The organism is Carnobacterium jeotgali MS3, assembly GCF_000745125.1.
GTDB classification, from domain to species: domain Bacteria; phylum Bacillota; class Bacilli; order Lactobacillales; family Carnobacteriaceae; genus Carnobacterium_B; species Carnobacterium_B jeotgali.
On the sequence record NZ_JQNF01000010.1, the window covers coordinates 633,728 to 691,398 of the forward strand.

45 protein-coding genes, 1 tRNA gene, 3 rRNA genes, 2 pseudogenes and 1 other annotated feature are annotated in these 57,671 nt (G+C 36.6%); of the genes and pseudogenes, 14 read left to right on the plus strand and 37 right to left on the minus strand.

What is annotated here, in order from left to right; genetic code table 11:
• Positions 1-34: 34 nt before the first annotated feature.
• A complete protein-coding gene (radA, locus tag BP18_RS10650) occupies positions 35-1,405 on the minus strand; it encodes a DNA repair protein RadA (RefSeq protein ID WP_029278151.1) in 1,371 nt (456 codons plus the stop codon).
• A 154-nt stretch (positions 1,406-1,559) separates the two neighbouring features.
• Complete coding sequence (locus BP18_RS10655; RefSeq protein ID WP_007724647.1) at positions 1,560-2,099, minus strand: dCTP deaminase/dUTPase family protein; 540 nt, start codon at positions 2,097-2,099, stop codon at positions 1,560-1,562.
• Between the two features lie 235 nt (positions 2,100-2,334).
• Between BP18_RS10655 and BP18_RS10660 the strand changes: the two genes are divergently transcribed.
• On the plus strand, positions 2,335-3,438 hold the full coding sequence (locus tag BP18_RS10660) for an ABC transporter ATP-binding protein (RefSeq protein ID WP_007724649.1): 1,104 nt from the start codon (positions 2,335-2,337) through the stop codon (positions 3,436-3,438).
• 743 nt (positions 3,439-4,181) lie between these two features.
• On the opposite strand, the gene rrf is transcribed toward BP18_RS10660, so the two are convergent.
• The 16 genes from rrf to rsmG form a co-directional block, all read right to left on the minus strand.
• Positions 4,182-4,297 (minus strand): 5S ribosomal RNA (gene rrf / locus BP18_RS10665).
• A 91-nt stretch (positions 4,298-4,388) separates the two neighbouring features.
• Positions 4,389-7,309: ribosomal RNA gene (locus BP18_RS10670) — 23S ribosomal RNA — on the minus strand.
• Positions 7,310-7,532: 223 nt separating this feature from the next.
• Positions 7,533-9,094 (minus strand): 16S ribosomal RNA (locus BP18_RS10675).
• The 16S, 23S and 5S rRNA genes sit together here, the layout of an rRNA operon.
• 520 nt (positions 9,095-9,614) lie before the next feature.
• The gene (msrA, locus tag BP18_RS10680; protein WP_007724651.1) at positions 9,615-10,151 is read right to left on the minus strand and encodes a peptide-methionine (S)-S-oxide reductase MsrA; all 537 of its coding nucleotides are present in this window, start codon (positions 10,149-10,151) and stop codon (positions 9,615-9,617) included.
• Between the two features lie 82 nt (positions 10,152-10,233).
• Positions 10,234-11,517: a serine--tRNA ligase gene (gene serS, locus BP18_RS10685; RefSeq protein ID WP_007724653.1), complete on the minus strand. Its 1,284-nt coding sequence runs from the start codon at positions 11,515-11,517 to the stop codon at positions 10,234-10,236.
• 66 nt (positions 11,518-11,583) lie between these two features.
• Positions 11,584-11,821 (minus strand) — a binding site (T-box leader).
• 118 nt (positions 11,822-11,939) lie between these two features.
• Positions 11,940-13,262: a serine hydrolase gene (locus BP18_RS10690; protein ID WP_007724656.1), complete on the minus strand. Its 1,323-nt coding sequence runs from the start codon at positions 13,260-13,262 to the stop codon at positions 11,940-11,942.
• A gap of 164 nt (positions 13,263-13,426) precedes the next feature.
• Complete coding sequence (locus BP18_RS10695; RefSeq protein ID WP_029277595.1) at positions 13,427-14,563, minus strand: sensor histidine kinase; 1,137 nt, start codon at positions 14,561-14,563, stop codon at positions 13,427-13,429.
• A gap of 42 nt (positions 14,564-14,605) precedes the next feature.
• Complete coding sequence (locus BP18_RS10700) at positions 14,606-15,295, minus strand: response regulator transcription factor (protein ID WP_007724659.1); 690 nt, start codon at positions 15,293-15,295, stop codon at positions 14,606-14,608.
• A gap of 132 nt (positions 15,296-15,427) precedes the next feature.
• Positions 15,428-16,909, minus strand: coding sequence for an IMP dehydrogenase (gene guaB / locus BP18_RS10705; protein WP_007724666.1), 1,482 nt, complete (start codon positions 16,907-16,909; stop codon positions 15,428-15,430).
• Between the two features lie 247 nt (positions 16,910-17,156).
• Positions 17,157-17,846 carry a DUF1129 domain-containing protein gene (locus tag BP18_RS10710; protein ID WP_007724668.1) on the minus strand — a complete coding sequence of 230 codons (690 nt, stop codon included), beginning with the start codon at positions 17,844-17,846 and terminating at the stop codon, positions 17,157-17,159.
• A gap of 51 nt (positions 17,847-17,897) precedes the next feature.
• Positions 17,898-18,998, minus strand: coding sequence for a redox-regulated ATPase YchF (gene ychF / locus BP18_RS10715; protein WP_035050619.1), 1,101 nt, complete (start codon positions 18,996-18,998; stop codon positions 17,898-17,900).
• 36 nt (positions 18,999-19,034) lie between these two features.
• Positions 19,035-19,235: a DUF951 domain-containing protein gene (locus tag BP18_RS10720; protein ID WP_007724672.1), complete on the minus strand. Its 201-nt coding sequence runs from the start codon at positions 19,233-19,235 to the stop codon at positions 19,035-19,037.
• A gap of 21 nt (positions 19,236-19,256) precedes the next feature.
• Positions 19,257-20,147 (minus strand): ParB/RepB/Spo0J family partition protein, encoded by an 891-nt coding sequence (locus tag BP18_RS10725; RefSeq protein ID WP_007724674.1) that lies wholly within the window; start codon positions 20,145-20,147, stop codon positions 19,257-19,259.
• On the minus strand, positions 20,140-20,901 hold the full coding sequence (locus BP18_RS10730) for a ParA family protein (RefSeq protein ID WP_007724676.1): 762 nt from the start codon (positions 20,899-20,901) through the stop codon (positions 20,140-20,142). The genes BP18_RS10725 and BP18_RS10730 overlap by 8 nt, the downstream gene beginning before the upstream one ends.
• Positions 20,902-21,052: 151 nt before the next feature.
• A complete protein-coding gene (noc, locus tag BP18_RS10735; protein WP_007724677.1) occupies positions 21,053-21,916 on the minus strand; it encodes a nucleoid occlusion protein in 864 nt (287 codons plus the stop codon).
• A gap of 110 nt (positions 21,917-22,026) precedes the next feature.
• The gene (rsmG, locus tag BP18_RS10740; protein ID WP_007724678.1) at positions 22,027-22,743 is read right to left on the minus strand and encodes a 16S rRNA (guanine(527)-N(7))-methyltransferase RsmG; all 717 of its coding nucleotides are present in this window, start codon (positions 22,741-22,743) and stop codon (positions 22,027-22,029) included.
• Between the two features lie 518 nt (positions 22,744-23,261).
• On the opposite strand from rsmG, the gene BP18_RS10745 reads away from it, so the two are divergent.
• Entirely contained in the window at positions 23,262-24,278 is a 1,017-nt protein-coding gene (locus BP18_RS10745) for a PTS transporter subunit IIC (RefSeq protein ID WP_007725846.1), read from the plus strand.
• A gap of 95 nt (positions 24,279-24,373) precedes the next feature.
• Here the strand turns inward: BP18_RS10745 and BP18_RS10750 are convergent.
• The 6 genes from BP18_RS10750 to BP18_RS12360 all read right to left on the minus strand — a co-directional run bounded on the left by BP18_RS10750 (position 24,374) and on the right by BP18_RS12360 (position 30,180).
• Positions 24,374-24,446: transfer RNA gene (locus BP18_RS10750), tRNA-Val, on the minus strand.
• A 115-nt stretch (positions 24,447-24,561) separates the two neighbouring features.
• The gene (mnmG, locus tag BP18_RS10755; RefSeq protein WP_029275985.1) at positions 24,562-26,457 is read right to left on the minus strand and encodes a tRNA uridine-5-carboxymethylaminomethyl(34) synthesis enzyme MnmG; all 1,896 of its coding nucleotides are present in this window, start codon (positions 26,455-26,457) and stop codon (positions 24,562-24,564) included.
• Between the two features lie 175 nt (positions 26,458-26,632).
• Positions 26,633-28,021, minus strand: a complete 1,389-nt coding sequence (gene mnmE / locus BP18_RS10760; protein ID WP_007725849.1) for a tRNA uridine-5-carboxymethylaminomethyl(34) synthesis GTPase MnmE — start codon at positions 28,019-28,021, stop codon at positions 26,633-26,635.
• Between the two features lie 237 nt (positions 28,022-28,258).
• Positions 28,259-29,023, minus strand: a complete 765-nt coding sequence (locus tag BP18_RS10765; RefSeq protein WP_007725850.1) for a DUF3891 family protein — start codon at positions 29,021-29,023, stop codon at positions 28,259-28,261.
• A 101-nt stretch (positions 29,024-29,124) separates the two neighbouring features.
• Complete coding sequence (locus tag BP18_RS10770; protein WP_007725851.1) at positions 29,125-29,565, minus strand: ASCH domain-containing protein; 441 nt, start codon at positions 29,563-29,565, stop codon at positions 29,125-29,127.
• Positions 29,566-29,580: 15 nt separating this feature from the next.
• Positions 29,581-30,180: a TraX family protein gene (locus BP18_RS12360; protein WP_051669181.1), complete on the minus strand. Its 600-nt coding sequence runs from the start codon at positions 30,178-30,180 to the stop codon at positions 29,581-29,583.
• 401 nt (positions 30,181-30,581) lie between these two features.
• Here BP18_RS12360 and BP18_RS10780 point away from each other — a divergent pair, with 401 nt between their 5' ends.
• Positions 30,582-31,379 carry a 3D domain-containing protein gene (locus BP18_RS10780; protein WP_007725494.1) on the plus strand — a complete coding sequence of 266 codons (798 nt, stop codon included), beginning with the start codon at positions 30,582-30,584 and terminating at the stop codon, positions 31,377-31,379.
• A gap of 70 nt (positions 31,380-31,449) precedes the next feature.
• On the opposite strand, the gene ade is transcribed toward BP18_RS10780, so the two are convergent.
• Entirely contained in the window at positions 31,450-33,231 is a 1,782-nt protein-coding gene (ade, locus tag BP18_RS10785; protein WP_007725495.1) for an adenine deaminase, read from the minus strand.
• Between the two features lie 149 nt (positions 33,232-33,380).
• Between ade and treR the strand changes: the two genes are divergently transcribed.
• Positions 33,381-34,097: a trehalose operon repressor gene (gene treR, locus BP18_RS10790; RefSeq protein WP_029278292.1), complete on the plus strand. Its 717-nt coding sequence runs from the start codon at positions 33,381-33,383 to the stop codon at positions 34,095-34,097.
• 91 nt (positions 34,098-34,188) lie between these two features.
• Here treR and BP18_RS12480 read toward each other — a convergent pair whose 3' ends face one another.
• From BP18_RS12480 to rpmH, 12 genes are all read right to left on the minus strand, one after another.
• The gene (locus BP18_RS12480) at positions 34,189-34,641 is read right to left on the minus strand and encodes a group II intron maturase-specific domain-containing protein (RefSeq protein ID WP_155860445.1); all 453 of its coding nucleotides are present in this window, start codon (positions 34,639-34,641) and stop codon (positions 34,189-34,191) included.
• Positions 34,554-35,468 (minus strand): group II intron reverse transcriptase/maturase, encoded by a 915-nt coding sequence (gene ltrA, locus BP18_RS10795; protein ID WP_231549464.1) that lies wholly within the window; start codon positions 35,466-35,468, stop codon positions 34,554-34,556. The genes BP18_RS12480 and ltrA overlap by 88 nt, the downstream gene beginning before the upstream one ends.
• A gap of 539 nt (positions 35,469-36,007) precedes the next feature.
• Entirely contained in the window at positions 36,008-37,666 is a 1,659-nt protein-coding gene (gene treC / locus BP18_RS10800) for an alpha,alpha-phosphotrehalase (RefSeq protein ID WP_035050622.1), read from the minus strand.
• A 22-nt stretch (positions 37,667-37,688) separates the two neighbouring features.
• Positions 37,689-39,197: a PTS system trehalose-specific EIIBC component gene (gene treP / locus BP18_RS10805; protein ID WP_029278296.1), complete on the minus strand. Its 1,509-nt coding sequence runs from the start codon at positions 39,195-39,197 to the stop codon at positions 37,689-37,691.
• A 338-nt stretch (positions 39,198-39,535) separates the two neighbouring features.
• Positions 39,536-41,500 carry an ABC transporter permease gene (locus BP18_RS10810; RefSeq protein WP_029276543.1) on the minus strand — a complete coding sequence of 655 codons (1,965 nt, stop codon included), beginning with the start codon at positions 41,498-41,500 and terminating at the stop codon, positions 39,536-39,538.
• A complete protein-coding gene (locus tag BP18_RS10815) occupies positions 41,493-42,260 on the minus strand; it encodes an ABC transporter ATP-binding protein (protein ID WP_029276544.1) in 768 nt (255 codons plus the stop codon). The genes BP18_RS10810 and BP18_RS10815 overlap by 8 nt, the downstream gene beginning before the upstream one ends.
• Before the next feature lie 120 nt (positions 42,261-42,380).
• Positions 42,381-43,406, minus strand: coding sequence for a sensor histidine kinase (locus BP18_RS10820; protein ID WP_035050624.1), 1,026 nt, complete (start codon positions 43,404-43,406; stop codon positions 42,381-42,383).
• A complete protein-coding gene (locus BP18_RS10825; RefSeq protein ID WP_407391844.1) occupies positions 43,390-44,079 on the minus strand; it encodes a response regulator transcription factor in 690 nt (229 codons plus the stop codon). Before BP18_RS10825 ends, BP18_RS10820 begins: the two co-directional genes overlap by 17 nt.
• 199 nt (positions 44,080-44,278) lie before the next feature.
• Positions 44,279-45,067 carry an RNA-binding cell elongation regulator Jag/EloR gene (gene jag / locus BP18_RS10830; protein ID WP_029276551.1) on the minus strand — a complete coding sequence of 263 codons (789 nt, stop codon included), beginning with the start codon at positions 45,065-45,067 and terminating at the stop codon, positions 44,279-44,281.
• A 38-nt stretch (positions 45,068-45,105) separates the two neighbouring features.
• Positions 45,106-45,933, minus strand: coding sequence for a membrane protein insertase YidC (yidC, locus tag BP18_RS10835; protein WP_007725516.1), 828 nt, complete (start codon positions 45,931-45,933; stop codon positions 45,106-45,108).
• Between the two features lie 28 nt (positions 45,934-45,961).
• Positions 45,962-46,300 (minus strand): ribonuclease P protein component, encoded by a 339-nt coding sequence (gene rnpA, locus BP18_RS10840; RefSeq protein ID WP_007725517.1) that lies wholly within the window; start codon positions 46,298-46,300, stop codon positions 45,962-45,964.
• Between the two features lie 157 nt (positions 46,301-46,457).
• Positions 46,458-46,592 carry a 50S ribosomal protein L34 gene (gene rpmH, locus BP18_RS10845; protein ID WP_007725519.1) on the minus strand — a complete coding sequence of 45 codons (135 nt, stop codon included), beginning with the start codon at positions 46,590-46,592 and terminating at the stop codon, positions 46,458-46,460.
• A gap of 620 nt (positions 46,593-47,212) precedes the next feature.
• On the opposite strand from rpmH, the gene dnaA reads away from it, so the two are divergent.
• From dnaA to rpsR, 10 genes and pseudogenes are all read left to right on the plus strand, one after another.
• Positions 47,213-48,550, plus strand: coding sequence for a chromosomal replication initiator protein DnaA (gene dnaA / locus BP18_RS10850; RefSeq protein WP_029276554.1), 1,338 nt, complete (start codon positions 47,213-47,215; stop codon positions 48,548-48,550).
• 181 nt (positions 48,551-48,731) lie between these two features.
• Positions 48,732-49,874 carry a DNA polymerase III subunit beta gene (dnaN, locus tag BP18_RS10855; RefSeq protein WP_007724002.1) on the plus strand — a complete coding sequence of 381 codons (1,143 nt, stop codon included), beginning with the start codon at positions 48,732-48,734 and terminating at the stop codon, positions 49,872-49,874.
• A gap of 267 nt (positions 49,875-50,141) precedes the next feature.
• Positions 50,142-50,393 (plus strand): S4 domain-containing protein YaaA, encoded by a 252-nt coding sequence (yaaA, locus tag BP18_RS10860; protein WP_007724005.1) that lies wholly within the window; start codon positions 50,142-50,144, stop codon positions 50,391-50,393.
• On the plus strand, positions 50,393-51,514 hold the full coding sequence (gene recF / locus BP18_RS10865; RefSeq protein WP_029276556.1) for a DNA replication/repair protein RecF: 1,122 nt from the start codon (positions 50,393-50,395) through the stop codon (positions 51,512-51,514). The genes yaaA and recF overlap by 1 nt, the downstream gene beginning before the upstream one ends.
• A gap of 2 nt (positions 51,515-51,516) precedes the next feature.
• Entirely contained in the window at positions 51,517-53,454 is a 1,938-nt protein-coding gene (gyrB, locus tag BP18_RS10870) for a DNA topoisomerase (ATP-hydrolyzing) subunit B (RefSeq protein WP_007724011.1), read from the plus strand.
• A 23-nt stretch (positions 53,455-53,477) separates the two neighbouring features.
• A complete protein-coding gene (gyrA, locus tag BP18_RS10875) occupies positions 53,478-56,063 on the plus strand; it encodes a DNA gyrase subunit A (RefSeq protein WP_007724014.1) in 2,586 nt (861 codons plus the stop codon).
• Between the two features lie 367 nt (positions 56,064-56,430).
• Positions 56,431-56,730: a 30S ribosomal protein S6 gene (gene rpsF, locus BP18_RS10880; RefSeq protein WP_007724024.1), complete on the plus strand. Its 300-nt coding sequence runs from the start codon at positions 56,431-56,433 to the stop codon at positions 56,728-56,730.
• Between the two features lie 48 nt (positions 56,731-56,778).
• Positions 56,779-57,234, plus strand: a pseudogene (gene ssb, locus BP18_RS10885) (single-stranded DNA-binding protein); the annotation flags it as partial.
• A pseudogene (locus BP18_RS13030) lies at positions 57,214-57,297 on the plus strand (single-stranded DNA-binding protein); the annotation flags it as partial. The pseudogenes ssb and BP18_RS13030, both read left to right, overlap by 21 nt.
• 30 nt (positions 57,298-57,327) lie before the next feature.
• Positions 57,328-57,567 (plus strand): 30S ribosomal protein S18, encoded by a 240-nt coding sequence (gene rpsR, locus BP18_RS10890; protein WP_007724031.1) that lies wholly within the window; start codon positions 57,328-57,330, stop codon positions 57,565-57,567.
• Positions 57,568-57,671 lie beyond the last annotated feature (104 nt).

Consider the following 57,671-nt stretch of genomic DNA (forward strand, 5'->3'; position numbering starts at 1 on the left):
AAGCTTTCCATTTCGTTTTTTTAGTGCTTGTACTTTAAGAAAAAGCTTTCTTTATCGCTTCAGCTATTGTTACAACGCCAATAATTTCTACATTTGGTGGGAATTCCCAACCACCGATATTATTTTTTGGAATCATAATTCGTTTAAAACCTAACTTAGCGGCTTCATTTACCCGTTGTTCAATTCGACTCACTCGTCTAATTTCTCCGGTTAAGCCCATTTCTCCAATAAAACAATCGGTCTCTTTTGTTTCTTTTTCTTGATAACTAGATGTGATACTAATAGCAATAGCTAAATCAATCGCTGGTTCATCTATTTTAACGCCACCAGCTGATTTCAAATACGCATCTTGATTTTGCAACAATAAGCCAGCTCTTTTTTCTAAAACAGCCATAATCAAAGCAACTCGGTTATGATCTAACCCACTTGCTGTCCGTCTGGCATTTCCAAAAGCAGTAGGTGTGATTAAAGACTGTATCTCAGCTAAAATAGGACGCGAACCTTCCATTGAAGCTACTACAGCAGAACCTGTAGCTCCAGATAGCCGTTCCTCTAAAAACATTTCTGAAGGATTCAATACTTCTACCAAACCTCCTTCACGCATTTCAAAAATCCCAATTTCATTAGTTGAACCAAATCGATTTTTGACTGCTCGTAAAATGCGGAATGTATGGTGTCTTTCTCCTTCAAAATAAAGCACGGTATCTACCATATGCTCTAGCATACGCGGACCGGCAATTGACCCTTCTTTTGTAACGTGTCCCACAATAAAAATAGCAATATTATTTGTTTTAGCAATTTTTAGTAAATCAGCGGTGCTTTCTCTAACTTGAGAAACACTTCCTATTGCTCCTGTAATGTCTGACTGATTCATCGTCTGAATAGAATCTATAATAACATAATCGGGCTTTAAATCTTCAATTGTCTGTCTTATTGCACCCATATCGGTTTCAGGGTAAATATAAAAATCTGAACCTTTTACACCTAATCGAATTGCACGCATTTTAATTTGACTAGCACTTTCTTCACCACTTACATACAAAACTTTTCCGCCAGCCAAGTTTAACTGCGCCGAAACTTGCAGCAAAAGTGTAGACTTACCAATACCTGGGTCTCCCCCTATTAAGACAAGCGATCCTGGTACCACTCCGCCTCCTAAAACACGGTTTAATTCTTTTAGCTGTGTTTTGATTCTCGGTACTTTTGATACATTAATATCTTGAATAGCTTCAGCCTTAGCAGCTTTACCAGTCATGCTCACACGACTTCTACGGTCATTCTTATCTGCCATAGTTTCTTCTTCCATTTGATTCCAGCTACCACAGTTTGGACAACGTCCCATCCATTTCGGTGATTCATAACCACATGCTTGGCAGACAAATTTAGTTGCTTTCTTTTTCGCCACCTATTCAGCCCACCTTCTAAGTTTCTAAAATGATTTAATTTTATTTTACCATAAAAGCGATTAGAATAGGCATTGAAACCGTTAAAAGGCAGATTAATTCAAGCTTTTTTCAATAGAAATTCATATTCTTATTTTTTATGTCCTAATACAAAGTTTATCTTCCGGAAGATCCAAAACCACCTGAACGAATATTACCTGTTACTCTGTCAGCATCTGCTTTCAAGAATGGCATGAAAATACCTTGTCCGATTCGATCTCCTTTTTTTATCACATGATCCGTTAAACCATAGTGAATAAATTGAAAGTAGATATGTCCCTCATTATTCTCGTTGTTATAATAATCTGAGTCAATAATACCGACACCATTAGGTAAAATCAATTGGTGCTTAATCGGGTTACTTGAGCGATTAGCCAACTGCAAGTACTCATCTTCACCCATATAAGCTTTAATACCGGTTGGCACAAGCGTAGATTTCAAATATTTTTTATTTTCTGCTAAATAGGCTAATTTTGTTTCTTTCGGTTTCATTTCCCGGGCAATGTTTTTAAATAACACTTTCCAGATAGAAGGCACAATTGTATCTTCTGCTGCTTCAAAATCATACCCTGCTGCGTGATTGGTTGCTCTTATCGGTAATTGTATTCCCTTTGACTGATAGGCTGTGATTACTTCAAATCCACGTTTTTTTTCCATATCTTCTATTTCCTCATTTCATATCCAATTCATTAACTTATCAATTATAACAAAAATTGAATCAACTAGCGATTCCCTCAAAAAATCTTCTACTTTATTTCTTTTCAGCTTTACTGTGCAACTTGCACAATTAATAGCAAAATGATTTGTGCAGTTTCCCCTTCCTTAAAAAAAGCGTTTACATTATGATTGTTTTATACTAATTTAGTCAACTACGAGAGGATACGTGAATAGCATGGTAGAAATAGCTTTAAAAAATATTAATAAGAAATATGAGAATAATGATTTTCTTTCTGTAACAGATTTTAATTTAACCATTAAAGATAAAGAGTTTATTGTCTTTGTTGGTCCTTCTGGTTGTGGGAAATCAACTACATTACGGATGGTTGCTGGGCTTGAAGATATTTCAGAAGGTGAACTATATATTGGAGATAAATTAGTCAACGATGTTGCTCCAAAAGATCGTGATATTGCAATGGTTTTCCAAAACTATGCCTTATACCCTCATATGACAGTATACGATAATATGGCTTTTGGATTGAAACTACGCAAATACAAAAAAGAAGAAATTAAACAACGAGTTGAAGAAGCAGCTGAAATTTTAGGTTTAACAGATTTCTTAAAACGTAAACCTGCAGCATTATCTGGTGGACAACGTCAACGTGTTGCCTTAGGACGTGCTATCGTTCGGGATGCTAAAGTATTCTTAATGGATGAGCCATTATCAAACTTAGATGCAAAGTTACGTGTAGCTATGCGTGCTGAGATTGCAAAATTACATCGCCGTTTAAATACAACAACTATTTATGTAACTCATGACCAAACAGAAGCAATGACGATGGCAGACCGTATTGTTATTATGAAAGATGGATTTGTTCAACAAATCGGTAGTCCTAAAGAGGTTTACAATACTCCTGTGAACGTCTTTGTTGCAGGATTTATTGGATCTCCAGCAATGAATTTCTTTGACATTACTTTGACTAACAATGTGATCTCTAATGGTAAAGGATTATCCATTACTTTGGATGAACGCAATGCAAAAAATCTTGCAGCTAAAGGCTACGAAGGAAAAAAACTTATTTTCGGTATGCGTCCTGAAGACATTCACAGTGAACAGATTGTATTAGATGCTAACCCAAATAGTATTGTTCATGCTGAAGTAGTTGTATCAGAATTACTGGGAGCTGAAACAATGTTATATACAAAAGTGGATGGTACAGAGTTCATTTCAAAAGTGGATGCTAGAGATTTCCATAATCCAGGAGAATTTATTGACTTGTCTTTTGATTTAAACAAAGCACATTTCTTTGATCCTGAAACTCAAAATGTTATTAGATAATTGAATTTTACTTAGTTATCTGAAAACGTAGGAATAGTATAGAAATACACCGTCAAGGTTAGCTAAAACAGCGAACTTTGACGGTGTATTTTTTAGATTAATTGTTTCAAATTGTTTCACGTGACACAATTTTTTAGGACCCGCAAAACAATTGTAAATCTATAACCTTTAATGCCGTTAGCTGAATTTAGTCGGTTAATTATTTTTTTCGGAGTAATAATTTTTTTAATAAGTAGTGTGATAGCTTTAAAAAAATGTCAACAAACAAAATAACTTTTGTAAGGCACTAATCACTGTCTAAAGCCAATCTCTTCGGACTATTATTCCTTAAATCCTAAGCTTTAGCCGCAATGCTAAATAATGCGTATTAAGTTGACGAGACGACATTATTTATACTGACGAAAAAATCATGGGCTTTGATAGGATAACTATTAAGTAATATGATTTATCTGATAGACTTTTTAGTCTTATTAATTGAATTTAGTTGCTACGCAAGATTACTTGTAATCCCTGCAAAGTATTCTATGTGAATGATACTGCATTAACGCTTTAACGATTAGGCTGTGTTTGGAGCTTGAAAGTTCTTAAGACTTTAGGCTTAAGACGGTGCCAGGGCTCTTTCAAGCAAATCGTTCTATTTTATAAGAAATTTTTGAAACATCCACAGTATTTGACGAATAGCCTTTTTAAATTGAATAGACGTCAAAAAAAGACACCATCCGGAGATGATGTCTTTTGTATTTGCGTGGCAACGTCCTACTCTCACAAAGGGAAACCCTTCACTACCATCGGCGCTAAGAAGCTTAACTTCTGTGTTCGGCATGGGAACAGGTGTGACCTTCTTGCCATCATCACCACACAATTTCAATCAAGAGAACGTTGTTCTCTCAAAACTGGATAAGTTAAAAATCATTTTTCGTTCTGAAACCATCTTACACCGTTTAAAAAATTTGGTTAAGTCCTCGACCGATTAGTATTGGTCCGCTCCATCTATCGCTAGACTTCCACTTCCAACCTATCTACCTGATCATCTCTCAGGGGTCTTACTCACTTACGTGATGGGAAATCTCATCTTGAGGGGGGCTTCACGCTTAGATGCTTTCAGCGTTTATCCCGTCCACACATAGCTACCCAGCAATGCCCTTGGCAGAACAACTGGTACACCAGAGGTGTGTCCATCCCGGTCCTCTCGTACTAAGGACAGCTCCTCTCAAATTTCCTACGCCCGCGACGGATAGGGACCGAACTGTCTCACGACGTTCTGAACCCAGCTCGCGTACCGCTTTAATGGGCGAACAGCCCAACCCTTGGGACCGACTACAGCCCCAGGATGCGATGAGCCGACATCGAGGTGCCAAACCTCCCCGTCGATGTGGACTCTTGGGGGAGATAAGCCTGTTATCCCCAGGGTAGCTTTTATCCGTTGAGCGATGGCCCTTCCATGCGGAACCACCGGATCACTAAGCCCGACTTTCGTCCCTGCTCGACTTGTAGGTCTCGCAGTCAAGCTCCCTTATGCCTTTACACTCTGCGAATGATTTCCAACCATTCTGAGGGAACCTTTGGGCGCCTCCGTTACACTTTAGGAGGCGACCGCCCCAGTCAAACTGCCCGTCAGACACTGTCTCCCAGCCCGATAAGGGCTGTGGGTTAGAGTGGTCATACAGCAAGGGTAGTATCCCACCAACGCCTCCACCAAGACTGGCGTCCTGGCTTCATTGGCTCCTACCTATCCTGTACAAGCTGTACAAACACTCAATATCAAACTGCAGTAAAGCTCCATGGGGTCTTTCCGTCCTGTCGCGGGTAACCTGCATCTTCACAGGTACTATAATTTCACCGAGTCTCTCGTTGAGACAGTGCCCAGATCGTTACGCCTTTCGTGCGGGTCGGAACTTACCCGACAAGGAATTTCGCTACCTTAGGACCGTTATAGTTACGGCCGCCGTTTACTGGGGCTTCAATTCTGAGCTTCGCCCGAGAGCTAACCCATCCTCTTAACCTTCCAGCACCGGGCAGGCGTCAGCCCCTATACGTCATCTTACGATTTTGCAGAGACCTGTGTTTTTGATAAACAGTCGCCTGGGCCTATTCACTGCGGCTGACCAATTGGTCAGCACCCCTTCTCCCGAAGTTACGGGGTCATTTTGCCGAGTTCCTTAACGAGAGTTCTCTCGCACACCTTAGGATTCTCTCCTCGACTACCTGTGTCGGTTTGCGGTACGGGCAGTTTGTTTCTAACTAGAAGCTTTTCTTGACAGTGTGACATCGGGAACTTCGGTACTTAATTTCCCTCCCCATCACAACTTGTTCTTAAAGAAGCAAGCATTTGACTCACTTCAAAACTTGTTGCTTGGACGCGCATATCCAACAGCGCGTATTCCTTAGCCTACTGTGTCCCTCCATTGTTCAAACAAAACAAACTGGTACAGGAATCTCAACCTGTTGTCCATCGTCTACGCCATTCGGCCTCGACTTAGGTCCCGACTAACCCTGGGAGGACGAGCCTTCCCCAGGAAACCTTAGTCATTCGGTGGACGGGATTCTCACCCGTCTTTCGCTACTCATACCGGCATTCTCACTTCTAAGCGCTCCACTAGTCCTCACGATCTAGCTTCAACGCCCTTAGAACGCTCTCCTACCATAGAACCAATGGTTCTATCCACAGCTTCGGTGTTATGTTTAGCCCCGGTAAATTTTCGGCGCAGGGTCACTCGACTAGTGAGCTATTACGCACTCTTTAAATGATGGCTGCTTCTGAGCCAACATCCTAGTTGTCTAAGCAACTCCACATCCTTTTCCACTTAACATAAACTTTGGGACCTTAGCTGGTGGTCTGGGCTGTTTCCCTTTCGACTACGGATCTTATCACTCGCAGTCTGACTCCCGGATATAAATCAATGGCATTCGGAGTTTATCTGAATTCGGTAACCCGAGAAGGGCCCCTAGTCCAAACAGTTGCTCTACCTCCATGATTCTAATTCCGAGGCTAGCCCTAAAGCTATTTCGGAGAGAACCAGCTATCTCCAAGTTCGATTGGAATTTCTCCGCTACCCACACCTCATCCCCGCATTTTTCAACATACGTGGGTTCGGTCCTCCAGTGCGTATTACCGCACCTTCAACCTGGACATGGGTAGATCACTTGGTTTCGGGTCTACGACCACATACTCATTCGCCCTATTCAGACTCGCTTTCGCTGCGGCTCCGTCTCATCAACTTAACCTCGCATGGGATCGTAACTCGCCGGTTCATTCTACAAAAGGCACGCTATCACCCATTAACGGGCTTTAACTATTTGTAGGCACACGGTTTCAGGGGCTATTTCACTCCTCTTCCGAGGTTCTTTTCACCTTTCCCTCACGGTACTGGTTCACTATCGGTCACTAGGGAGTATTTAGCCTTGGGAGATGGTCCTCCCGGATTCCGACGGAATTTCTCGTGTTCCGCCGTACTCAGGATACTGATCAGAGTGAATTTGGTTTCGGATACAGGGCTTTTACCTTCTTCGGCAGACCTTTCCAGGTCGCTTCTCCTACCAAAATCATTTATGACTCTATGTGTTCAGTCCTACAACCCCAGAAAGCAAGCTTTCTGGTTTGGGCTATTCCCGTTTCGCTCGCCGCTACTCAGGGAATCGATTTTTCTTTCTCTTCCTGCAGGTACTTAGATGTTTCAGTTCTCTGCGTCTACCTCTACTGACCTATGTATTCAGTCAGCAGTAACATCCTATAAAAGATGCTGGGTTCCCCCATTCGGAAATCTTTGGATCAAAGCTCACTTACAGCTCCCCAAAGCATATCGGCGTTAGTCCCGTCCTTCATCGGCTCCTAGTGCCAAGGCATTCACCGTGCGCCCTTATTAACTTAACCTATGGTTAATCGTTAATTTTCAATACTCATCTTGCGATGAGAACCTTAAAAAACTTACATTTAAAAATTTCGGTGTGTTTCTGGTTTCTTACTTGAATTACAATTTTTAACTTTATCCAGTTTTCAAAGAACAAGGTAGTGCATTTAAAAGATTGAGAAGATTAGACCTCTCAAAACTAAACAAAGTAAGTACGAATGTGTGGGTTTCCGTTATATTCCTTAGAAAGGAGGTGATCCAGCCGCACCTTCCGATACGGCTACCTTGTTACGACTTCACCCCAATTATCTGTCCCACCTTAGGCGGCTGGCTCCCAAAAGGGTTACCTCACCGACTTCGGGTGTTACAAACTCTCGTGGTGTGACGGGCGGTGTGTACAAGACCCGGGAACGTATTCACCGCGGCGTGCTGATCCGCGATTACTAGCGATTCCGGCTTCATGCAGGCGAGTTGCAGCCTGCAATCCGAACTGAGAATGGCTTTAAGAGATTAGCTTGGCCTCGCGACCTTGCGACTCGTTGTACCATCCATTGTAGCACGTGTGTAGCCCAGGTCATAAGGGGCATGATGATTTGACGTCATCCCCACCTTCCTCCGGTTTATCACCGGCAGTCTCACTAGAGTGCCCAACTGAATGCTGGCAACTAATAATAGGGGTTGCGCTCGTTGCGGGACTTAACCCAACATCTCACGACACGAGCTGACGACAACCATGCACCACCTGTCACTTTGTCCCCGAAGGGAAAGTCCTATCTCTAGGATTGTCAAAGGATGTCAAGACCTGGTAAGGTTCTTCGCGTTGCTTCGAATTAAACCACATGCTCCACCGCTTGTGCGGGTCCCCGTCAATTCCTTTGAGTTTCAACCTTGCGGTCGTACTCCCCAGGCGGAGTGCTTAATGCGTTAGCTGCAGCACTGAAGGGCGGAAACCCTCCAACACTTAGCACTCATCGTTTACGGCGTGGACTACCAGGGTATCTAATCCTGTTTGCTCCCCACGCTTTCGAGCCTCAGCGTCAGTTACAGACCAGAGAGTCGCCTTCGCCACTGGTGTTCCTCCACATATCTACGCATTTCACCGCTACACGTGGAATTCCACTCTCCTCTTCTGCACTCAAGTTCTCCAGTTTCCAATGACCCTCCCCGGTTGAGCCGGGGGCTTTCACATCAGACTTAAAGAACCGCCTGCGCTCGCTTTACGCCCAATAAATCCGGACAACGCTTGCCACCTACGTATTACCGCGGCTGCTGGCACGTAGTTAGCCGTGGCTTTCTGGTTAGATACCGTCAGGGGATGAGCAGTTACTCTCATCCTTGTTCTTCTCTAACAACAGAGTTTTACGATCCGAAAACCTTCTTCACTCACGCGGCATTGCTCCGTCAGACTTTCGTCCATTGCGGAAGATTCCCTACTGCTGCCTCCCGTAGGAGTCTGGGCCGTGTCTCAGTCCCAGTGTGGCCGATCACCCTCTCAGGTCGGCTACGTATCATCGCCTTGGTGAGCCATTACCTCACCAACTAGCTAATACGCCGCGGGTCCATCCATAAGCGGTAGCCGAAGCCACCTTTCTTCCATTCGTCAGGAGACGATTAGAAATATGCGGTATTAGCATCCGTTTCCGAATGTTATCCCCCTCTTATGGGCAGGTTACCCACGTGTTACTCACCCGTCCGCCACTCCTTAACTTCGATGGGTGCAAGCACCCGGTGAAATTAAAGCGTTCGACTTGCATGTATTAGGCATGCCGCCAGCGTTCGTCCTGAGCCAGGATCAAACTCTCATATAAAATGATGCTTGAAGCTCATTATTGAATTGCTAGCGAATAATTATTCACTATTTTGTTACTGTTGACTCAGCACTGCTGAGTCACCCTCACATTTGGTTCGTCTTACTTTGTTTAGTTTTCAAAGGTCTAAAGTTGATTGTTTCGTTTTGACAACTTACTAATAATACCACGTTCGATATCGTCTGTCAACAACTTTTTTAATTTTTGTTTCTCGCTTTACCGGTTTGTTTCAACCTGTCTCAGCGACGTATATAAATATAACAAGGTTTTAGCGTTTCGTCAATCTTTTTCGGTAAATAAAATAAATAAATTTTCAAACCTGAACATTATTTTGAAAAAGCATTCGGAAATACATTATTTTACAAAAAACGCGAACTATTTTTCTTTAATTTTCCATTTGGTTAGATAAGCATATACAGTATAGTGTTTTTTTTATGAATATATTATAAGTCTTTTTAGCAAAAAAAAAGAGGTTTTTTATTAGTATCAATAAAAAACCTCTCTTTATTCTTATTAAGGACTACTTAGCAGTCCAATTTGAATCAATAAAGCTCGCTCTTCCAGATCCTTGTCTGTATCTTGAATAGTGAGTAGCATTCTTTTTATAAAAACCTTGATGGTAATCTTCTGCTGGATAAAAAGGTTCTGCTGGCTGAATTTCAGTTACAATGGGTTGTTTAAAACGACCACTATTTTGTAACGCTTCTTTAGATGCTTCTGCTATTTGTCTTTGTTCTTCATTATGATAAAAAATAACTGGACGATAAGAAGATCCTCTATCTGCGAATTGTCCGCCAGCATCTGTCGGATCTGTTTGTTGCCAATAAATTTCTACTAAGTCTTTATAACTAAACTGATCAGGATCAAAAGTAATTTGAACAGCTTCTGTATGACCTGTTGTTTCGCTACACACTTCTTCATAAGTTGGATTAATAGTGTGACCACCTGTATAACCCGAAATAACTGCTTCAATACCCGTTTGTGTTTCAAAAGGTTTTACCATGCACCAGAAACATCCACCGGCAAATGTTGCTTTTTCGTTTTTATGTTCACTCATTATTGGTTCCCCCTTATATTCCTACTGAACAAAGTATAGCACTCTACTTTACGGGTTTACATTATTTTGATTGGTTTGCTTGTTAATTTGCTTTGCGAATTTCAGTTGTTCCACCCATATATGGAATTAATACTTCTGGAATTTTAACTGAGCCGTCTGCTTGTTGATAGTTTTCTAAGATAGCTGCTATCGTTCTTCCGACAGCTAATCCAGAGCCATTTAGCGTATGGACATATTCTAATTTACCTGTTTCTTCATTACGGTAACGGATTTTTGCTCGTCTAGCTTGGAAAGCTTCAGTATTTGAACAAGAGCTGATTTCACGATATGTTTCTTGAGCAGGAATCCACACTTCTAAATCATACGTTTTAGCAGCTGAGAAGCCCATATCTCCCGTACATAGCGCTAAAACGCGATAAGGCAAATTAAGTTTTTGCAAAACTGCCTCAGCATTATTTGTCATTTTTTCTAATTCATCATAAGATGTTTCTGGCTTACTGAATTTAACCATTTCTACTTTATTGAACTGATGCAAACGAATCAATCCACGAGTATCTCTTCCTGCACTACCAGCTTCTGATCTAAAAGATGGGCTTAATGCAGTAAAATATACTGGAAGTTGCTCTTCTTTTAAAATTTCATTACGGTAATAGTTTGTTAAAGGAACTTCTGCTGTTGGAATCAACGTTAAATCTGTTCCTTCAATTTGGAAGACATCCTCTTTAAATTTAGGAAATTGTCCTGTACCAAACATTGAATCACTGTTAACTAAATACGGCGTCATCATTTCTGTATACCCGTGTTCTTCTGTATGCAAATCTAGCATGAAGTTGTATACAGCTCTTTCTAGTCTAGCACCTAGTCCCTTATAGTAAACAAAACGACTTCCAGAAACTTTAGCTCCTCGTTCAAAATCTAAGATATTTAATTCTTCTGCAACTTCCCAATGCGCTTTTGATTCAAAATCTACTTTTAGCGGTGTTCCCCATTTGCGAATCTCAACATTTGCTTCTTCATCTGCTCCAACTGGAACAGATTCGTGTGGCAAGTTTGGTAGCCCTGTAGCAATATTTTCTATTTTTTCATCAATTACTGCCAATTGTTCATCTAACTCTTTTATTTTTTCTCCAACTTCACGCATTTCTTTAATTTTATCATCTGCATTTGCTTTACTACGTTTTAACGTTGCAATAGCGCCGGATACTTCATTACGGTAACTCTTTAATTCTTCAGTTGTTACTATTAAAGAACGTCTTTCTTTGTCTAATGTAACAAACTCCTCTAATAACTCACTTTTGACTCCTCGTATTTCTAATTTTTTCGCTGTAACATCAAAATCCGTTCTTAATTGTTTAATATCTAGCATCTCATTCTTCCTTTCTTATGGTTATTCCTATTAAATTGTACAAAAAAAGCCATTTCATCCCCTTATTTATGGGACGAAATGGCCTCAACGTTCGCGGTACCACCCAAATTTAGAAGACTGCCTATGAATCCTCTACACTTTACAATCAGATAACGGTCTGGATCCGAAACAATTTTATCAACAAAATTGAGTTCATTGTTTACTTCACGCGATGGATTCAAAAGATTAAACCGTCAATTTTCACCAACCATTGACTCTCTTTGTGTATTTAATACCTTTTACTATTTCGCATTACTAACGTTCGTGTTCATTCAATTGCTTACATTTTACCTTAATCTCTTCCCTTAAGTCAACAAAAAAAGGCTGGAATCTTTCCCCAGCCCTTTGCTATAAAATTAGTAGAAATTTAAGATGAACACATTTTAAAATAAGTTGCTTATAAAATCTTTCATCCAACGTCCTGCTAAAATAAATACATTCGCTTTTTCAACAGTTGAAGCTGCTACAACGGTAACTTCTTCGCCTTTATCGCCATTAACATACCCTAGATCATCGCCTTCACTAATCACTTGGACGGTACCTACTTCAGTACCTTTTTTAATTGGCGCTGTTAAATGGCCTGATTCATTTAACAAATCTTTTTGCAATTGAACAGTTGTCTCAGTATTTGCACTATCCGTATTCGTCGGAACAAGAAGAGAAACGTCAGATTGAATTGCTAGTTTTACAGTATCTTTTTTACCTTTATCAACTTTAGCAGGATCAACATTGTCTAAAGTTTGTCCTTCTTTAAAAACTTGAACCTTGCTCCAGTTTTCAAAAGCCCAATCCATCATTTTATCTGTCTCAACAAAACGTTTACCTAAATCTTTTTGTCCATTCGTTGCATTCATGACAATAGTAATAATTCTCATGCCTTCTTGTTCAGCTGTTCCTGTCATTGAAGCTCCAGCAAAATCAGTCGTACCTGTTTTCAGCCCATCAACGTTTTCACGTTCATGATCTAAACCTGGTAACATCCAGTTGAAGTTTGTCATTTCAATAGCATCTGATGTGCCTTCTCTAAAAGTTTTTTTGCTGATACTAGAAGTTTTTAATACATCTGGGAAATCAGTTATTAAATGTTGTGCGATAATTGCCATTCCTCTTGCAGTCATTGAGTTTTCGCTGTTTTCCGTGCTGCCGGGATAGATATTGCCATTTAAATCAAAATTAGACAAACCTGTTGTATTATAAATTTCATAGTTAGTAATGCCCCATGATTCAACTTTTTCATGCATCATATCGACAAATGCTTTTTCATCACCAGCAATATGTTCAGCAAGTGCAATAGTTGCTCCATTTGCTGAATAAATAGCCATTGCTTGGTAAAGTTCTTCTACTGAATAAGTATCGTCAATGCGTAAAGGAACATTTGATAATTCATAATTTTGGCTGATTTCATGAGCATATTCACTAATCTCTATTTGATCATCCCATGCTAAATCGCCATTTTTAATCGTTTCTAGCAGGATATATTCCGTAATCATTTTGGTCATTGAAGCAATACCTAATTTTTCGTCGCCATTTTGATTCAGTAAAACTTTTCCAGTCGTTGGTTCAATAATAAAAGCTGCTGCTGCTTCTACTTTAGGTTGTTCAATTGTTGCTGCTGATACAGTTGTATCCATGCTAATCAAAGGAGAAAAAGTTCCTAATAATAGCATTGTGACAAATACTGTACTAATTTTCTTGAATTTTTTCATATTTTTTATGTCTCCTCAATTCGTTTGATTTTCAGTTTAATTATTGTTTAATTATTATGCAGTAAATTACTGCGCACTTTTTCTATGTTAGCGAAATAGAACAAAAAAAACAACCCTCTTTTGGTTAAATATAATATAAGACGGTTGTTTTATAACTATTTTATTTAAAGTTCTTTTTCAGCTAACTGTTTTAACGGCAGATGCATCACAAAACGCGTTAATTCTGTATCAGAAGAAGCGTAAATATATCCGCCGTGGAGAGCGACGATACTTTGGGCAATAGCTAATCCCAAACCTGTTCCTCCTGTTTCTTGCGATCTTGATTCTTCTACACGGTAAAAGCGATCGAATAATTGGTTCAATGATTCTTGTGGAATCGGTAATCCGTCGTTATTAACGGATATAATGGCTTCTTTTCCAACTTTTTGGACTTCTATAAAGATTTTCTTTCCATCTTTTCCATATTTTAGCGCATTTGAAATCAAGTTATTAAATACACGAACCAATTTTTCAGTATCAGCTTCCATTTGGATAGACTCATAAGAAGTAACCACTTCAATTTCCATATGCCGTTTTTCGGCTTCTAATTCAAAATCAGCTACTAGTTGCTCTAATAATTGCACCATATCAAATTCAGATAAATTTAAAGGCGTAGTTGTTTGTCGTACTTTTGTATACTCAAATAAATCTTCTACTAAGACCTTCATTTGCTTCGCTTTCGTATATGCAGTATGAGTGTATTTCAATAATTCTTCTTCGCTTTTGTAACGTCTTTCTTCAATCAATCCTAGATAACCGATAATAGAGGTTAACGGAGTTCGGATATCGTGACTTACATTTGTAATCAACTCATCTTTAGATTGCTCTATCCGACGTTCTTCTTCCATTGCCTGAACTGTACTATCTACCAATACATGGATGCTTTCGACTACTTTTTCCATATCACCACCAAAATCTGTTGTAATGCGGTGTTCATAATGGCCTTCCGCAATATAATGCAACTCACTAATAATATGATTTAGTTGCATTTGCTTGTAGCGTCTTTTCAAGCGCCAATGAATGGTTGCTACTGCAACCACAGTTAAAAAAATAATAAAAAAAGGTGTCAGCGAAATAATTTGGTTGCCACGAACACTAATAATAGCATCGCCAATAAACCAAAATCCTTTAATAAGCTCAGGAGAGTCAATCAGCATGCGATTAAAAATAACAAAAGCTGCATAGTACAAAATCAAAATTAGTCCAATAGTAATAAATCCTTCAATGATCAACTTACTTTTTTCTTTTCTTGTCAGTTTCAACTAATCTAGTCAACTCCTAATAATAAATGTTTTTGGCAGATTCTACCGATCTCCAATTTTATATCCTACTCCCCAAACTGTTTGAATTACTTTTTCTCCACCCGTAGCTTCTTCAATCTTGTCTCTTAAATGACTAACGTGAACCATCACTGTTTTAGCTGAAACAAGACTTTCTTGTTGCCATACACGTTCAAATATTTCATCCGCACTAAAAACACGATTGGGGTTACTAGCTAATAAGTACAAAATACCGAATTCTAAAGCTGTCAGCTGGATAAATTCGCCATTAATGGTTCGAACTTCATGCGATTCTTTTTCAATCAATAATGGTCCAACCTCTAATTTGTTTAGTTCTTGCAAGTTAGTTGCGTAATTGCTTCTACGTAGTAAAGACTTGATTCTAGCCATCACTTCTAAAGGATTAAAGGGTTTTGCAACATAATCGTCCGCACCTGTTACTAAGCCTTTAATTTTATCAATATCTGTCGTTTTAGCACTAAGCATCAAAATTGGTAGTTGTAACTCTTTACGAACTTCTTTTACCACTTGAATTCCATCCATATTAGGCATCATCACATCTAACACCATTAAATCGATGTTCTTAATTGTTTTTATTTTTGTTAAAGCTTCTTTTCCGTTATAGGCTTTTTCTACTTCATATCCTTCATTTTGGATATAAATACTCAATAGTTCTACAATCTCTTTATCGTCATCGACTACTAAAATTTTCATATGATTTCCCTCATTTTAGACGTATTTTTTCCGATTTTATTCATCATATCAGAAAATACTAAAGAATTTGTTAAAAAGAAGCTCGATACTGTTCGATATGAACGGTATTGAGCTTCTTTTTCTGATTTTATTTTATTGGACAGAATAATTTGGTGCTTCATTTGTAATTTGCACATCGTGTGGGTGAGATTCACGTAAACCGGCTCCACTCATTTGAATGAATTGTGTTTCTTCACGCAATTGTTCTAAATTGCCTGCTCCAACATATCCCATTCCTGAACGTAATCCACCAAGCATTTGAAAGACGATATCAGAGAGTGCTCCTTTATAAGCAACACGGCCTTCAATACCTTCTGGAACTAGTTTGTTGGCTTCGTTTACTCCACCTTGGAAATAACGATCGCTTGATCCTTTTTCCATAGCAGCCAAACTTCCCATTCCACGATATGTTTTGAAACGACGACCTTGGAAAATTTCAAATTCTCCAGGAGATTCATCTGTTCCAGCTAGCATACTTCCTAGCATAACAGCGTGTCCTCCAGCAGCCAACGCTTTTACAATATCTCCTGAATACTTGATTCCACCATCAGCAATAATTGCACGGCCGTACTCACGAGCAACTGCTGCTGCATCATAAATAGCTGTGATTTGAGGTACACCAACACCAGCAACTACACGTGTTGTACAAATCGATCCAGGACCGATTCCCACTTTCACTACATCCACACCAGCATCATACAATGCTCGAGTTGCTTCGCCTGTTGCGACATTTCCGGCGATTAAAGTAGCTTCAGGAAACTCTTCACGAATTTCTTTAATCTTACGGATAACTCCTGCACTATGACCATGAGCGGTATCAATAACGATGGCATCCGCACCAGAATCAATTAGCGCATGAGCACGTTCAAATGTATCACTCGTTACACCAACTGCTGCTGCAACCAATAAACGTCCATGAGAATCTTTTGCAGCATTTGGGAATTCAAGAATTTTTTCAATGTCTTTAATTGTGATCAATCCGCTTAAGCGTCCATCTTGATCAACGATGGGTAATTTTTCAATTTTATGTTGTTGTAAAATATGTTCTGCTTCTTTCAAAGATGTTCCTGAAGGAGCGGTAACTAAATTTTCTTTTGTCATTACTTCATTGATTTGAATAGAGTAGTCTGCTACAAAGCGCAAATCGCGATTCGTTAAAATTCCAACTAAAATGCGTTCTTCCATAGTATTTACAATGGGCACACCACTAATACGATAGCGACTCATCAATCGTTCTGCTTCTGAAACTGAATGACTAGGGGTTAAAAAGAACGGATCAAGAATAACGCCACTTTCAGAACGTTTTACTTTTCTCACTTCATCAGCTTGTTGTTGTATGGTCATATTTTTATGAATAACACCTAGACCACCCTGACGAGCCATTGCGATTGCCATTCTTGAGTCTGTTACGGTATCCATACTAGCACTCATTATCGGAACATTTAATTTAATATTTTTAGCTAGTTGAACACTTAAATCCACTTCATTTGGCAAAACATGGCTTTCAGCAGGCACTAACAATACATCATCAAAAGTAAATCCTTTTTTCGCAAATTTCGTTTCCCAATTAGACATTACAACCATCCGCTCCCTTTTTTTGATTAATCGCAATCAATCGATTTGTTCAATAATTTTATCTACAAAACTAACAGAGATACTGTGGATAGTCAATAGCAGAAGCTTAAATTGACCATTAAACTTCTTTTTTACCTTAGCCACCCTCATTTAAAGCGCTCTATCATGAAGAATAAATGAGAAAAAAATCTGTTCAACCAAAATAACTTTAGGTGAACAGATCTTTCATTTTTTGCTTGATTATTTTTTAAAATAATCCGCCGCGAATATTTAATTTTCGTTTAGCAAAGTATTTTGCAACAAAGGCTAAAACACCTACCACTATATTGCCGATAGCATTTATTGGTACATTAACCGCAGATGGAATGACCATCATCGAACCTGTCATAACCACCATCAAAGATAACATTCCTATCGTTGAAACGAGAATATAGCGGAACATTCCACCTTTTTTCGGGTTTTTTCTGTCCGGCATGTTTTTTGATATCCAAAGAATCACTAATCCTCCTACAATAAAGTTCAATAGAGTCGTTATTATTCCAAGAGCAGATGCCGTTTCTTCTACATTACTAAATAAACCAGAAAGTCCTGTTATCAAAGAGAACAATCCACCAATCATCAAACCGCCATCTAAAGCAATTTTCCAATTTTCAGAAGGACCTGTTTGAACTTTTTCAGGCTGATCGATTAATTGATTCGCACATTCAGTGACTGTACCATATAACTGACGAGCTGTTTCTCCAGTTTTTTGGCGTTCAACTAATTTTTTAAGCATCTCATTAAAGATATCCTCTTTTTTAGTTTCAGACATGTTTTTTTCAATTAATGTTTTATTCAAGCTCAGCATATATTGTTCATTTTTTTTAGTTAATTTTTGAAACAATACGCTGTTTTCTTCTTTTTTTATTTGTGTTGAACTTACTTGTGTTTCTTCCACGGATCAATTGCCCCTTTCTAGGCCTTACTAAACTGTTTTAATCAATTTTATTTATACATTAAATCTGAATAAAAGGATGTCTCCATCTTTAACAACGTACTCTTTTCCTTCAGAACGCATACGTCCAGCTTCTTTTGCAGCTTGTTCGCTCTCATATTTATCAAAGTCTTCATAAGAAATTGTTTCTGCACGAATAAATCCTCGTTCAAAATCACTATGGATAATTCCGGCTGTTTGAGGAGCCTTCATGCCTTGTCTAAAGGTCCATGCACGAACTTCTTGAACACCAGCTGTGAAATAAGTGCCCAATCCTAAAAGATTGTATGCGGAACGAATTAATTTATCTAAACCAGATTCTTCGATACCTAATTCTTCTAAAAATAATTCTTTTTCTTCATCTTCAAGTTCTGCGATTTCTTCTTCAATTCGCGCACAAATAACATTTACTTCTGCATTTTCTGCTGCTGCGAATCGGCGTACTTGATTAACAAGTTCATCATTTTCAGTATCTGCTACTTGATCTTCAGAAACATTTGCAACATACAAAACTGGTTTTGTTGTTAATAAGAATAAGCTTTTAACAACTTTTTCTTCATCTTCAGTAAATTCGATTGAACGTGCTGATTTGCCTTCTTCTAGAACCGGTTTAATCTTATCTAAAACAGCTAATTCAGCAACAGCTTCTTTATCTTTTGTTCGTGCAACTTTTGCTACCCGCGTATAGCGTTTTTCAACTGACTCTAAATCAGCCAAAACCAATTCCAAATTGATTGTTTCGATATCTGAGATTGGGTCAACTTTTCCTTCCACGTGAATAATATTGTCATCTTCAAAACAACGCACTACATGACAAATTGCGTCTACTTGACGAATATTAGCCAAGAACTTGTTTCCAAGACCCTCACCTTTACTTGCTCCTTTTACGATTCCAGCAATATCTGTAAATTCAAAAGTAGTTGGCACAGTTTTCTTTGGGGAAACTAGCTCTGTTAAACGTGTTAAACGGTAATCAGGAACTTCTACGACTCCCACGTTTGGATCAATTGTTGCAAAAGGGTAATTGGCAGCTTCTGCTCCTGCTTTTGTAATGGCGTTAAATAAAGTTGATTTTCCTACGTTTGGTAAACCTACGATTCCGGCTGTTAATGGCATTTTTAAATTCACTCTTTCTTGTTTAATAGTTTCGTTTTAGTCGTTCTTTTCCGCTGTTTCTAAAACTTTTTTCATTTTCTTTTCAAAATCTCTTCTTGGCATCATGACCATATGGTCGCATTGCGTACACTTGATTCGTATATCCATACCCATTCTAATGATTTGCCAACGGTTTGCCCCACAAGGATGAGGTTTTTTCATTTCAACAATATCATTCAAATCGTAATTTTTTTCCATCGTCAATCTCCCTATAAGCGTTTATTCATCATCAAATTGAATGTTCAGAATGTCTAAAATGCGCGTTAAGTCATCTGTAGAAAGGTACTCAATTTCAATTTTCCCTTTTTGATTCTTTTCATTGATAGACACACTTGTACCAAATTTATCCATCAGTCGTTCTTCACTCTCACGAATATAATAAGGCTTTTTATCATTTTTTGTTGGTTGTTCTGCTTCATCTTTAGGCTGGTTCATTTTATTGACTAATTGTTCTAATTGGCGAACGGTCAAATGATCTCGAACCACTCGTTTAGCTAATTTCGTGATTTGTTTTTTTTCTTTTAATCCCAACAACGTTCTTGCTTGCCCCATTGAAATATCTTCTTTTTGAAGCATTTCCTTAACGGCATCCGGTAATCCCAACAAACGCAAATAATTGGCGATGTACGGTCGGCTTTTTCCTAAACGTGTAGCGACTTCTTCTTGCGTCAGCTTTAGTTTTTTCATCATCATTTCATAAGCTTCTGCTTCTTCAAGAGAGGTTAAATCTTCCCTTTGCAGATTTTCTAAAACAGCGACTTCCATCATTTTTTCTTCATCAAATTCACGAATAATAGCAGGTATCGTTTCTTTTTCGGCTATTTTGGACGCTCTAAAACGGCGTTCTCCAGCTATAATTTCATAGCCTTTAACTTTTGACTCACGAAGAATAATTGGTTGAAAAACACCTGATATTCTAATGGATTCTGCCAATTCATTTAAGGCCGTCTCATCAAACGTTTTTCTCGGTTGATAAGGATTGGGTCTAATATCCGTTAATGGTATTTGTTGAACTTGTTCATTCGCAGCATCAATGTTAGACAATTCAGCATAGTCTCCAAAAAGAGCATCGATTCCTCTTCCTAACCCTTTGCTATTTTTGTTAGCCATTTGCCAGCACTTCCTTTGCTAATTCAAGATAAACCTCTGCTCCTCTAGAACGTGCATCGTAATCAATAATAGATAATCCATGACTTGGTGCTTCAGACAATCGAATATTCCGTGGAATGATGGTCTTATAAACTCTTTCACGGAAGTATTTTTTTACTTCATCAACGACTTCATAGCCTAAATTTGTTCGTGCATCTAACATTGTAAGTAAGACACCTTCAATTTTCAATTCAGGATTAAAGTGTTTTTGAACCAAGCGTACAGTATTCAATAATTGGCTCAATCCTTCTAAAGCGTAATACTCACATTGAACTGGAATTAAAATAGAGTCACTCGCAGTAAAAGCATTGATTGTTAAATGACCTAATGATGGCGGGCAGTCAATCAAAATATAATCATAGTCATCTCTTACTTTTTCTAGAGCTTGTTTTAGCCTAGACTCTCTAGCCATTTGCGACGTTAATTCGATTTCTGCACCTGCTAATTGGATAGTTGCTGGAACGACCCACAAGTTTTCTCTTGAAGAAGGCAACACAACTTCCGTAACAAGGGTTTCGTTGACTAAAATATCGTAAATATCTTTTTCAACATCTGACTTTCGTACGCCTAAACCACTTGTTGCATTTCCTTGTGCATCAATATCAACCAATAAAATTTTCTTTCCAAAATAAGCTAAACAAGCACCTAAGTTGACTGTCGTAGTTGTCTTTCCAACTCCGCCTTTTTGATTTGCGACTGATATAATTCGTGCCATCCTTTTTCCTCCATCTGTCTTTAGTATCCTGTACTAATTTTCTTGACGTTTTTTTACCGACGCCACACAAAAATAGGAGAAAAACTACACTATGCGTATTTTTTCTCCTACGCATTTGTTCAAAATGAATGTTTCATTTATCGCTCTTTATTTATTTATCTTTCTTAATTTCTATTGTAATGCGGTAAACGTCTTCTAACTCTTCTTCTTTTGCTTCTAAGGTCATCCCGGTTTCTTTAATTAGATCAATTGATTTATGAATCGTATTTAAAGCTAATCGAAAATCTTTAGATATTCTTTTTATTCGTTTTTTTGGCTGATCAGAAGCTTTATCTTTCTCAACTTGTTTTAGCTTTACTAAGCGTTCTGTTTCTTTAACCGTTAATTTCTTTTCACGTATCAGCGTTAATAACTCATTTTGTTCTTCAGCAGATAACGCTAATAGACTACGACCATGTCTTTCTGTAACTTCCCTATTCAACAACGCTTGTTTTATAGGCTCTGCTAATTTTAACAACCGTAATTTGTTGGCTATAAAAGATTGGCTTTTTCCAATACGTTGCGCTAATGCTTCTTGCGTCAACTCATTTAAAGCCATTAAACCTTGATAAGCTTCGGCTTCCTCAATAGCTGTCAATTCTTCTCTTTGTAAATTTTCAATTAATGCCACAGAAGCTGTTTCATTATCGGTCATCTCTTGAACGATGGCTGGTACTTCTTGCCATTCTAAAAGCTGCATAGCACGAAAGCGACGTTCTCCCGCAATAATCTCATATTTATCTTCTTCATATTTTCTGAGAATAATAGGTTGAATCAATCCATGGATATGGATCGTACGGGCTAACTCATCTAATTTTTCTTCGTTAAATACTTTTCTTGGTTGAAAACGATTTGGAACAATCTGTTGGACTGCAATTTGTTGCACCTGCTTTGGGCTTTTTAATTCCGTTAACAGAAGCTCCTCTTCATTTTTCTTTTTAGATTTTCCTGAACCAAATAAATCAGACAGCGCCATTCTTTTTCTCTCCCTCAGTCCTTTATGTTCTTTGACTATATTATATCAAAAAAGGTTCTCATTGAGTAGTTGAATCCGAATAGAAACAATCTGATAAGTGCCGGTTTCTACTATAATGGATTCTTATTTGGTGTTCCCGGTTTTCTTGGAAATTTCTTTGGTGTTTCTTTCTTTTTATCAATCAAAACAATATGACGTTCTCCAGCTTCGTGTGGGAGCTCAAAAACAAACTCTTCACGAAATTTACCACCAAGTGTAGCAATCGCTTTTTTACCCTCATCCATTTCTTCTTGGGTATTGCTTGCTTTTAAAGCAATAAAAAGTCCATCTTTTTTAACCAATGGTAAACATAATTCTGCTAAAACACTCATACGAGCAACAGCTCTAGCTGTTACAAAATCAAATGATTCGCGGAATTGTTTGTTTTGTCCAAAAGTTTCAGCTCGGTCATGGTAGAAATGAACACCGTCTAACTCTAACGTTTTAGCTAATAATGTTAAAAATTGAATTCTCTTATTTAATGAATCTACTATAGTTACTTCTAATTGTGGAAAAATAATTTTTAGGGGGATGCTTGGAAACCCAGCACCTGCACCTACATCACATAGGCTTTGGACCCCGTTATTAAAATTCACATATAAACCCGCAGTAATCGAATCATAAAAGTGTTTTAAATAGACTTCTTCTTTCTCGGTGATTGCAGTTAAATTGATTTTTTCATTCCACTCTTGTAATAGTTTAAGGTATTGATCAAATTGTTTCATTTGCTTCTCAGTAACCGTTATTCCCTTGTCCTCAAGGGCATTTTTAAACTCTTCTGGATTCATTAACTCAACTCCTTTTTACTATCGTGAAACACTTCTTTGTTTCACAAATCCGTCTTTTTTAACTGTATAACAAATCCACTAGAAGTGCAATGCTTTGAGGCATTTTTTACACTATCTAAAAAGATTGTATTTACTAAAAACTATTTTTAAAATGAGATTTAATTAAGAAAGATTAAAAAATAATGATAAAAAAGGTTGACAACCTCGTATCATCTTGTTAGAATATTGGAAATAGTCAGACAACAATTAGTGAAAAGGAGATGTTCAATATGAAAACAACAACTGAAGCTGTTAATTCACGTTCTCAATTGAACGTATCTTTAGTCATTATTAACTTATTAATTTAGCCTAGGATTCGAACTATTCATTTAGTTGAGTCCTCGTTTGCGTACTTGGGCTCAATCATCGTATAGATGAGGCAAGCCTTTATACAAAGGCTTGCCTCTTTTTATTTGAAAAATCTTACGCTATAAAAAGTGTTGCATCACTATTACACAAAAATACGGAGGCGATTAAAAATGAAAACTTATCTAACAGATCGTATGTACAAAGCATCATCAGGAATCGCGAATGCTATTTTTGTAACAATCGGAGTTGGGCTATTATTAGAAACAATTGGAAATATGACCGGTCTTAGTATCTTAGTTATTATTGGAACAGCTGTAAAAATGCTGATGGCTCCTGCTATTGGAGCTGGTATCGCAGTTATGTTAGGTGGAAATACGTTGACCATTTTTAGTGCGATGGCTGCTGGAGCAATCGGCGCCGGTGCTATTCAAACAACAGCAGACGGAATGATCACTATTGCAACTGGTGAACCGATTGGCTGTTTGATTGCCGCTACAATCGCCACTTTTGTTGGAAAACGTGTTTCAGGTAAAACACCATTAGATATGATGGCTATCCCTATTGCAGCAATTTTAGCCGGTGGCTTAGCTGGCTATTACTTAAATCTCGTTATTGCTCCATTTTTGAGTACGGTGAGTGCTGTTATTTCTGCCTCAGTTGCTGGTTCGCCTGTTATTGGCGCAGCAGTTATCTCAGTTGTTGGGGGACTGGTGTTAATGTCTCCTGCTTCTTCGGCCGCTATTGCAATCGCATTGAATCTAGATCCTGTTTCAAGTGCTGCTATGCTAGTAGGAACAACGAGTATGTATATCGCATTTTCATTTGTCTCTATTCGTCAAAATAATCTTGGTGGATTTTTAGCCCAATTTGTTTGCACACCTAAAGTTCAACTGCCAAATATCGTTAAAAATCCTCGGATTTTAATTGGACCAACTGTTGCTGCTGCAATTGCTGCACCCATTTCAACTGTTGCTCTTGGTTTTACAGCTCCCAGTGCTTTGGGCGGACTAGGTTTTTGTTCATTAATTTCTCCACTAAATATTTTCGTCTCTCAAGGAGCAGGATCATTTGCTGTTTATATCGTTACTGCTTGTTTAGTACCTATTGCTATTACTGTAGTCGTTAATAAACTATTAGAAAAAGCTAGTTGGTTGCGTAAAGGAGATATGGCTTTAGTAGTAGAGTAATCTGATGGACTACTAAATTCGCATCTTAAATAATCAACTCAATGACAAGTAAAAAGAGAGAAAAATCCTTTACGGATTTTTCTCTCTTTTTTTGATGGTCCCTACTGGGCTCGAACCAGCGACCCCTACCTTGTCGAGGTAGTGCTCTCCCAACTGAGCTAAGAAACCTTTATTTATTGGTGCGTCTACTGTTAGTATAAGCTACTATCGTTATTAAAGTAAAGCAGTTTTTAGCGTTAAAAAAAAGAGTTGAGGAATCCTCAACTCTTTTTTTACTTTTATATTATACGTGAACTTTAGCAATCTTACCTTGTTCTACATAAACCATCAAAATTGAAATATCAGCTGGGTTAACACCACTGATACGGCTAGCCTGAGCAATGGTTTCAGGTTGAATTTTAATCAACTTTTCCTTTGCTTCAGTAGCGATACCATTAATAGAAGCATAATCAATATTTTCAGGTATGCGTTTATTTTCCATCCGTTTTAACTTATCCACTTTTTGAGCAGCTTTAGCAATGTATCCTTCGTATTTCACTTGAATTTCTACCTGCTCTTCAACAGCCAATGGAAGTTCATAGTCACGAGGTACAAATGCTAAAAGATCTTGATAAGAAACTTCTGGACGACGCAAGAAGTCCTTCGCTAGAATACCATCTTTTAGCGGTGCTTGATTATTTTCAATCAAATAAGATTGGATTTCAGTAGTCGGTTTCAAACGAATTGAACCTAAACGTTCTATTTCTCCTTCAAATTGAGCTTTTTTCGCTACAAAGGTATCATAACGTTCTTTGGTTACCAATCCGATTTCATGACCAATTTCAGTTAATCTAAAATCAGCATTATCATGGCGTAATAATAAACGGTATTCTGCACGAGATGTCAACAAACGGTACGGTTCATTTGTACCTTTTGTTACCAAATCATCAATCATAACGCCAATATAGCCTTCACTACGTTTCATCACGAAAGGTTCTTTTCCTTGGACTTTAAGGGCTGCATTGATACCAGCCATAATTCCTTGTCCTGCTGCTTCTTCATAGCCAGAAGTTCCGTTCATTTGACCAGCAGTAAATAAATTTTCTACTATTTTAGTTTCTAAGGATGGGCGCAATTGATGAGGGGTAACCACATCGTATTCAATTGCATAACCTGTTCGCATCATTTCTGCGTTTTCTAATCCTTCAATTGAATGGATGATATCTTGTTGAACATCTTCTGGAAGAGATGTCGACAATCCTTGCACATAAACTTCTTCCGTATTGCGTCCTTCAGGTTCTAAAAACAATTGATGTCTTGGTTTGTCACTAAAACGAACCACTTTATCTTCGATTGATGGGCAGTAACGAGCACCTACACCTTCAACAATTCCTGTAAACATTGGTGCGCGATGCAAGTTGTCTTGAATTTTTTGATGAGTAGCTTCATTTGTATAAGTTAACCAACATGATAATTGGTCTTTTAAATACGCACTGTTTGGCGTTTCATAACTAAAGTGGTTTGGTTTTTCATCCCCAGGTTGTTCTTCTGTCACGCTGTAGTCAATTGTTGAGGACTTAACTCTAGGTGGAGTACCAGTTTTAAAACGATTTAATTCAAATCCGTTTTCTAATAAACTTTCAGATAGTTTAATCGACGGTTGTGAATTATTTGGACCAGAAGAATATTTCAATTCACCGATAATGATTTGGCCACGTGAAGATGTACCTGCTGTTAAAATAACAGCTTTAGAACGATAAATTGCACCAGTATTCGTGATAATTCCTTTGCATATACCGTCTTCGATAATCAGTTCGTCAGCGATTCCTTGTCTTAAAACTAGGTTTTCAGTTTCTTCAATTGTTTTTTTCATTTCGTTTGCATACATAAATTTATCCGATTGTGCGCGTAGAGCTCGAACTGCTGGTCCCTTTCCGGTATTCAGCATTCTCATTTGGATATAAGTTTTGTCGATATTACGACCCATTTCACCGCCAAGAGCATCAATTTCTCGAACGACAACTCCTTTAGCCGGTCCTCCAATTGATGGATTACAAGGCATAAAAGCAACCATATCTAGGTTGATGGTGATCAAAAGCGTTTGGCTTCCCATTCGCGCTGCTGCTAATGCGGCTTCTGATCCAGCATGTCCTGCACCCACCACGATTACGTCAAAATTTCCAGCTTCATAATGATTCATTTAAACAGTCCCTTCTTTTCTGTATTTAGTTTTTCTATATAAATAGCAATTTTTTTATTAGTTGTACTGTATGTCTAAATAGGAAGTTTTGCATCCTTCTAGTTGAGCTGCGTTCGACAGGCTCTCGAAAAAAACGTAATTCTGTCAAGTTTAAGCGGTATGCTACAAATCCTATCTATTTTCCTAGGCAGAATTGGCTGAATAGTTGGGTCAACAGTTCATCTTGGACACTGTCTCCTGTAATTTCACCTAATAGATCCCAACAACGTGTCATATCTATTTGAATCAAATCAACTGGCATGCCCATTTCTACTCCGCTGATTACTTCATCTAATGCTTCTTCGGCATCGTTCAATAATGCAATATGACGTACATTAGATACATAAGTAGCATCTCGTTCGCCTGTTTGACCAGTGAAAAAAAGATTTGCTATGTTTTTTTCTAAAACGTCAATTCCAGACTTAGACAAAATAGATGTTTTCACAATACTTTCTGGCTCTACGAGTGTTTCCAGTTCAGCTAAATCTAATTTATTTGGTAGATCCATTTTGTTTAAAATCACAATGCGACGGTGTTGATTGGTTGCTTCAATTAAAGCTTTATCTTCTATTGTTAAAGGTTCACTTTGATTAAATACTAACAAAACTAAATCAGCATCACTTAACGCTTGGCGGCTTCGTTCTACGCCAATACGTTCAATAATATCTTCTGTTTCGCGAATACCTGCCGTATCGATCAATTTTAGTGGCACTCCTCTGACGCTGATGTATTCTTCAATAACATCTCGTGTAGTACCAGCAATATCTGTAACGATAGCTTTCTCTTCATCTAATAGGTAATTCAGCAAGCTCGATTTCCCAACATTTGGGCGGCCAATGATTGCTGTTGCGAGTCCTTCTCTTAAAATCTTCCCTTGACTAGCAGTTGCTAGCAATTGCTGAATCGAAGCTTTAACTAACTTAGCCTTTTCAATTAACAATTTTGATGTCATTTCTTCGACATCATCGTATTCAGGGTAATCAATATTTACTTCAACTTGAGCTAATGTATCTAGTATATCCATACGCAAGTTACGAATTAAATGAGATAAATTTCCATCTAATTGTTTTAATGCCACATGCATAGCTCTATCTGTTTTAGCACGTATCAAATCCATTACGGCTTCTGCTTGAGATAAATCAATTCGCCCATTCAAGAAAGCCCGTTTTGTAAATTCACCGGGTTCAGCTAAGCGAGCGCCATTTTGTAAAACACATTGCAAGACTTGATTGACCGAAGTAATACCACCATGACAATTGATTTCAACGACATCTTCTCTAGTGAACGTTTTGGGCTCACGCATAACAGATACCATCACTTCATCAATTGTTTCATTTGTTTTAGGATTTTCAATATGGCCATAGTGAATAGTATGACTCTTTTGTTCAGCCAGTGCTTTTGAACCAGATCTATAGACGCGATCTGCAATCTCAATCGCTTGGTCTCCGCTCAATCTTACGATTCCTATTGCACCTTCACCTGGAGGCGTCGAAATAGCCGCAATGGTTTCAAATTCTAATGTCACTCTCGCTCACTCCTTCTATTTTTTTGCACGAAAAAAGTGCCCACTCCACCCTTAAGCTGTTTGCAAAAGGAATGGAAAGCACTTTGACTACTTTTATCATTCAGATAAGATTATTTAATTTTTAGTGGTTTCATTCATAATTTTGTTGTTCCGTTAAGACTATACAAGTTCTCTAACTATTTGTCAACAACATCAGCTGATTTTATTTTATAAAAATTCAGCGCAGTTGACTCACCATTATTTTGCTTTAATACTGATACTTATTTCTTCATATTCAGCTTCGTTGTAACTATCTAGGAGTCCTTTTTCTTGAATAGCTTTTTTTGAAACAACTTTTTGGATTAGTTTACTGTTGATTGTTTTTTCAAAAGGAAAGACATCCAATGCAATTGTATGCTCATCAATCCAGCTTGGCATCATAGTTGTTTCTGTTAATCCAAGTTTTGTCGATAGCGAAAGGCCTTTTTTGAAGAATGGGTGACTGGTTTCTTCTGTAGCACCAGGTTCATTCACACAAGCGAATACAGATAAGGTATCTCCAAGTGCCAACAAGGCATAGTGAAATTCAAATAGTTGTTCATTAAATTCGTCCAAATCAGCAATGATCCGTTTTTTTCTTACCTCTTCTTGTTTGAGAAAATCCTGTGATTCTATTGATGTGTCTTTTAAAAAGAACTGAATGTAATGTCTACTACAAAGCAACGCTGCATAAGTATCAACTTTTTCAACTTCATCAATCCCATACGTATAGAAAATAGTTTTTGGAGCTTTAGGAAAATCAAAAAGAGAGAACGGAACTTGCTTTTTATCATTCCAAAAAGGGCTTTTATCTAGCTTCTCCCAACCATAATCGTGCATGCGAACAGCATACTCAACTGACTTTCTTAACTGCTCCCCTTGGAATAAAGTAGTTTTCCATTGAGCTATAACATCTCCTGCAAACTCTGCATGATTTTTTTGTTCAATCATGACAAACTCAGCTTCACGTTCTCTAATAATCATACCAACACATCCTCTCAACTTGATTCAATTAGTCAACTTCGAATATTTGTTTTATTGACGACCATTTCCTTTTTAGTATACCACTAATTTCATCGTTAGTTTTATTTATAAATAACTTCAAATTCTTCACAAACTACCGGGATGTGTTCATGAAAAGTTAAGCCTTTTTTTGTGTAAGATTGGTTAAAAAAATCTTTGTGAACGGCTCTCCAGTAGTGCAATGACCGATCTCCTTCCCCTTCTTTATAAGCATGTTCATTAGATACCTCTATAAAAGGAATAACCGTCACTTTAATTGTTTTTGTGATGCATACCGCTTCTTCATTCGCATCTAGAATAATGTTTAATTCGCCTTCTTCGGGTAGAGCTTCATTTTCCAAGGCATACTCTTCAAAAGCAGAAGCTGTAGCTGTTTTAATATTTTCAATCGTTAACCGTGCTAATTCATCTGGTTCGACTCCATAGCTCCAAGCTTGATATGTTTTATTTTGATATTCTGGATGGGCTGAAATAAATTCGCGCCACATTTGTTGTTCCTTCATGATTTCACTCCTTCATTATAAATTAAAGCGAATAACTAATAATATCAATTGATGTAGCGGGTAATAGATGTAGCCAATAATTTTAGGCATTTTTTTAGTAGGACTATATGTATCTATTAATAGTAGAAAAATGGCTAAACAAGCAAAAATTTGGACTGAGGAGCCTGCAAAAAACTGGAGACCCAAAAATAAGAGCACTCCCAGAACTTTATGAATGGATACCATACAGTAAATTGCCCAGCCTAATAAAAAACCATAGATGCCGTATTCACAAAAATAACTCAATACTAATGCTAATACAAAAAAACGTTTATCTTTAACAGAAATAGCCACTAGAGCTAATGTAAACAATACATTAAAAATCGTTCCAGAATAGAGGCTGATAGGGATAGTCACTATACCCGCGCCTATTAATTGAAAAAGATACCTTTTGAAATTTCTTGTCTGTTCAGTAGCTTGAATTGTTGTGTAAAGAAAGCAAGGAAATGCTATTCTTCCTATAATCCGCAACCAGATAAGATGAGGAAACAAGTAATAACCTACGTGATCAATCGTCATTGTAATAATTCCAATCCATTTAATGGCATTGATTTTATCGTAATGCTCTATTTGCATCTCACCCCTCCAATTACTGTATTTTCGCTGTTTTAAGCATTTTACCATTAACAAAAACGAACCTAAAGTAAAAGATTACTTTTTGATTTCCAGCCTACATTCTGTGCAGTAAAATTACAAATTAAGTCATATTTTACACTGAACACCTTAGTTTGTATTCTTTTAGTAATGAAACTCTTCAATTAATACAGAATCAATAAGAAACCATGACGAATGGTCTAAAGTACTTTCCTTTTTTTTTTACCGTGGTAGGATAGCATTTGTTGAAGGAAAGACACCTTCATTTTATAGAGCTTAAAGCTCATATTTAACATTGTCGCTCAGAAACCACAGTCAACTTCTCTTACCTTAACTTGTAGGCGGAACACTATTCTAGACATACTAAAAGGAGATCAAAAAAAATGAAAAACTTTAAATCAAAATTCTTTATCGCAAGTGCAACTTTAGCTTTAACAGGGGTTATGGCTTTTTCAAATCCAGCAGAAGCTTCAGCTGCTGAATATACTACAAGTACTTGGGAAGCTCGTACTGTAAACGAAATTAAGCAAGACATTACAAATACTGAAGATGGCAGCACAGAATATACGATTCAATGGGGCGATACATTATCATCTGTAGCTTTAGCAACTGACTTATCTATTGATGCTTTAGTAGATGTAAATGATATCAATAACGCCAATACTATTTATAGTGGCAATACCATTTCTTTATCTGCTGACCACTCAACTGTGACTATCGAAACAACTGAAGATACTAAAAGTTATGATGTTAGTAAACCTGAAGAAGTAGTAGAAGTTGAACCTGCTGTTGAAGAAGTTCCAGCTGAAGAACCTGCTGTTGTTGAAGAACAACCTGTTGTTACTGAACCTACAGCTACTGAAACACCGCAAGCTGAAACACCAGCTGCACAATCTGGTAAAACTGTTACTGTTGAAGCAACAGCTTACTCAACAAATCAACCAGAATTAAGTGATACTACGGCAACTGGAATCAATTTGAATGAAAATCCAAATGTTATTGCTGTTGATCCAAGCGTTATTCCTTTAGGTTCAACTGTTTATGTTCCAGGATACGGTACTTTTATTGCTGGAGACACTGGTAGTGCTATTAACGGCAACCGTATTGATGTACACATCACTGATTTAAACCAAGCTATGAATTTTGGTAGACAAACAATGGACGTTCAAATTTTAAATTAATACATTTGAATTTCAACCTAACTTATTCATTTCCCCCGATTCGAATAGTTAATAAAAACCACTTAAGAGATTATAATCTCTTAAGTGGTTTTTTTAGTTCGTCTTGGGTAACTTGAATCGGTATGTGAGAAGCCTTTTTGAAATCAAATAATCCTAAGTCCGTTAGTTTTAATTTTGGAATGACTGGAAGCGTCAAAAATGATAAGGTCAAAAATGGATTGAAACTTACCGCTTCTCCAATTGTTTTGACGGCTTCATTTAATTCTTTTAAGGTTTGATTTGCTTCCATATATCCAACCTCCGTCATCAATCCGCCTACTGGCAACGCTAATGAAGCTAAGACTTGTTTTCCATTGACAACCGCTAATCCACCATTCGTTTTGATTACTTGTTTAACAGCTGTTAATATCTCTTGATCTGAGGTGCCTACTGCCACTATATTATGTGAATCATGAGCCACAGTTGTAGCAATTGCTCCCTTTTTCAAACGAAAACCTTTTACAATCCCTAATCCAATATGATCCATACCTTTGTGTCGTTCGATAACGACCATTTTTAACTGATCATTTTGAGTGGAAGGTACAAAAACCCCTTCTTCAACAGTTACGTTTTCTGTTAAATGATCCGTAACTAAGCTATTCGGAATGATTCCGATAACGTTACATAAAGAATTAGTTAAAGCGATTGCTAGTGCTTCTGTTGTTAGTTCTTGGGTAGTTATTTTTGCTAATTCAGTACCTTTAAGATTTTTACTCACGTTTGTTTCAAATAATGACTGATTTAATTTTCCTTTATCTGAAATGCATACACCTTTTTTATACACTTGATGAATAGCAACCGTTGCTAAATCATCTAGAATCAAAAAATCAGCTTGGAAACCTGGAGCAATTGCCCCTAGGTGTTTAAGACCAAAACATTCAGCTGGATTTAAAGTTCCCATTTGTATAGCTGTTATAGGGTATAATCCTTTTTTAATGGCTGACCTTACAATATGATCGATACTGCCTTCTCTCACTAAGTCATCAATTAATTTATCATCTGTTACGAATAAACACCTTCTAGCATTTTTTTCCGTTACAGCTGGCAATAAGGCCGTTAAATCTTTAGCCACTGTACCTTCTCGAATCATCAAGTACATACCCAAATCTAAACGGTCTTTTGCTTCTTTGGCGCTGATGCTTTCATGGTCTGTTCGAATACCTGCTGCTAAATAAATATTTAACTCTTCTCTTGTCAAACCAGCAGCATGTCCATCAATTAACCCATTTGCTGCTTGAACCATTGCAAGTTTTTCCAGCATCGTGCTTTCACCATTTTTAACAGCCATAAAATCCATCACTTCTGCTAAACCCAACACTTCAGGTTCAGATAAGAACGGTTTAAGGTGCTCAGCATTTAATACTGCGCCATTATTTTCAAATGCTGTTGCAGGAACACAAGATGACAACATAACATAAATATCCATTGGCATTTTTTTTGCTTCATCCAACATAAATTGAAGGCCATCCACTCCAGCTACATTAGCAATTTCATGTGGATCTGTGATAACACTAGTCACACCATGTTGCAATACGACTTTTGAAAATTCCTTTGGTGTTAACAGCGAACTTTCAATGTGGACATGTCCGTCAATAAAACCAGGCACAATAATTTTATTTTGAGCATCAATAATTTTAACTCCGTCATATGAGCCAATCCCGACAATCTGACCTTCTGTGATTGCGATGTCTCCACTCATTAATTCTCCCGTAAAGACATTTACGATTGTTCCATTTTTAACGACTACATCTGCTAGTATTTTTTTGGCTGCTACATTGATTCTTTTTTCCAATGCTGAAATGTTCAAATCCATCAAATGCCTCCCGTTTCTCCTATTTATTTTTTATCTTCCACAATACACCAAATTGGTTTAAAAACAACTTATATTTACTTTATTTGCAAGTTTTCCTAATTGAATTATGTTAAAATGTACGATAAGGATAGGAAATGTGAGGAATAAATATGAGCAAGTTTAACGAAATTTTTTTAGATCTTGAAGCAGCTATTTTAAATCAACGGTTTATTTCTGGAGATCTTTTACCTAGCGAAAATGAACTGGTAAAAACATACAATGTTTCCCGTGAAACAATCCGAAAAGCTTTGAACTTACTTTTAGAAAAAGGCTATATTCAAAAGATACAAGGTAAAGGTTCTGTTGTTTTAGATATCAAGCGCTTTGATTTTCCAGTTTCAGGATTGACAAGTTATAAAGAGCTGCAAGATGCACAGAATATGAATAGCCAAACCATCGTTGTCCACAATGGTTTGCAGTCTACTACAGAAGATTTAGCTAATCATTTAAAACTCCCTGTTGGCACTTCAGTTTTATATCTTGAACGATTGCGAAAAGTACATGGAGAAGTAGTCATCATTGATAAGGATTATTTATTAACTTCTATTGTTCCAAGTATTTCAAATGAAGCAGCTGAAGATTCGTTGTACCATTATATTGAACAAACGTTGGGTTTATCTATCGGTTATGCTCAAAAAGAAATAACGGTCGATCCTATTACTGAAGAAGATAAGCGTTTGATGGATCTGCAAGAAGATACCCATGTTGTCGTCGTAAGAAGCGATGTTTACTTAGAGGATACAACGCTCTTTCAGCACACCGAATCTCGTCATCGTCTTGATCGTTTTCGCTTTGTTGACTTTGCCAGACGTCGAAATTCATTATAAATCGAGTAGGAGGTAGATAATTAATTTATCTACCGACCTCTCACACCACCGTGCGTACGGTTCCGTACACGGCGGTTCAATAATTTAAGTATCACTTTCGCTCATATAGTAGGATTAAATCTTTTAATCCCCACTGTATGAGTCTTTTATTTGTTATCGAGCGATGCAGAACTTCACTTCGTGAAATACGCCAATACCCTTTACGGCTGGCTGCTGTTTTCAGTGCATTATCATGGTCTATCCCTAATCTTCTCAGTTGTTTATATTTAGTCGACACCTTTTTCCATCGTTTCCATATCAATTGTCTTAAACGATGATACAACCAGTGCTGAGTTTCTTCTAAGAAGGATTTCATGAAAGAGATTTTATAGTAGTTTATCCATCCAACGGTTACTTGGTTTAGTTGTATTATGATTTCTTTAAATGTCCCTGGCCGTTTTCGACTTGTGAGATGTTTTAGTTTGTTTCGGAATCGTTGTTTTGCCGACTTACTGGGTCGGCATCCAACTTTCCCATATGATTCATAATATAAAAACCAAGGAATGTTGCTTTAGTCGGGGTAGTGATACTGCTTTTCTTTTGGTTTACTGTAAGTCGCAAGTCTTTTTCAATAAATTGAGTAACACTTTCCATTACTCGTTCACCTGCACGCTTACTTTTAACGTAAATGACAAAATCATCCGCATAACGAATAAAAGCATGACCTCTTTTTTCAAGTTCCCTATCCAATTGATTCAAATAGACATTTGCTAGTAATGGAGAGAGTGGGCCTCCTTGAGGAGCACCTGTATCTGTCTCAATAAAGATATCCTTGTCTAAAATACCTGACTTTAGGAATTTCCATATCAGCTTTAGAACTATTTTATCTTGGATAAACCATTCTAGATTTGCCCGCAATTTCTGATGGTGTATCGTATCGAAATAGCTTTTTAAATCACAGTCCACTACTACTCGATAACCTTCTTCATAGTATTGTTCAGCTTTTTGAATAGCCTGATGGGCATTTCTTCCCTTTCTAAAACCATAACTATTATCGGATAATTGAGGGTCGATAATTGGATCGATCACCTGAAGAATAGCTTGTTGTACCACTCTATCCAATGCAGAAGGAATCCCTAGTAATCTTTTGGTTCCATCTGATTTTGGTATGGCAACTCTGCGTACAGGTTGTGGTTGGTAAGAACCGTCTCTCAATTTCCTTATAAGGTGAGGATAATATCTCTTCATGTGACCTTCCAGTTCATAGACTGTTAGACCATCTACACCTGGAGCTCCTTTGTTCTTACGAACTTTAATCATCGCTCTTTCTAAATTATCTTTATCGATAACTTTCTCGATAAGTGTGATACCATCTTGTTTTTCCATATCCATGCTACGTCCCTACGCACTCCTACATACTCTTTCGTTTCCAACTTATCCCTCTGTAGGTAGCCATCTCTTGGTCTTTACCTTGATGTTTTCTGCGATATCGGTGACGTATTCACCTCCCTGTTTTCCAAGATTATTATTGTTCAGCCCTTCAGAGAACAACGTTCTCCTACTATGGCGTCTGCTGACTTCTCACTATTCGTTGTTACTACGAATTTACTCGCTAGTGAGACCTCCCCGGGTAAGAATGATAACCTTCCACTCATGTCACTGCCTCATTTACTGTAGGAGATTCGTGCAGTATTGGACTTTACTTTGTTGTGCAAGCTCGTCCCTCTCCAGCCAGCCTTATATGAGATTTCTGTTCGTCAGTGCGAGTGTTTGCGTCCGGCTTCCTTCAGATTCCACTTCACAGTGGACACCCTTGCCATTCACTAACAGTTCCTACTGCCAAGCCTGTAGTGGACTTTCACCACCAAGTTATCACCCATGCCGGGCGCACACAAAAAAAGAAGCTGATTCTCATCAGCTTCTTTTTTTGTTTATTCTGCTTTCAGTTGAAAAGCAATTGTTTCATAAGGTCCTAATTCTAAACTAGCTGTTAGGGCTCTTTCTTTTCCATTACCAATCAGATAATGACTTGGTCTAGTTAAAAATTCTTCCGGAATCTCAATAGTTACAGTTTCTGCATAGAAATGATTGAGAACGAGTAATTGTTCTCCTTGATACTCTCTTACATAACTGTATACACTTGGATGTTCCATCATGATTCCGCGGTAATTCCCTTCAGAAATGATTGGCATATCTTTTCTTAATTGAATCAATTTTTTATAAAAGTTAAAGATTGTTCCTTCTTTTCTTTCTTTCGCTACATTAATTTCATGATAATTTTCAGCTAACTGAATCCATGGCGTGCCTGTAGAAAAACCCGCATTTTTTTCGTTTGTCCATTGCATTGGTGTTCGACTGGTATCACGCGATTTGCTTTTAATGATTTCCATAATTTCTTCATATGGCAAATCTTTTTCTTGCAACTCTTTGTAAGCATTATGCGTTTCTATATCAACGTAATCTGTTATTTCTTGGAAATCTGGATTTGTCATCCCAATTTCTTCACCTTGGAAAACATAAGGCGTCCCACGCAACAAATGAATCGTCTGAGCCAACAGCTTAGCAGATGCTTCAAAATGATTTACTGGGTCTCCAAATCGGCTAATTGCACGAGGCTGATCATGGTTGTTCAAGAACAACGCATTCCAGCCATCCTCTCTAGACATCCCTTCTTGCCAGTCATTGAGTAATTCTTTTAACTCCATGAAATCAAAGGGTGTTTTACTCCATTTTTCACCATTTAAATAATCGACTTTTAAGTGATGGAAACTAAAGACCATTGAAAGTTCTTCTTTTTCAGGATCAGAATAAGCAATCCCATTTTCAATCGTCGTTGAAGACATCTCTCCAACTGTCATGATATTTGGGTATCTTCCAAATGATTTTTGATTCATTTCATGAATAAATTCATGTGCGATTGGGCGATCCGTATATAAAGACTTTCCAACACCATCTTCTGCATCTACCAGCACTTCATCTTTTCCAATAACATTGATTACATCAAAGCGGAATCCTTTTACGCCTTTTTCTAACCAAAAATTGACTACATTAAAAAGCTCTTCTCTTACTTCTGGATTACGCCAATCTAAATCAGCTTGCGTCACATCATACAAATGCAAATATTCTTTTCCAGTATCTCCAAAAGGCGCCCAAGCTGGTCCTCCAAATTTTGAGACCCAGTTGGTTGGGTGACTTCCATCAGCTTTTGGTTCTCTTAAAATATAATAATCTTGGTATTTCTTTTCACCTTTAAGCGCTCGTTGGAACCACTCGTGTTCAATAGAGGTATGATTCAAAACCATATCCAACATAATTTCTAATTTATACTCTTTGGTTACAGTGATGAGTTCCTCAAAATCTTCCATCGTCCCAAATAATGGATCGATTTCGACATAATTAGCGATATCATAACCATTATCTTTTTGCGGAGAAACGAAGAAAGGATTGATCCACAACACATCGATACCTAATTCTGCTAGATAAGGAACTTTTTCAATGATTCCTTTTAAATCCCCTACTCCATCTCCATTAGAATCCTTAAAAGACTTTGGGTAAATTTGATACACGACTTTCTCATGAAAGGTACTCATTTTATTCCTACTTTCTAAAAAATTATTTTCCTAATTCTGGATCAGAAACAACTACTTGATCTGATTTGTTCAAGATATTGTATTTACGGAATACAACTGTTAATACAAATGGCACGACTATTGCAATCACCATACAAATAATGAAGATACCCCAGTATTGATTTTGAATAGATAAAATACCTGGTAGTCCACCAACACCGATTGAATTTGCAGTGACATTGAAAATAGTCGCAATTAAACCAGCAAGACCTGAACCAATCATAGCTGCTACAAATGGGTAAATGTATTTGATATTAATCCCGAACATCGCCGGTTCTGTTACCCCTAGATAACAAGAAATGGCTGCTGGAATAGAAACTTGTTCTTCTTTTTCATTTCCACGGTGTAAGAAAATAATCGCTAGTACCGCTGAACCTTGAGCAATATTTGATAATGCAATCATTGGCCACAGGTTAGTTCCACCAAAATCTGCAATCAATTGTAAATCGATAGCATTCGTCATATGGTGTAATCCCGTAATAACTAATGGTGCATATAAGAAGCCGAATAATGCCCCAAATAACCAGCTAAATGAACTTCCTAGTCCTGCATAAACAACGCTTGAAATCCAGTTACCGATAGTCCAACCAATTGGTCCCAAAACAGTATGAGCAAGTAAAACAGTTGGAACTAGAGCAAAGAATGGCACGAAAATCATTGAAATCGCTTGTGGAATAACTTTACGTAACCATAATTCTAAATAAGCTAGTAAAAATCCAGCTAACATAGCAGGAATAACTTGTGCTTGGTACCCAATCATATCAATTGTAAAGTAACCAAAATCCCAAACAGGAACTTCTGCTGCTGCCGTTCCGGCAACTGCATATGCATTCAATAATTGTGGTGAAACTAATGTAATCCCTAAAACAATTCCTAAAATTTGAGTCGTTCCCATTTTCTTAGCAACGCTCCACGTGATTCCTACTGGTAGGAAGTGGAAAATAGCTTCACCAATTAACCATAAGAAACTATTCACGCCACTCCAAAATTGAGAGACATTAACGATTGTATTGTATATTGGTTCTCCGGCTTTATTGACTTGTGCTACGCCATCAACCATTAATTGACCAAGCGACTCCATTGGAACAGCTTCTAAAATATTACGGAACCCTAAAATAAGCCCCCCTACTACGATTGCTGGAATAATGGGTGTAAAGATTTCTGCTAAAACAGACATCGCGCGTTGAACTGGATTTTGATTTTGCTTACTTGCAGCTTTCACATCATCCTTTGATACGCCTTCTTTACCGGAAATTTTTGAGAATTCATTATAAAAGGTGGCAACATCGTTACCAATAATAACTTGATACTGTCCGGCTTGAGTAAATGTACCTTTAACCGCTGGAATGTCTTCTATTTTTTTGCTGTCTGCTTTTGCAGGATCATTTAACACGAAACGCATACGAGTGGCACAGTGACTGACTGCAGAGATATTATCAGATCCTCCGATATCTTCCAAAAGCTGTTTTGCATCTTGCTTGTAATCTGTCATTTTCTTTCCTCCTAAAAATAATTTTATAATTGCAACTTGTATATACAAGTACAATGTAACCTTTTTCTTTTATAAATGCAAGCGTTTTATCTTTGTTTTTTTTCGTTGATCTTTACAAAGATTAATCACCCTAAAAAAAGCTGCTATAAGAATGGTGACATTCTTATAGCAGCTTTTAATTTAGGCTCTATACTTTTTAGTGTGGATAGATGAGTTTAGTTCATGCTTAAGACGGTACCAAGGCTCTTACAAGCAAATCCGTCTATTCCGAAAGAATTTTTTAGAACCAGCCACACTATTTGACTAAGAGCCTTAATTTAAGGGGTATATTATTCCTATTATTTAACAATACTATAATAAACTTTTGACGTTACTTGGTAAATGATGCCATAAATCAGACTATAGCCAACAATTACCCCTGCAAAACACCAAAAGACTAATGATGTATCTACTACATTAAAAAGAAGTAACAGTTTTTGAATAATTGGAAAGGCAAAGGCAACATGAATCACCGCAACCACTAAAGGCAATAGGAACATCCAAATAATTTGCAAACGTGTCGTTTTACGAATGGTTTGCTTATCTAATCCCACTTTTTGCATGATTTGGAATTTTTCTCGGTCGTCATAGCCTTCTGAAACTTGTTTAAAGTAGGTGATTAAAGCTGCTCCAAAGACAAACAACAATCCAAGGAAGATACCTAAGAATAAAAACCCACCGTTCATATTGTATAATTCATCACTGTAGAGTTCTTTTGAATCATAATATGATCCGTCTTTACTATTTAATATCTCATCTAATTTATTAGAATAGCTTTTTTTCTGTTCTTGTGTTCCAGTTGTATTCCATGAAATCATAGCTTCCATAGTAAAAGGATATTCATTTTCTGATATCTGATCTTCATAGTCCATAATAGACTGAAGTTCTTCCATTGATTCAACTACAAGAATCGTAGGCGAACTCACTTCTTGGGCTCCTTTTGTTTTGATAGGACTTTTTGTTATCGTTTTGGTCTGATAAGTGGTCTCTCCTATGAGCAATGTAGTAAAGTCCTTGTCCCCTTCTAAGTTGTAAACGAGCATTTCATCAGGTGCTAAATCAATCGATTGATTCGTCATTTTTTCATAATCTTCTTGTGCGATTATAATAGCATAAATAGTACTTTTTGCAGAATAATCAACTTGATCACCAACAACTAGTTCATTCGCTTTTACTTGTGTTGGTAAGGTGTAAGAAGTATAGCTTTCTGTACCCGTTACTTCTAATCCTAATTTTTCGGTTTCTTTTTGAATCTCTTGCAACTTTTCTTCTTTATTGACATCTGAAAAATAAGTGATCTTATTTTCAAAAGGGTAAAGGTTAGTTAGAGTTCCTTCTATTCCAATAAAGACCGCTAATGTAGTTGAGACTACCACAATGACCATCGTTGCTAGAATCGTAATATTAGCCAATCCAGCAGCATTTTGTTTCATCCGATAAAGCATACCTGAGATTGAAATAAAAGGACTTGGACGATAGTATAGTTTTTTATTTTTCTTCATTGCTTTCAGGACAAATATTGATCCTGAAATAAATAAGAAATAGGTACCTGCAATAACCAAAAGGACTGCAAGTAAAAAATAAATCATTGCATCAACTGGATCCTTAATTGTTAAAGAGAGATAATAACCTGATCCAATTAATATTAGAGAAAGGATAAAGAGAAAAATAGAGCTTTTTGGTTCACGTTCTCCTGTTTGTTTTCCTTTGATCAATTGAATCGGATTAGAAAAGGTCACTTGAGTGATATTATAAATCAACGTCACCAAAAAGATGAGAACAAATAATCCAATCGTGATTGCTACAGCACTCAATGTAAAAGGAAAAGACATTTTCACTCCGAATTTTAAAACATAATTTAAAACTAGAAAAACAAGTTCTCCAAGTAGATGTCCAACAATCAAGCCTAGAAAGATACTCAAAGAGCTTGTAACCATTGATTCAATCGTCAGTATTCTAGAAACATGATTTTTCTTCATTCCTAGTATTGCATACAACCCAATCTCTTTTTTCCGCCGTTTAATCAGAAAACTATTGGTATATAAAATAAATAGAAAAGAAAATACTCCAATCACTACTGCTCCAACAGCAAACATAGGTGGCAAAGACGCATTTCTTGTCTGAACAAACTTATTACCCATTAAAGCAAACATCATATAAAACATTGCTACTGTAGCAATAGAAGCAAAAATATAAGGGAGATAGATTTGCTTATTGGATTTAATATTTCGAAGAGCTAACTTTGAAAAAAAACTTCTATTCATGTTGCTCACCTCTATTAGCTAATACGATTAATGCTTGAGAAATTTTGTCCATGAACTGATCTGGCGTTTGTTCTCCACGATAAATTTCATGGTACACTTCACCATCTTGAATAAATAAGACACGATTCGAGTAAGCAGCAGCTCTTGTACTATGCGTAACCATAATAATGGTTTGACCAGCGTTATTAATGGTTTCAAAAGTTTCTAATAGACTTTGGCTAGATTTTGAATCTAGTGCACCAGTTGGTTCATCAGCAAGAAGCAATTTCGGATTAGTAATCAAAGCACGAGCGACAGCTGCGCGTTGTTTTTGTCCTCCAGAAACTTCGTAAGGAAAATGATTGATTATGCCATCAATTTTCATTTTTTTGACGATTGGCATTAACCGATGTTCCATTTCAGTGACGGGTGTATTTGACAGTACTAGCGGCAGTAAAATATTGTCTTTGATTGAAAAGTTGTCCAATAAGTTGAAGTCTTGAAAGACAAAGCCTAAATAATCTCTACGGAAATTTGAAATATCACTGTCTTTAATTCCTGTTAGATCTTTTCCTTCTAGCAGAACCTCGCCATCAGTTGCAGTATCAAGGGTTGCTAAAATATTCAATAAACTTGTTTTACCTGAACCTGACTCTCCCATAATGGAGATAAATTCACCTTTTTCTACTGAAAAATTTACGTCTTTCAAAGCTTGAACTTCTTGTGTTGAGAACTTCCCTGTATATATCTTTTTTAAATGACTCACTTCTAATAATGTCATAATTATTTCCTCCTGTTCATTTCTTTATTTCTATTACTAGTTTAATAAAAATGAACAATCCTTGCTTTTATCTTTTCTTACAGATAACGATTAAACCTTACACTTTTGTAAGATTCCTTATTAATAGTCTTTTGCAAGTGGAGTTCGTGCTAAATCGATTATTACTTTAGTGCCTTTTCCTACCGTGGACTCAATTGCTATTTCATGACCTAGGCGTTTGGTAATTTTCTGACTAAGAAATAAGCCTAACCCTGTTGATTTTTCGTGTATTCTTCCATTAAACCCAGAATACCCACGTTCAAAAATACGTGGCAAATCTTCAGCTCGAATCCCGATACCGGTATCTTCAATAATGAGTTGATTTTTCTTAACTGGACTCATATAAATTTGAATCCTGCCACCTTCAGGAGTGTATTTCAGACTATTAGACAGAATTTGTTCAACTAATACCCTCAACCATTTTTCATCAGATAAAACCTTTTGGCTGGTTATTTTATAATCTAACTGGATTCGATTATAAATAAATAAAATTGAAAACTTCTTAACAGTTTCTTTGATCACTCGATCAAGCGAAACTTCTACAAAGTCCAAATCAGAGCCACTTTGCTCTATTTTTAAATAATTCAACGCCATATGGGTATAGTTTTCAATCTGTAATAATTCTTGTTCCATTTGATGGTTAAATTTTGCTTGAGTATCCCGTTGTATTAACAGACTAATAGCTGAAATAGGTGTCTTGATTTGATGCAGCCACAAGGTGAAATAGTCTATCTGAGACGTATTGCGTTTCAAGTTGTTTTTTTTAAGTTGGTGCATTTCTTCTATTAAATTTTCAATTTTAAGCTGAAAAAAAACTTCACTCGGATCACGGTTATCAGACAGTTGTTGCAGTACAGTGACTGGATCTTTATCTAATCGCTCCAACAATCGAAACCGTTTATAATACTGTGAAAATTTAAATAAACAGAAACAACCACCTATAAAGAAAGAAAGTTCGATACTAAAGATTAAAAAGTAACTGGGCAATTGCCCTAATACATAAATAAAACTAAATAGGCTTAAATTAAAAACATAAGCTAAAAAGAAAGAACGATTTGTTTTTATAAAGGCTTTAATAATATCTGTCACTTTATGCGTTGACTTCATTAGTATCATCATCCTTTTTCAGACCATATCCATACCCTTTTTTAGTGACAATAAATGAGGTTAATCCCAATTCTGTTAGTTTTTTTCGTAAACGGTTAATATTGACTGCTAATGTGTTATCATCAATAAACGAATCATTTTCCCATAACTTCATCATAATCGCTTCTCGTGAAACAAAAGCTCCTTTTTGTGTAAATAAGACTTCTAAAATTTTCATTTCATTTTTGGTCAATTCAACTTCTTGATCCAAATAATGAATCTTTAATTCACTCGTTTTTAAATAGACATTTTGATAACTTAAGTAAGCATCATTGCCTGTAAAATCATATGTTCTACGCAGTAATGCTTGTATTTTAGCTAACGCTACTGTTAAATCAAATGGTTTACTAATAAAATCATCCGCGCCCATTTGAATAGCCATGACGATGTCCATTCGTTCGCTTTGCGAGGAAATAAAGATAATGGGAACTTGCGAAATCTTACGAAGTTCTGTACACCAATAATAACCATTAAAATAAGGTAGCTTGATATCCATCAATACTAATTGAGGCATCTCACGATTAAACGTATCTAAAACATGATTAAAGTCTGTTACATAAAATGCATTGTACTGCCATTTAGTCAATTCTTCTTGCAAGCTTGAAGCAATAACCAAATCATCCTCAACGATCATAATCTTCACCAATCTACTCACCTACATATCTTTATTTGTTTATTACTTTACTATACAGGATTCTTTTCTTCTAGCCTACTGGACTTTTGTCTTAGTATATCAATTTTAAACACTAAAAAAAGCCCCCAGATTGATAAAATCAGTCTAGGAACTTTCAAATTAGTTGCCGCTAAAACGGACAACTGAATAAATTATTTTTTCATTTTAATTCTACAACTAAGTAACGGTGTGGTTCATTGCCTTCAGAATGCGTCATAACCGCATCATCTTTGCTCAAGTAAAAATGGATTTGTTTTCTTTCAGAAGCAGGCATCGGTTCTAAGAATACGGGTTGCTTTGTACGTCGGACTTTTAATGCCGTACGCTCAGCTAGTTCTCTCAAAGCATTTTCTCTACGTTCACGATAGTCTCCAACATTCACGATAGCAGTATATTTTGTTTTAGCATGGCGATGTAGCAAAACTTGAGCTAATGATTGTAAAGCGTTAATTACTTTTCCATGCTTCCCAATAACTAAACCTGCTTTTTCTGTTTCAACATGAAAAACAATCTGGTTTTTAGTTTCTTCTAGTGTCACAGTACTAGAAATACCCATTTTTTGGATAATATCTTGAAGATAATCTGCCACCATTTTAACAGCTTCTTCATCATTTCGTTTTGTATCAGCAACCTTAGAAAGATCCTCCTCTTCTGAAAGAGTTGATTCTGTCAAAATTGGAGCTTGTTCTTTTACAAATTTGCTTGAATCGGGTGCTGGTTTAACAGTTTCTTCTTTAGTTGAAGGTTCTTTGAAAAATGCTTTACCATTATTATCAGCTGCTAGTTTCGTAACTGTTACAATCGCATCTTTTTTCCCAATTTTAAAAATACCTTTTCTACCTTGATCGACTATTTCAATAGAAGCCTCTTTTTTAGTAATTCCCAGTTCTTTCAATGCCTTTTGGATGGCTTCATCTACCGTTTCTGCTTGAGCTGTATACTTATTCATCTGCCTACCTCCATTCTACCCATTTTAACTATTGAATTTTATTTTCTTTTTTTCTTTGGTTTCAATGCTTTTTCAAGAGCACGTTTGCGATCTCGTTCAGCTTGTATTTTTTCTTCACGTTCTTTTATTATTTTGAAAGGATTATTCAACAACATTGTTTGTCCAACTGAAAATGCATTCCCTACGACCCAGTATAATGACAAGGCGCTTGGTAATGTGATCCCCATGAATAAGATTAATGCTGGCATCATGTACATCATAGTTGTCGTCGTTGGATTTGACTCTGCTTGACTCATGGTAGATAACTTAGTAGTTGCATACGTTAATATAGCAGCTATTACTGGTAATATAAATAACGGATCTGGGGCTCCTAGATTCATCCATAAAAAATTCCCCGTTTTCAAAACTTCTGTCCGGCTAATCGCTTGATACATCGCAATTAAAACTGGCATTTGAATGAGTAATGGCAAACAACCTGCGACAGGATTAACGCCTGCTTCTGAATACAATTTAGATGTTTCTTCTTTTAACTTATTTTGTGTATCCGTATCTTTAGAGGCATATTTTGTTTGCAATTCTTTTAATTGCGGTTGCAACTCAGCCATTTTTCTAGTGCTCTTCGTTTGGCCATGCATGACAGGTAATAGAATTAAGCGAATAATTAAAGTAAAGATAATTATCCCAACTCCATAACTTCCACCAAATAAATTAGATAACCATACAATTATACGTGAGAAATTAAAAATAATATACTTGTCCCAAATACCTGTGCTTTGATCTGTGATCGGCGAAGTTCCACAACCTACTAATACAATTGCTAATAACACTGTGCCTAACAAAAGAAGTAATCGCTTACGTTTATTCACATTCTGTCCTCCACTCTAATAAGTAACTCTATCTTAATAACTTTGCAAGCTTTAACACATGCGTTAAACTTTTCTTTGTTTCTTTCATTGTCATATCCGCAATTGGTTTGCGAGCAATCACAATAAAATCTTTTTCTGCTTTTAGTTGCGGTTTTAGTTCTGTTAAACTTTGTCGAATTCTTCTTTTAACATTATTCCGCATGACAGCATTGCCTATTTTTTTACCAACAGATATTCCTACACGAAAATGCAGTTGGTCATTTTTGTCTAACACATAAATGACAAATTGACGATTTGCTGTTGATTTGCCATGATGAAATACTTTTTGAAACTCAGCTTCTTTTTTGACACGATAGGTTTTTCTCATTAAAATAACCTCTCATCTCTTTTTAAATTAGTAAAAAACTACTTAGTTTTAATCGGATAAGGAACAAATTACTCAGTAATCGAGTAAAAAAACTAACGACTACTGAGTAATTTATATTCAAATCCTAAAAAAAAAGACCACTGAGACGTTCAGTGATCTATGCAGACAATACTTTTCTTCCTTTACGGCGTCTACTTTGTAATACATTACGTCCATTTTTAGTACTCATGCGTTTACGGAAACCATGTACTTTTTGACGTTTACGTTTTTTTGGTTGGTAAGTTCTTTTCATACGTGATACACCTCCTGTAAAAACTATCTCTCATTATTATTTTTTAATTATCCAAGACAGTCTAGATTATTATAACGAAGAAAAAATAGTCTTGTCAAGCATATTTCCCCTATTTTCATTCATTCACCTATGTATGATAGCATATTTAAGCTTAATAAGAAACTATCTTTTGTACTTTTTTTTCTGAAAGCACTATTTTCAGCACTTTTATTAAGACTTACTAAGATTCTTTCCTTATTTTTCATTCAAAATAAAGATATCCACAAGTGCATAAACTTATCCACAAGCCTATGGACGACTTTTTTTTATCGTTTGTTATCCTCGAGTTATCACCCGGTTATCCACAAACAAACAAGGTGTGCAAAAACGTTATCCACTTCCATTTTAAATTTGTGCATAACTAATAGAAACATTAGCCTATCAATCATAATTACGAGATAGTTATCCACAAAAACAATCGTTTTCCTGTTGTTAAATAAAGTTATCCACCGTCGTTTTTACCCTGTGCATAACTTTATTTACAAGTCATGTATAAAATTTATTGAAAAAAAACTACTTGTGGAAAACTTTTTATAAAAGTGCTAAAATGACGTAGACACATTTTATAAGGAGGTTCTCTTTTGGATGATTTACAAACGCTATGGAATTTTTTAAAAGAAAAATTCAAAGAATCACTATCCAAAGTTAGCTACGATACGTGGATTGAAAGTGCCAGTCCAATACGTATCACAGATAACAACATTATTATTGAAGTCCCTTCTTCTTTACATAAAGAATATTGGGAAAATAATTTAGCTACCCGAATTGTTGAAAACATTTATGAATATTCTAGTCGTGAAATTTCGCCATTATTTGTTATCAAAAATGAGCAAGAAACGACTAAACTTGCGAATCATAATCTTCACAATGAAGTTCCTAAAAAAAACTGGTTTAAAAAAGATATCCAATTAAATACAAAGTATACTTTTGATACCTTTGTTATCGGTAAAGGAAATCAGATGGCTCACGCTGCAGCTTTAGTCGTTGCAGAAGAACCGGGAACTATTTACAATCCTTTATTTTTCTATGGTGGAGTTGGGCTTGGAAAAACCCATTTGATGCATGCTATAGGTCACCAAATGTTGCTGCTAAACCCTGACGCACGAGTTAAATATGTTAGTAGTGAAACATTTGCGAATGATTTTATAAATTCCATCCAAAATAAAACACAAGAAAAATTTAGAAACGAATACCGCAGTGTTGATTTGCTTCTAGTAGATGACATTCAATTTTTTGCAGATAAGGAAGGAACACAAGAAGAATTTTTCCATACCTTTAACGCTTTATACGATGACCGTAAACAAATCGTATTGACAAGTGATCGTTTGCCAAATGAAATTCCCAAACTACAAGAACGGTTAGTATCCAGATTCGCTTGGGGTCTATCAGTTGATATCACACCGCCAGATCTTGAAACGCGAATTGCTATTTTGAGAAAGAAAGCTAATGCTGAACGATTAGAAATTCCTGGTGATACGTTAAGTTACATCGCTGGTCAAATTGATTCAAATATTAGAGAACTAGAAGGCGCACTAGTACGGGTGCAAGCTTATGCAGCAATCGAAAGTCGCGATATTACCACTAGCTTAGCTGCCGATGCATTAAAGAGTATGTTGCCTTCAGCAAAACCAACGACACTTACTATTTTGGATATCCAGCAAGCTGTCAGTAAATATTATCAATTATCGATTGCTGACCTTAAAGGCAAAAAGAGGATCAAGTCCATTGTTTTACCAAGACAGATTGCTATGTATTTATCTCGAGAACTTACATCAAATTCTTTACCTAAAATCGGTGTTGAATTTGGCGGAAAAGATCACACAACAGTTATTCATGCGTATGAAAAAATCGTTCATGCTTTAACAAGTGATAATCAATTAAAACAAGAAATAACAGATTTAAAGAAAAAATTAACCTAGTTCTTTCTTTTGCACATGTGTATAACTGAGTGAGTTATCCTTTTTTCATCAACAACTTATCCACATGTGCAAAACCTTTTCGCTAATAGGGTTGCACCAGTTTTCCACAGTATCAACAAGCCCTACTACTATTACTAAAGAACTTATAAAATAAATATAACTATATTTGGAGGTAAAATTAATGAAATTTACAATAAAGAGAAGTGCCTTTTTAAAAAGCTTAGCGGATGTACAACGTGCGATTTCTTCTAGAACAACCATACCTATACTGACGGGGTTAAAAATTATTGCCAATGATGAAGGCTTAACTTTAACAGGTAGTGATTCAGATATTTCGATTGAAGCTTTTATTCCTGTATCAGAAGAAGAAAATCTTTTAACCATTGAAAAAACTGGCGGAATTGTTTTACAAGCACGTTTTTTTAGTGAAATTGTAAAAAAACTTCCTGAAGAAACAATGACAATTGAAATATTGGATCATTTTCAAGCCTTGATTACTTCAGCAACAGCATCATTTAGAATTAATGGCTTAGATCCTAATAATTACCCACATTTGCCAATCATAGATACATCAGAAACATTTACTTTACCTGTAAACTTATTTAAACAAGTTATCGGACAAACGGTTATTGCTATTTCTACCCATGAAAGTCGTCCAATCTTAACAGGTGTAAATATTGTTATTGAAAATGAAAAGTTTCTAGCAGTTGCTACCGATAGTCATCGTTTAAGTCAACGTGTCATTCCGATTGAAATGAATGACGAGCAAGCGACAAAGAAATACAACATTATTATCCCAGGTAAGAGTTTGATCGAATTATCTCGGACATTGGATGAAACATCAGATACGATTGAAATGATGATCACTGAAAATCAAGTTTTATTTAAAGCAGAAAATCTATATTTCTATTCTCGTTTACTTGAAGGGTATTATCCTGATACTAAACGATTGATTCCTGACAATTCTTCAACAGAAATTAGTTTTAATGCGAGTGCTTTATTAGGTTCTATCGAACGTGCTTCTTTACTTTCACATGAAGGAAAGAACAATGTTGTAAAAATTACTATTACGCCAGATTTAATTGAAATTTCGGGGAACTCACCTGATGTCGGTAATGTTAAAGAGGAATTAGAATATCTATCTGTTGAAGGGGAGCCGATTGAACTGTCGTTTAACCCTGATTACATGAAAGATGCATTAAGAACTTTTGGACAAACAGATATCAAAATTAAATTTACATCTCCAGTCCGTCCTTTTATTCTGGTTCCAAGTGAAAATGGACAAGACTTTATTCAATTAATTACTCCTGTTCGAACTTTTTAAAAAATTAAGCAAGTAAAAAACTACTTTTCAAGCAATTTGAAAAGTAGTTTTTTTTATTATGCTCCAAATAACCATGTTTTTTTCGTTTTAAGCAATTGTGAGTGATTTAAGGTCTTTTTTTATCTTGTCGTTAAAATCGATAATAGTAGGGTTATTTTTAGATTTGGTTGTATTTTTGGCTAAAAAGGAGTATAATAAGATTAATAAGCGACAGCGTGATGCGTGGATTATGTCCACGCTTATTTTATTGAAAAGTAGGTGAAAAACATGAAAAAAACAATTAAAATCAATCGTGAATTCATTACATTAGGACAATTTTTAAAACATGTAAACATTATTAGCAGTGGCGGTATGGCTAAATGGTATTTGGCTGAACACACAGTAATGTTGGATAATGAAGTTGAAGATCGAAGAGGGAAAAAAATCTATCCAGGTTCTGTTGTTGAAATACCAAATGAGGGGACTTTTTTTATCCAATCAGAAGGTACAACTGATGAATCAAATAAGGAAGAAAAATAATGCTATTGAAAGAAATCCATCTTTCCAATTATCGTAATTATGAGCATGCTGAAGTTATTTTTTCTAAAGGGATTAATGTTTTCTTAGGAGAAAATGCCCAAGGGAAAACTAGTTTGATGGAAGCTATTTACGTTTTAGCAATGGCAAGAAGCCATAGAACTGCCAATGATAAAGAAACTATTCGCTGGGACCAAGATTTTGCCCGTGTAAGTGGCAGAATCCAAAAGAAAAACACTAGTTTTCCACTTGAAATTTCTATTTCAAAAAAAGGGAAAAAAGCAAAATTTAATCACCTGGAGCAAAAAAAACTAAGTGAATACATTGGAAACTTAAATGTTATTTTATTTGCTCCAGAGGATTTATCTCTGGTAAAAGGTTCGCCTTCTGTCCGAAGAAAATTTTTAGATATGGAAATGGGGCAGATGAGCCCTATTTATTTACACCATCTTGTACAATACCAACATCTTTTAAAGCAAAGAAATAGTTACCTTAAACAATTAAGTCTAAGAAAAGAAAAAGATCTAACGTTTCTAGATATTCTAACTGAACAGTTAGCAGAATATGGAGCGGCTATTTTATTAGAACGCTTTTCTTTTGTAAAAAAATTAGAAAATTGGGCTAAACCGGTTCATAGTGAAATTTCTAAACAAAAGGAATTGCTTGAAATTGGATATGCTTGTAGTTTGAAAATTACAGATGAAACAAGCAAAGAACAGCTTTATTCAGATTTAATGAACGCTTTTGCACAAGGTAGGCAGAGAGAATTAGAGCAGCGAACGACTATTTTTGGTCCTCATAGAGATGATTTGAAATTCACTGTGAATGGAAGAAATGTTCAAACTTATGGTTCTCAAGGTCAACAAAGAACGACTGCACTAAGTGTTAAATTGGCAGAAATTGATTTGATGAAAGAGATGACAGGCGAGTATCCCGTCTTATTATTAGATGATGTTTTATCAGAATTGGATGATGAAAGACAAACGCATTTATTGAAAGCAATTCAAAATAAAGTTCAAACATTCTTGACGACAACTAGTTTAGATGGAATAAAGAAAAATATGTTGGAAACCCCGAAAATTTTTCTGATTGATAATGGACAAGTAGAAATGGAGAGTGAATGAGTGTGTCTGAAGAAATTAAAAGCAAACAAGATTTAGCAAATGAATATGATGCGAGTCAAATACAGGTTCTAGAAGGTTTAGAAGCCGTTCGTAAACGTCCAGGTATGTATATTGGAGCAACAAGTAGTGAAGGATTACACCATTTAGTATGGGAAATTGTAGATAATTCAATTGATGAAGCTTTGGCTGGTTTTGCTGACGAAATTAATTTAAGTATCGAAAAAGACGGAAGTATCATTGTCATGGATAATGGCCGTGGAATTCCGGTCGACATCCAAGCTAAAACAGGCCGTCCAGCATTAGAGACCGTTTTTACGATTCTACATGCAGGTGGTAAATTTGGCGGAGGAGGGTATAAAGTTTCCGGTGGTTTACATGGAGTAGGATCTTCAGTGGTTAATGCTCTTTCGACTACATTGGATGTTTATGTCTATAAAAACAGTAAAATCTATCACCAACAATATGCTCAAGGAAAAGTAGTCCATGATGTAGAAGTAATCGGTGAAACAGATAAACACGGTACGACTGTTCATTTTGTACCGGATCCTGAGATCTTTAAAGAAACGGTTGAATTTAATTTTGACAAATTAGCGACACGTGTACGTGAGCTAGCGTTCTTAAATAAAGGATTGAAAATTACTGTTGAAGATAAACGTGAAGACAAACAAGCCTTTTTAGAGTATCACTATGAAGGTGGAATTAAGAGTTACGTAGAATTTCTGAATGAAAATAAAGTTGTTTTGTATGATGAACCGATCTTTTTAGAAGGCGAACAACAAGGAATCACTATTGAAGTAGCAATGCAACATACAGATGGCTACCATAATAATTTAATGAGTTTTGCTAACAATATCCATACTTATGAAGGTGGAACACATGAATTTGGTTTCAAGACAGCCTTAACACGTGTGATAAATGACTACGCTAAAAAGAATAAAATCATTAAAGAAAATGAAGAAAATCTAACTGGAGAAGACGTGCGTGAAGGCTTAACAATCGTCTTATCCATCAAACATCCAGATCCTCAATTTGAGGGACAAACGAAAACAAAATTAGGAAACTCTGAAGCACGTACGATTACAGATCGTTTGTTTTCCGCGCATTTCGAAAAATTCTTAATGGAGAATCCGCCAGTAGCTCGTCAAATTGTTGAAAAAGGTTTGTTAGCTGCTAGAGCACGTTTAGCTGCAAAAAGAGCGCGCGAAGTAACACGTAAAAAAAGTGGACTAGAGATAAGTAACCTTCCTGGTAAACTAGCTGACTGTTCAAGTAAAGATCCTTCTATCAGTGAATTATTTATCGTTGAGGGAGATTCTGCCGGTGGTTCTGCTAAACAAGGACGCTCAAGATTATTTCAAGCAATCTTACCCATTCGTGGAAAAATCCTAAATGTAGAAAAAGCAACATTAGACAGAATTTTAGCTAATGAAGAAATTCGATCATTGTTTACAGCTATGGGAACAGGATTTGGTGGCGATTTTGACGTTTCTAAAGCTCGTTATCATAAATTAGTGATTATGACCGATGCCGATGTCGATGGAGCACATATCCGTACTTTATTGTTGACCTTATTTTATCGCTACATGCGTCCAATAGTTGAAGCGGGTTATGTTTACATTGCTCAGCCTCCTTTGTATCAAGTGCGCCAAGGTAAAAAAATGGTTTACTTAGATTCAGAAGATGAATTGAATGAGTATTTGAAAGAAATTCCTCTTTCACCAAAACCTGCAATTCAACGGTATAAAGGTCTTGGAGAAATGGATGCTGAACAATTATGGGAAACAACTATGAATCCTGAAAACAGACGGATGTTGCAAGTCACTGTTGATGATGCAATTGAAGCAGATAAAAGCTGTGACATGTTAATGGGTGACCGTGTTGAACCAAGACGTATATTCATTGAAGAAAACGCACGTTACGTGCAAAATTTAGACATTTAATCCAACTAGGAGGACAATAAAAAATGGCTGAAGAATTTAAAGAAAATATAAAAAATGTTGAATTAAGCCATGAAATGCGCAGTTCATTCCTTGATTATGCAATGAGTGTTATTGTAGCGCGCGCGTTGCCAGATGTACGAGATGGTTTGAAACCAGTACATCGTCGTATTTTGTATGGAATGAGCGAATTGGGCGTAACGCCAGATAAAGCACATAAGAAATCAGCACGTATCGTTGGGGATGTTATGGGTAAATACCATCCTCATGGAGATAGTGCGATTTATGAATCAATGGTTCGGATGGCTCAAGATTGGAGTTACCGCTATCCGTTAGTGGATGGTCATGGAAACTTTGGATCAGTCGATGGCGATGGAGCTGCAGCGATGCGTTATACGGAAGCGCGTATGACGAAAATGGCTTTAGAAATGCTGCGTGATATTAATAAAGACACGATTGATTACCATGATAACTATGATGGCTCAGAACGTGAACCAGACGTATTACCAGCTCGTTTCCCTAATCTACTTGTAAACGGTGTGACAGGGATTGCTGTTGGTATGGCTACCAATATTCCACCGCATAATCTAACTGAAGTTATCTCAGCATTACACATTTTGATGAATAATCCTGATGCAACAACAGCTGATTTGATGGAAGCAATCCCAGGGCCTGATTTCCCAACTGGGGGATTAGTCATGGGTAAATCTGGTATCAGAAAAGCTTATGAAACGGGTAAAGGCTCGATTATGGTTCGAGCTAAAGTTGAAATTGAAATACAAAAAAATGGCAAAGAACGCATTCTCGTGCACGAATTACCGTACATGGTGAATAAAGCGAGATTAGTCGAACGCATCGCTGATTTAGCAAGAGACAAACGAATCGAAGGCATTACTGATTTAGCAGATGAATCCGATCGTGATGGTATGCGCATCGTAATTGATGTGAGACGTGACGTAAGTGCAAGTGTTGTCTTGAATAACTTATATAAACTAACGTCAATGCAAACATCTTTTGGCTTTAACATGTTAGCAATTGTAAATGGTGTTCCGAAAGTATTAAGTTTAAAATCTATTCTTGAAGAATACTTAAAACACCAAGAAGTGGTTATTCGTAGAAGAACGGCTTATGATAAACGCAAAGCTGAAGCACGTGCACACATCTTAGAAGGTTTAAGAATAGCCTTGGACCACATTGAAGAAATTATTCGAATTATCCGTAGTTCAAAAACGGGTGATGTGGCTAAAACGACGTTAATTGAAACGTACGGCTTATCAGAGAAACAAGCACAAGCTATTTTAGATATGCGTATGGTCCGATTGACTGGTTTAGAGCGCGATAAAATCGAATCTGAATATACTGAATTAATAGCCTTGATTGAAGATATGGCTGATATTTTGGCAAAACCAGAACGGATACACAAGATTATCGAAACGGAGCTTCTTGAAGTACAAGAAAAATTTGGCGATGCTCGTCGTACGGAATTATTAGTAGGAGAAGTTCTAAGTCTTGAAGATGAAGATTTGATTGAAGAAGAAGATATTGTTATTACGTTGACAAGCAAAGGGTATATCAAACGTCTTCCAAGTTCTGAATTCAAATCACAAAGACGTGGCGGACGTGGTATACAAGGAATGGGAGTTCATGATGATGATTTCATTGAAACCTTAGTTTCTTGTTCAACTCATGATACATTATTATTCTTTACGAATAACGGAAAAGTTTATCGTTCAAAAGGATATGAAATACCTGAGTATGGCCGTACAGCTAAAGGAATTCCAGTCATAAACTTATTAGGTATCGATTCTGGTGAAACCGTTCAAGCGGTTATAAATGTCAGAGGAGAAGCTGAAGATGGTCTGTATCTCTTCTTTACAACGCGCCTTGGAACAGTTAAACGTACAGATGTAAAAGCCTTCTCTAATATCCGAAGCAATGGACTAAAAGCTATTGTGTTAAAAGAGAATGATGAATTGATGTCTGTTTCTGTAACAAATGGTGACGAAAATATCATTATTGGAACGCACATGGGTTATGCCGTAAGTTTCCATGAAAAAGATGTTCGAAACATGGGTAGAACTGCTGGTGGTGTTCGTGGTATTCGATTAAGAGAAAATGATTATGTCATTGGAGTCGATCTGTTAAAAGAGGATTCTGAAGTTCTGATCATTACAGAAAAAGGGTATGGAAAACGAACTAAAGCAAGTGAATATGCTATTAAAGGCCGTGGCGGAAAAGGAATTAAAACAGCTAATATCACAAGTAAAAATGGTAACTTAGCTGGTTTGACAACTGTCAAAGGCGATGAAGATATTATGTTGATAACAAATACAGGTGTTATTATTCGCTTTAATGTTTCAGCAGTATCGCAAACAGGTCGTGCCACATTAGGTGTACGTGTTATTCGAGTAGCAGAGGAAGTAAAAGTTTCGACTATGGCAAAAGTAGACGCAGAAGTTATAGAGGATGAAATAGATGAAACCGAAATCGTTTCTGAAGCATTCACTACAAAAGAGTCAGGATTAGATGATTCAATCCAAGAAATTAATCCTGTAAACGACTCTGAAACTGACATAGAAGACATTACTGACACTGATTCAACAGAAGAATAAAAAACAAAGCAAAAAAGAGTGGACCTCTATTGGTCCACTCTTTTTTGCTTTTATCAGGACAATCAAATTTTAAAAAAGCTTTTCGATAAATAGTACGAATACTTAAATAGAAGAGTGGACATAGTACTACCTTTGTAGAATTATATAAGGGTAAAAATCCAGAAATTTTGAACAAATAACAGCAGACAGATATCTAACACTAAAAACGATAAAGCTAAAAAAACGTATTTAAAATGCTACTCAGGTATTGATGTTCAAAATAAAATATGATATACTAAACGGACGTGAGTAATCTAATGAGTTATCAATAGAATACTCTCCTTGCTCTGTAAAAAGAGCCAAAGTCCATAAGGAGGTGACAGTCAAGATGAGTAAAGCAGCAAAATACGAAATTTTATACATTATCCGTCCAAACATCGAAGAAGCTGAAAAAACAGCTTTAGTTGAACGCTTTGACACTATTTTAAAAGATAATGGTGCTGAAATCACTGAATCTAAAGACTGGTCGAAACGTCGTTTTGCTTACGAAATCAAAGATTTCCACGAAGGAATCTACCATATCGTAAAACTTACTGCTAATGATGCAGTTGCAATTAACGAATTCGATCGTTTATCAAAGATCAGCCCTGATATTCTGCGTCATATGACAATTAGAGAAGAAGACTAAGCAAAAAATGTTTCACATGAAACATTTTTATCGGAAGGAGTGGGCAATGTGATTAACAATGTTGTTTTAGTTGGAAGATTAACAAAAGATGCTGATTTAAGATACACTTCAAATGGTACAGCGGTAGCAACTTTTTCATTGGCTGTAAACAGACAGTTTACGAACCAAAAAGGTGAAAGAGATGCTGATTTTATTAACTGTGTTATTTGGAGAAAAAGTGCTGAATCATTTGCGAATTTCACCAGAAAAGGTGCATTAGTAGGTGTGGAAGGCCGTATCCAAACGCGTTCTTATGATAATCAACAAGGGCAACGTGTATATGTTACAGAAGTAGTTGTTGAAACGTTCTCATTATTAGAATCAAAATCTAAAAATGATCAACGTAAAGACCAAGGTGATTCTCAAGCAGGATCTTATGGTTCTCAACAAAAACCTTATAACAATAATGCACAAAGTAACTCACAAGAAGCTCCCCGTAACCAACAATATCAAAACTTTGGAAACTCTGATCCTTTTGAAAAGAGCGGACAACCGATTGATATTTCAGATGACGATTTACCATTCTAGAATGAATGGGAAATAAAGGAGGAAAATAAAATGGCTCAACAACGTAGAGGCGGAAAGAAACGCCGGAAAGTTGACTTCTTTGCAGCAAACCACATTGAACATGTGGACTATAAAGATGTTGATCTTTTAAAACGTTTTATCTCTGAAAGAGGTAGAATTTTACCGCGCCGTGTTACTGGAACATACGCGAAAAACCAACGTAAATTAACTAAAGCAATTAAACGTGCTCGTATTATGGGATTATTACCTTTCGTAACTGACGAACAATAAAAAAAATAAAGGAGTTGAGGCAAATGTCTCAACTCTTTTTGTTTTATTTATTAAGTACTTCATGCATTTTGGATAGACTATTTTTTAGTGCCAATCAACTCTGA

Excerpts from the sequence above, each read along its gene's own strand:
- treP (WP_029278296.1), bottom strand. The coding sequence starts at position 39,197 with ATGACAGATTACAAGCAAGATGCAAAACAGCTTTTGGAAGATATCGGA.
- rpsR (WP_007724031.1), top strand. The coding sequence starts at position 57,328 with ATGGCTCAACAACGTAGAGGCGGAAAGAAACGCCGGAAAGTTGACTTC.
- BP18_RS10820 (WP_035050624.1), bottom strand. The coding sequence starts at position 43,406 with ATGAAGTCAACGCATAAAGTGACAGATATTATTAAAGCCTTTATAAAA.
- BP18_RS12360 (WP_051669181.1), bottom strand. The coding sequence starts at position 30,180 with ATGCAAATAGAGCATTACGATAAAATCAATGCCATTAAATGGATTGGA.
- BP18_RS10725 (WP_007724674.1), bottom strand. The coding sequence starts at position 20,147 with ATGGCTAACAAAAATAGCAAAGGGTTAGGAAGAGGAATCGATGCTCTT.
- ychF (WP_035050619.1), bottom strand. The coding sequence starts at position 18,998 with ATGCCATTAACAGCCGGAATCGTAGGTTTACCAAACGTAGGAAAATCA.
- BP18_RS10690 (WP_007724656.1), bottom strand. The coding sequence starts at position 13,262 with ATGAAAAAATTCAAGAAAATTAGTACAGTATTTGTCACAATGCTATTA.
- recF (WP_029276556.1), top strand. The coding sequence starts at position 50,393 with ATGCTATTGAAAGAAATCCATCTTTCCAATTATCGTAATTATGAGCAT.
- rpsF (WP_007724024.1), top strand. The coding sequence starts at position 56,431 with ATGAGTAAAGCAGCAAAATACGAAATTTTATACATTATCCGTCCAAAC.
- jag (WP_029276551.1), bottom strand. The coding sequence starts at position 45,067 with ATGAATAAGTATACAGCTCAAGCAGAAACGGTAGATGAAGCCATCCAA.
- BP18_RS10825 (WP_407391844.1), bottom strand. The coding sequence starts at position 44,079 with ATGATCGTTGAGGATGATTTGGTTATTGCTTCAAGCTTGCAAGAAGAA.
- ade (WP_007725495.1), bottom strand. The coding sequence starts at position 33,231 with ATGGATTTGAACATTTCAGCATTGGAAAAAAGAATCAATGTAGCAGCC.
- noc (WP_007724677.1), bottom strand. The coding sequence starts at position 21,916 with ATGGCGCTGTCTGATTTATTTGGTTCAGGAAAATCTAAAAAGAAAAAT.
- BP18_RS10745 (WP_007725846.1), top strand. The coding sequence starts at position 23,262 with ATGAAAACTTATCTAACAGATCGTATGTACAAAGCATCATCAGGAATC.
- ltrA (WP_231549464.1), bottom strand. The coding sequence starts at position 35,468 with ATGGATATGGAAAAACAAGATGGTATCACACTTATCGAGAAAGTTATC.
- BP18_RS10720 (WP_007724672.1), bottom strand. The coding sequence starts at position 19,235 with ATGGAAAAAAATTACGATTTGAATGATATTGTTGAAATGAAAAAACCT.
- BP18_RS10660 (WP_007724649.1), top strand. The coding sequence starts at position 2,335 with ATGGTAGAAATAGCTTTAAAAAATATTAATAAGAAATATGAGAATAAT.
- gyrA (WP_007724014.1), top strand. The coding sequence starts at position 53,478 with ATGGCTGAAGAATTTAAAGAAAATATAAAAAATGTTGAATTAAGCCAT.
- treR (WP_029278292.1), top strand. The coding sequence starts at position 33,381 with ATGAGCAAGTTTAACGAAATTTTTTTAGATCTTGAAGCAGCTATTTTA.
- mnmG (WP_029275985.1), bottom strand. The coding sequence starts at position 26,457 with ATGAATCATTATGAAGCTGGAAATTTTGACGTAATCGTGGTGGGTGCA.
- yaaA (WP_007724005.1), top strand. The coding sequence starts at position 50,142 with ATGAAAAAAACAATTAAAATCAATCGTGAATTCATTACATTAGGACAA.
- rpmH (WP_007725519.1), bottom strand. The coding sequence starts at position 46,592 with ATGAAAAGAACTTACCAACCAAAAAAACGTAAACGTCAAAAAGTACAT.
- BP18_RS10780 (WP_007725494.1), top strand. The coding sequence starts at position 30,582 with ATGAAAAACTTTAAATCAAAATTCTTTATCGCAAGTGCAACTTTAGCT.
- BP18_RS10815 (WP_029276544.1), bottom strand. The coding sequence starts at position 42,260 with ATGACATTATTAGAAGTGAGTCATTTAAAAAAGATATATACAGGGAAG.
- BP18_RS10765 (WP_007725850.1), bottom strand. The coding sequence starts at position 29,023 with ATGATTATTAGAGAACGTGAAGCTGAGTTTGTCATGATTGAACAAAAA.
- rnpA (WP_007725517.1), bottom strand. The coding sequence starts at position 46,300 with ATGAGAAAAACCTATCGTGTCAAAAAAGAAGCTGAGTTTCAAAAAGTA.
- guaB (WP_007724666.1), bottom strand. The coding sequence starts at position 16,909 with ATGTCTAATTGGGAAACGAAATTTGCGAAAAAAGGATTTACTTTTGAT.
- dnaN (WP_007724002.1), top strand. The coding sequence starts at position 48,732 with ATGAAATTTACAATAAAGAGAAGTGCCTTTTTAAAAAGCTTAGCGGAT.
- BP18_RS10810 (WP_029276543.1), bottom strand. The coding sequence starts at position 41,500 with ATGAATAGAAGTTTTTTTTCAAAGTTAGCTCTTCGAAATATTAAATCC.
- BP18_RS10700 (WP_007724659.1), bottom strand. The coding sequence starts at position 15,295 with ATGAAAATTTTAGTAGTCGATGACGATAAAGAGATTGTAGAACTATTG.
- BP18_RS10655 (WP_007724647.1), bottom strand. The coding sequence starts at position 2,099 with ATGGAAAAAAAACGTGGATTTGAAGTAATCACAGCCTATCAGTCAAAG.
- BP18_RS10730 (WP_007724676.1), bottom strand. The coding sequence starts at position 20,901 with ATGGCACGAATTATATCAGTCGCAAATCAAAAAGGCGGAGTTGGAAAG.
- rsmG (WP_007724678.1), bottom strand. The coding sequence starts at position 22,743 with ATGAATCCAGAAGAGTTTAAAAATGCCCTTGAGGACAAGGGAATAACG.
- serS (WP_007724653.1), bottom strand. The coding sequence starts at position 11,517 with ATGCTAGATATTAAACAATTAAGAACGGATTTTGATGTTACAGCGAAA.
- treC (WP_035050622.1), bottom strand. The coding sequence starts at position 37,666 with ATGAGTACCTTTCATGAGAAAGTCGTGTATCAAATTTACCCAAAGTCT.
- msrA (WP_007724651.1), bottom strand. The coding sequence starts at position 10,151 with ATGAGTGAACATAAAAACGAAAAAGCAACATTTGCCGGTGGATGTTTC.
- BP18_RS10770 (WP_007725851.1), bottom strand. The coding sequence starts at position 29,565 with ATGAAGGAACAACAAATGTGGCGCGAATTTATTTCAGCCCATCCAGAA.